We start from the raw sequence: 57,671 nt of genomic DNA, 5'->3' as shown, positions 1-57,671 counted from the left end.
TCGGAAATGGAGTCCGCCCTACGCCGTTTCACCCCCGATGAGGCAGCCGTCACGACCGAACTGCTGCTCCGCCTGAGGGACGCCCTGGAGCCGGGCGACGAGCAATGGTTCGATCAATTCGACAGCCATGTCATGACGCTCGACGGCGCCAGTACCTATCGGCCGCAAGGCAACACGGAGCGACTTGCTTTTGACCACGCCCTGCAAGCTGCGTTGCTCGCGCTGCACGAGCTTGTTCGCCGACGGCGCGAGGGTGAGGTGACGAAGCCGCCTTCGAATACCGACGAAGGCAATCGTACCGACGTTGCCAGGCGGGGGCCGTCCGAACGTGACCGGCTCCTCAACGCTGTGCAGGACACCCTGTTCATACTTACCCGGACGGCTCGCGCACCCGCCCGTTTACTCAACGACGTCGAGGATCGTTCGGACTGGAAGGATCTGGTTCTATGGTTCGTAGAGGCGCTAATCGGGGAAGGTCTCGCGACGATCGAGGGTGGAGATCGTACGTCGACATCCCACCTCAAGCATCTTCGCGACCATCTATACGATAGGGGGGGCGATGATCAGGCGTGGGAAACGCTGCTCGTGTCGCTCACCGGACTCGGTGTCCTGTTTACCGCCGAGATGGGGATCGTCACTCTGGGCCAGCCGCTCAGTACCTCATTTACCGCGAAAGCGGAGGGGTGGGGTATCGGTGAGTCGACGGCGCCGGCGCCGGCGCACCATGTCGATGCCGCGCCGTCCCACGGCACGTCGTCGGACGTTGCGGGTGCGATCGCGGATGGGCGGTGGACCATCAACACGCGACTGCTTCTCGATGACGGCGGACAGTTGGTAATCTTTCTGTCGGACAATGCGAACGACCCGACGGTATCGGCGATTGTCGGACGCGAGGTATTCCGCTGCGACGTACGTGGCGCGCCTATTTGGCAGATCGCAGCTGAGGCCGGGACGACCGATTCCAGAACGCATCCTTTCGATCACGCGACCGTGACCAGCGAGCCTTTCGTCAGCGTGTTCGAGGCGGACGGAAACTATTACGCCAGCCGCTGGAACGGCGACACATTCGTGATTGATATGTCTAGCGGAAAGGCATCGTACTCGGGTTGGGCTCGGACGTGATGACGGTCGCGGTATATCTGGTGTGACTTTATAATCCGGCTTCTTGCGCGCTGATCGCGGCCGCGTCTCGAGAATACCTAAGCGACGTTGCCGCAACTGACGATTGTCGACCATTAGTCGCGACAGATGCGACCAAATTGGACGTTGGCACGCTAAATTTCGGCGCGAACCAGAAAGCGCATGCCATCTTCTTGATGATACGGAACAGACCACGCCGCCTTGATTTGAGGTCTGGTTGCGCGTTGCGACGTTCCCTGATCGGACTCCCCGTCTTCTCACCCGAATCCGCCAAAAAGATTGTCCAGCGTACTGAGTGCGGCCGTACGAACGAGATGAACGAATGGCCGAAGTTGGAAACATGAAAAGTGGTCGCTAATGGCCGAAACTGGGTCTCTCAGACCTCGGTGCGTTCGGCCAATTCCAAAGCGTCCTCCACGTCAACGCCCAAGTAGCGCACCGTGCTGTCGATCTTGGCATGGCCGAGAAGGATTTGAACGGCGCGAAGGTTGCCAGTCGCCTTGTAGATGATCGACGCTTTCGTGCGCCGTAGCGAGTGCGTCCCGTAATCCTGCGCCGGTAGGCCGATGCCGACCACCCACTCGCGCACGAGGCGGGCATATTGCCGCGTGCTCATGTGGTCCATGTAGTCGTTGCGGCTCGGGAAAACGAAGTCGTTCAGTGTCCCCCCACGTCGCTCCAACCATGCTCGCATCGTCTTTCGCGCCGTGTCCATTATCTCGAACTGAACCGGTCGTTTGGTTTTCTGCTGAACCACGACGGCGCGGTCACGGACGCGCCCGCCGGAAACTACATCGCCAATCCGCACCCTGACCACGTCACAGCCGCGGAGCTTGCTGTCGATGGCGAAGTCGAACAGCGCTCGGTCGCGCAGTCTCCTCTGCTGGTCGAGCCAGAAGCGAATGGCCCAGACCTGTTGCTGTTTCAGCGCCCGCTTCGCACCAATCAGCCGGCCTTCGTTCCAAGGCCGAAGTTCGTGAAAGGCGGGGTCCATTGACGAGTGACCCATCGATCATCTCCATCGGCCCAGATCGGTCGATCGAGTATACGCATGCGCAGTAAACCGCCGGTTTAGAAATGTGGTTGATCAGCCGTCGATGATGCTGAACGAGTTGTCGGTTTCGGGCGGCGCCTGGCGGCCTCTGTGCGGCCGGAAGTGGGTCAAGAATCGTCGATCCAAGCCGGCTAGCAACTCGATGCAGTCGCAAGGCGGCAATGGGCTGATAGAACAGGACGAGCTTTGTCTCAGGAAAATGCGTAAGATCGCTTCTTCGCGGTATTCCGCCCTCGGACGTTAGATCGGTAACATGATCGATCGCACGGCGTCGAGGATCGAACTCGGCTCGGTCCTTTGCATCCAGTCGGGTGCGACATCTGCCCATTCGACGATGCCGGTCCTGCCGATCAGCAGAACGGTTGGAAACGGCAGTTCCCACGTGCCCGTTCCGGTGACCGTCCCCAACGGCGTCGCGGCGGCCCGGCGCGTTGCCGCATTCGCCTCAAAAACGATTTCCAACCGGTGCGCGAGTGCATTGTCGCGGTCACTGGCGATCGTGAAATCGAACGCGTGACGCCGCTGGATCTCTGACAGCAGCGACGGGATCTGCGGGCTGACCGCAACGAGCGGTACGCCGAGATCGCGCAGGCTCGGCCAGAGCGCGCGCTGATAGACCGGCAGCGCGGTATTGCAGGCGGGGCACCCGGCGAACCGGAAGAAGATGAGCACGGCCGGTCCGTCGGCAATCAGCGCATCGCGGCGGATGATCGTGCCGTCGATCCCGTCGAGCGCAAAATCGGGCATCGTATCGCCCGCTTTCACTGCATCGCGCGGGTCGAAGCTTTCCACGAGGTCAAGACGCTGGCCTGCGTTGAGCGCTAGCTGTGCTGGCGTCCAGCTGCTGTCGCGTTCGGCCTGCAGCGCAGCCAAAGCGGCGCGGACGGAGTCTGTCATCATCGGTCTCCCTGGACGTGAAAGCTGTTGGCTGGATGCGCGAGCCCGAGATGGCCGCGCAGCGTGGACGATGCGTAATCCCGGCGGAAAACCCCGCGCGCCTGCAGCAGCGGCACGACGTCGCGCAGCATCCGGTCGACGCCGGCCGGCATGAACGCGGGCATGACGACGAATCCATCGCAGGCCTCCTCGAGCAGCCAGCGTTCCATCTCGTCGGCGACGGTGCGGGGGCTGCCGACCATCTTGGCGAACGACAGGCTCGAGCCGTACCAGCGGCCGAGGTCCGCGAACGTCCATCCTTCGTCGATCGCCTTGCCGATGACGTAGTGGAAGCGGCCCTTGCTGCCCCGGATCAGATCGCGGATGTCGGGGACGGGCTCGTCGATCGCGTGGCCCGCGAGGTCGTAGTTCATGCTGCCCGACATGAAGCTCAACCCCGCCAGCGGCTCGACCAGCGCGTCGAGTTCGCCGAGCAGGTCGGCGGCGGCATCGTCGCTGTCGGCGATGATCGGCACCATGCCGGGCAGGATCTTCACCGCGTCCGGAGATCGTCCGGCGGCGGCGACGTCGTCCTTGAAACTGCGATATCCCGCCTTGGCGCGATCGATGTCGGGATAGACCGCGAACACCACTTCGGCGTTGCGCATCGCGAGATCCTGAAACGTGCCGGATGCGCCGGCATGGATCAGGACCGGGTGGCCTTGCGGTGGACGCGGCAGCGACAGCGGGCCCTTCACGTCGAACCATTTTCCCGCATGGTCGGCGTAATGGACCTTGGCCGGATCGCCATAGGTCCCCGCACGCTTGTCGGGCGCGATCGCATCCTCTTCCCACGTATCCCAAAGGCGGCGGACGACGTCGAGATATTCGCCGGCCCGGTCGTAGCGCGTGGCGTGGTCGTAATGCTCGGCGCGTCCGAAATTATGCGCCTCGGCGTCGCTGACCGAGGTGACCGCGTTCCACGCCGCGCGACCGCCGCTGAGGTGGTCGATCGACGCGAACATCCGGGCGACGTGATAGGGTTCGGTATAGCTCGTCGAGATCGTGCCGCCGAGACCGATATGGCTGGTCGTGACGGCAAGCGCGGACAACAGGGTCAGCGGCTCCGTCCCGCGCGATGCTCGATAGCGGACCGTCGTCGCGAAATCGTTTCCGTAGAGATCGTCGACCGCCAGCTTGTCGGCGACGAACAGCATGTCGAGCTTCGCGGCTTCGGCTTGGGCGGCGAGGTGCCGGTAGAAACCGAAGCCCTGGTCCGCGCCGCTGGCCCGTGGATGGCGCCAGCCGCCGTGATGGATCCCGTCGGCGGTCACGAACAGGGCAAGGTGAAGCTGGCGGCTCACAGCGACACGCCGACGCGCGCGTAATAGGAGCCGCCGCTGAGCCCGAACGGCGCGAACCCGCCATAGGCGCCGCTGCCGTCGGCGGCGATCAGGCCGTTTCGATCGGGATAGGTGTCGAACAGGTTGTTCGCGCCGACTGCCAGTGTGATCCGGTCGGTCAGGTCGTAGCCGATGTCGAGATCGGCCACCCATTTGCCGCCGAAGGTCCGGTCGCCGGTCGCGACGTTGCTCGACTCGGTGTAGCTTCCGTAGCGCGTCGCGCGGGCGAGCGCATGGACGCGGCCGAGCGACCAGTCGTTGGTCAACACCAGCTTCGTACGGGGCAACGCGACGACCAAGTCGCGCTGTGCCTGCCGGCCGAACAGCACCACGTTGAGCGAACTCAGCGCGGCGGGGTTGTCGGCGATACTGAGGATCTTGGTCTTGTTGTAGCTGTAGGCGGCGCTCAGCCGGAACGCACCGAGCCCGGTCGTGCGCAGCGTGTATTCCGCGACCGCATCGATGCCGCGGGTGCGCGTGTCGATCGCGTTGGTGAAGAACTGCGCGCTGTCGACGCCGGTCACGCCGTTCGCGACGAGGATGTCACGGATCGCGGTGCCGCCATTGGATGCGGTGCCGAGGAACTCGGTCTTGACGATCCGTTCGTCGATGCGGATCTGATACGCGTCGAGCGTGAGGTGAAGGGCGCCCGCTTCGTAGGTGATGCCGGCGGTGTAGTTGAGCGACTTTTCCGGCTTCAGCGGCTGCGCACCCAGCGCGATCGCCGCGGTGCTGTTCACCGGCAGGAACTTCGCGATCGTCGAGACCGGCGTGTTGCCGATGACCGTCGTGGTGTTCTGCGTGGTCGAGAAGCCGGTCTGCGCCAGCGATGGCGCGCGGAAGCCGGTGTTGACGCCGCCGCGGATCGCGAGGCCCTTTGCAAGTTCGTACCGCGTCGAGATCTTGCCGCTTGCCGTATTGCCGGCGCTGTCGTCGTAATGCTCGAACCGGCCGGCGACGCCGACGAACCACGCATCCGTGACGTTGGTCGCAAGATCGACGTAGCCGGCCAGGTTGGTGCGGCTGAGCGAGGCGGCATCGGCGGGGGAGGTGCCGGTGAACGACACGAGCCCCGGCGACGGATAGCGGCCGCCATAGAGTTGCCCGAACGGCGTGTCGTCGACCGGGATCTGGTAGCCGCCGTTGCGATAGCTGTCGGGCTCGCCGGCGCGCGACTGGAAGCGTTCCCGGCGATGTTCCGCGCCGACCGAGATCGACAGCGGCTTGGCGAGGCCGACCTCGACGTCGCGGCTGAGATCGAGATTGTTGACCCAAAGGTCCTGGATCTGCGTGCCCATGTAGAAGCTGGTCGGGCTGGTCGGTCCGATCGAGGGGTTGAGCGTGTTCTCCGCGCCGAGCCAGACGCGGTCGCGCCCGAAGCTCGAACTCAGGTCCCAGGCCCAGCCGGCAAGGTCGCCCTTCGCGCCACCGGTGACCTGGAAATCGGTTTCCTTGATCCGGCGATAGGCCTGGAAGCCAGTCGGGTACACTTGTGGCAGGACGTTGAGGCCGTTGGTGTTGGCCTGGCCGCCATAGCCGGTAGAGGAGGGGATATAGGCGCCGCGCGCGTCCCTGATATCGCGGTAGCTGAGCGTCGAGAAGCTGTAGAGGCGCAGCGTATCGCCGACCGGCAGCTCTGCATTGTACGAGCCGTTGATCATCTTGTCGCGGTTCGACCGGCCGTAGCCGCCGGCATAGACATGATCGAGTTCGGCCTCGCGCGGGTCGGGCTGGCCGTTCACCAGCGGCAGGATCCGCGGCACGGCGTCCGCCGACGAGTCCGCACGATCATGGTATTTCGCTTCGACCGCCGCGCGGAAGAATCCGCCTTCGCCGAGTTGCGTGCCGTAGCTCAGATCCGTCTGGAGCAGCGGTGCGCCCTTCGAATATTGCTGGCCGCCGGTGATCGAGAAACGCCCGCCCTTCGGCGCGTCGTCGAGGATGATGTTGATGACGCCCGACACCGCGTCCGAGCCGTATTGCGCCGCCGCGCCGTCGCGGAGCACTTCGATGCGGCCGACCGCGTTGGTCGGGATCAGGTCGATATCGACCGGGGTGGGCTGTTCTATCTGCACGAGCGCTTCTTCGTCGAACGCGACGGAGAAGCGCGCCTCGGCACGTCCCCGACCGCCGCCGTATCTGGGCAGCGCGCTCACAACATCACGGCTACCGATGCGTATGCAATCTTCGGCGAGGCGACGTATCGGCTTGGGTCCGTGTTCAGCGTCACCGGGGGATTACGCGGTACGATCGAGCACAAGGATTTCGTGTTCGACAACAAGGTCATTAACCTCGCACGCGTGCCTACCGCGCAGTCGATTGCGGGAGAAGCGGACGAGACTTGGCGTGCGCTGACCCCGAAAGCCTCGGTGCAAGCGCAATGGAACCCGACGCTTTTGCAATATGCCAGCTATTCGCAAGGCTTCAAATCGGGTGGCTACGACAACCGCGCAACGCGGCTTGATCTGGCCACGTTGCCGTTCGCGCCGGAGAAGGTCAGCACCTACGAAACCGGGCTGAAGGCGACCTTGTTCGACCGCGCGCTACGCTCGAACATCGCGGTGTTTTACAACGACTATCAGGACCTGCAGGTGTCGTTCTTCGATCCGGTCTATCAGGGATCGCGGCGTGGCAATGCGGGCAAGGCGCACAGCTGGGGCATCGAGATCGAGAACAGCGCCACCCTGACCGACCGTTTCAGCGTGCAACTGGCGGGCGGGTATCTCCATGCGACGTTCGACGACTATAAGGGCGCCGGCGGGGCAGGGGTGAATGCCGACGGCAACCGCCTGACCAACGCGCCCAAATGGACCGTCACCGGTGGCGCGAGCTACGAACTGCCCTTGGCCACCGCGGGTTCGTTGAGGCTGGCGGCGGACGCCAATTACCAGTCGTCCTATCACGTCTCCGCGCTCAACCGGCCGCAGGACCGCTCGCCCGGGCAAGCCTATGTGAACGGTACGATCACGTGGAATACCCCGAACCCGCATGTCGACGTCGCGCTGTCGGTTCGCAACGTGCTGAACACGAGCAAACAGATCGCCTCGGTCTACAACCCGTCGATCGGTGCATGGTACAAAAACTTTCCCGACCCCAGGACGGCGTTGCTGACGTTGCGCTTCAGCCAGTAGAGATGAACGAACGGCTAAAGTTTGGAGGTGGGGAAGGGGGCACGAATGTCCGGGTATGGGTCTGGTCGGAAGCCGTAGGCTAGGGGGTGATCGCCCACTTGCAGACATTCGGGGCTTAGATACGATGAGCAGATGCAGCGCCGCGTCCTATACCTCATCCTCATGGTCGGATTGCCGGTACTGGTCGGACAGTTCGCATTCGACTGGATCAACAGCGACTTAAACTCCGCCGTCAGTCATCTTCCTACGAGAGCCATACTCATCCTTGCTGTATTGCTCGTGTGGACCGCATTCCGGGAATACCGCGACCGTAAAAAGCGGACCGTCCGCTAACCTTCCCAAAGCGGCCATTCCGCTTACGCCCAGTTGTTGCCGCTCCAAAGCGCGAAGCGCTTGCTCGAAAGCAGTCATTCGTCAAGCATCGTCTGATGACGGGCCTTGGATGCAACCGGGCGCTTGCTTTTCAAGAATACGACTGCAATGATCCCGTAATAGGGAGGCTACCTATGCTATTTGTGACTCTTCTATCCTGGGCTTTTTGGGGAGGGGCGGCGATTGATTCTTCTCTTCAAGATATTACCGATGCAAATGCAGATATGGTTGCGCGATACTATCCACTTAAATCAATTCGTCGAGGTGAAGAAGGGTCGGTCGAGTTTCAAGTTACGCTTAATCGCGCTGGCAGCTTAACAAGCTGCAAAATCACAAAGAGTAGCGGGTTTCCTGCTCTCGATGAGCGCACTTGCGATATAATGGTAGAAACCGCACGTTTCAAATCAATTAGGAACTCGTCGGGATGGAGGGTCAATTCCGTTCACGATGGTCGCCTTGTCTGGCGGATACCAGACGATAAATTGCCCGAGAAGCTTGCGGTACAAAGAAAAAATGTAGCGTTATCTAGCGAAGATAGAATAATATGTCGCCAGCAGCTACGGCAGGGCTCGCTGTACGTCATGGAAAGGTTATGCTTTTCGGCTGCTGATTGGCGCAGGCAGCGCGAATACTCTCAAGGCGCGTTGCACGCTATGCAGTCTCCAGGGGGGCCAGTCTTCTAATTGGGGGGGGAGATATACCCGCCGGTCTTTCATAAAGCCGCCCGTCCGCTTTCCTCCCTTCACGACATTCATGACGGACGATCATGCGCAAAGCGCAGTCAGCGCGGGGATGAACAAATGTCTGAAGTTGGGGAGCGGGGAAGGGGGCACGAATGTCCGCTTGTGGGTCAAGTCGTCATCGTTTAGGCAGCTAGGGCTCGGTTGCTTTCGCCCGTTAGCTTAGTGCTTTTTGCATCACGGGACGGCGGGGAGCCGAACAGGCGGGCGTACTCCCGACTAAATTGCGATGCGCTTTCGTAGCCCACCGCAAAGCCAGCTGCGGCGACGTCGCGGCCGGCCAGGATCAGCCGACGAGCCTCCTGAAGCCGCAGGCTCTTCTGGTACTGCAGCGGGCTCATCGCCGTTGCTGTGCGAAAATGCCGGTGTAACGAAGCCGGGCTCATGCCGGCCACGTCAGCCAGCGCCTCAACGCGCAACGGCCTATCGAACTGATCGCGGATCAGTGCAATCGCCCGGCGTACCTGCGAAAGCCGGCTGTCAGCGCGCGCGATCTGCCGGACGATTGCCCCCTGCGGACCCTGAAGTAGACGATAGAGGATCTCTCGCTCGCAAAGCGGGGCCAACACGGCAATATCCTTTGGCGCATCGAGAAGCCGTAAGAGACGTAGCCACGCGTCAAGCAGCTCCGACGTGACCGGGTTCACTGCAAACGCGGGTTCGGCTGTAGGCAAGGACACGTCCGCCTCGCTAAGAACGGATGCAAGCTGGTCACTGTCGAGGTCGAGGCTGACTGCAAGATACTGCTCGTTTGGCTGATCGGGTTTGACGCAGCCGGACGCGGGTAGCTCGACTGTAGCGATAAAATAGCTGGCCGGATCATACCGAAGCCGGCGGTCGCCGATCGCGATCTCCTTTGCGCCGCTTAGGATCAACGCCATCATCGGCTGGTAAACGCCTGATACCGGATGTGGCGCGGCGCGGTCCTTGTACAGCGCGACTCGTGGCAACACGGTTGACTGATATCGGCCAGGTGTATGGCGGCTGACGATACCGCGCAGTTCTGTAAGCGTGTCGTGCATGCGACGAAGATGAGCGGTCACGTCGCTTCAGACAAGCGTCCTTGATCGGATCGGGCAAGTACTCGCGGCGATCACGCATGCGCAGATAGCCGCGGCGTCCATCTTGGGAGCACCAGATAAAGGAATAGGCATGACCCACAAGAAAACAGCACTCGTGACAGGAGCAAACAAGGGCATCGGCCTGGAGATAGCGCGCGGACTCGGCAGGATTGGCTACACGGTCTGGATCGGTAGCCGGAACGAGAGCCGCGGCGAGGCGGCTGCTGAGGCACTACGCCGCGACGACTTGGATGCCCGCTTCCTGCCGCTAGACGTAACAGACGATCGGAGCGTCGCCGCGGCCTTAGAAACTCTGGGACGCGAAGTCGACCAGCTCGACGTTCTAGTGAACAACGCTGGCATCTCAATTGGCTGGGGACCGCCTAGCGAAGAGAGGATCACGGATGTTCATGCAATCTACGACGTCAATGTCTTTGGCGTGATCCGAACAACGCAGGCTTTCCTACCCTTGCTAAAGAAGGCGTCCGAGCCGAGGATCGTCATGATCAGCAGCAGCCTAGGCTCGCTTGCCTGGGCATCGGACTTCGACGCGCCGATGGCTGAGGTCAATCTGCTCGGCTACAACAGCTCCAAGTCGGCGTTGAATGCGGTGACAGTGGCTTTCGCCAAGGATCTCGCGCCGCTTGGCTTCAAGGTTAATGCCGGCTGCCCGGGCTATACCGCGACCGACCTGAACCAGCACACAGGCTCGCGCACTCCGGAGCAGGGAGCTGCGATCGGTATTCGACTAGCTACTCTACCTGACGATGGACCCACCGGTGGCTTCTTCGACGCTGATGGTACGGTAGCTTGGTGATGAAAAACTGACGCGGCACGCCTGTTCGATTGTAAACAGGCGTGCCCTCTGTTGATCCGGTTCAGGCCCGTGAATGACCGCAGCCGGATCAGCGCCGCCCAGTCGCCAAGCACTGATCCTCAGTATAAGAAGCAAGCCGCGATCACGCCAAGGGACACCATGGTCACAACCGAGCATCTCGCACCTGACGACTATGGCCTTCTCATCCTGGCACCTGAGATTGCGCTCGGCAGTGGTTGGCTTGGCGGCGACAGAGTCGTCGGTCGCGGAGCCATCCGAGACTTGTTGAATAAGGCCCTTCGTTTCAACGAAGGTGAACGGCAGAGGCTAAATATTCATTTGCCCAGCAGAGTGCTCACGCTCCGGTTGGATGAGATCGAACCATATTATGGAGCGTAACACTGCTTCGCGTCGGCTGTTGAGTCGATGTCCGCTTCTTAATAGCGCTTTGGTGGGCGACGTGGCCGGAACTGGGTCGTCCTTCCGGAAGCCGAAGGGTAGGGCGCATTGGCTCAAAGATCAGGAGCTACGCTACGAAGAGCCAGCTGAAAGAACTGATTGTGGGGGCTGACCGAATAATCAGCGAACGCACCGCACGGTGCGAACCCGGCACTACGGTAAAGTGATATGGCCGGCGCGTGTAGTGCGGCGGTTCCAGTTTCAAGGCTCAACCGTGTGTAGCCCCGTCCGCGAGCTTCCGCGATAATATGCTCATGCATCGCTCGTCCTACCCCTGTGCCACGTGCGGCCGGGGCCACCCGCATGGATTTCAGCTCGCCATGTGCGCAGTCCAGTTCCTTTAGCGCGCCGAACCCGACCAGGGTTTTGTCGTTCCATGCCGTCCAGAAGGTGACGCTAGCTGCCGAAAGGCCGGACGCATCAAGTGCAAAGGCGTGATCGGCCATTACGCGCTGCAACTCTCGCAGGTGATGGTCCAGTAGATCCGTGACGTATGTTGCTTTTGGATCGGCTACCCGTATTTGCATTTCACTATTGCCCCCAAGAGTGATGACCAGCGCTTGTCCGGTTGTGGCTGAATTCATCGTCAAATCGTAGTTTTTCAACTGCGCACGTTAGTCGTTCGGCCGTGCCGTCACGCATAGTATCCACGCCGCGGCGACAACCTCCTCCAATGGGCGCTTATAGTTCTCGGCGCCCCAGGCGAGGGCAATGTGTAACAGCCCTCCTTCGACACCGCGTCGGAGCATCGCATTGACTTTGACGGGGCCGCGATCATCAGGATCGAGGGCCGCAAAGAGCGGTTCGGAGAGGTCATGCATCGAACGGCGAATTGCCTCGTCGATCAACGGATCTACGCCGACGATTTCAACAAGGAACACGCGTGCCGTGGTGGGATTAGCGCGTAGCGTCGCGAAATATGCGCCTAGCATCCGTCGGGTACGATCTTCAGTCGGTAGAGTGGGATCGTCGGCCGCAACGATCTGCGTCAACACTGCGGCGATCACCTCATCGAACGCGGCGAGTAGTAGCGCCTCCCCATGCGCAAAACTTTCGTAAAAATAGCGTTCGGTAAGGCCTGCCTCGCGACAGATCGCGCGGACGCCCGTGCTGTGGAATCCCTGCGAGCCATACAAGCGCACAGCGGCTTGTATTAGCATTGTCCGCCGCTCAGCCCGTCGAGCGTCAAGCGTCTGCCCGGTCCACCGTTTCGTTATTGCCGTCATTCCAGCAGAGTAGCGATATTGACAATGACAACAAGCATTGTCATTCTAGATCGTGAATATGGTGGGAGTGAACATGGCCTGTATGGAGCACTTGGACGTGCTGGTGGTAGGCGCCGGTCTGTCGGGGATCGACGCCGCGTTCTGGTTGAAGACTGGCAATGCCACGCGAAGCTGGGCGATTTTCGAGGGGCGCGATGCGATCGGCGGCACGTGGGATCTGTTCCGCTATCCGGGCATTCGCTCGGATTCGGACATGACGACGCTGGGCTTCCCATTCCGTCCGTGGCGAGGTGAGAAAGCGATCGCCGCGGGCGAGGACATCCGCGACTATATCCGCGACACTGCGGCAGAGTTCGACATCGACGCCAAGGTGCGACTGCGTCACCGGGTGACCAATGCAGACTGGTCCTCGGCGGACGCGCTGTGGATCGTGTCGTATACCGTCGATGGCATCGCGGCCCAGCTGACCTGTCGCTTCCTGTTCCTGTGTTCTGGCTATTACGACTATGCCGCGGGGCATGCGCCGACCTGGCCGGGAATGGAGGCGTTCGCGGGACAGGTCGTCCACCCGCAATTCTGGCCTGACGACCTTTCGGTCGCAGGCAAGGACGTCGTGGTCGTGGGTTCTGGTGCGACCGCGGTGACGCTGGTTCCGGCAATGGTCGATCAGGGCGCCGCGCATGTTACGATGCTGCAGCGATCGCCGACATATATCGTCTCGCGACGGTCACGCGACGATCGCGCCGAGACGTTGCGCCGCTGGCTGCCTGGCAAGGTGGCGGAGGCGGCGGTCCGGTGGAAGAATATCGGCTACGGCATCTTCGTCTACGGTGTGTCGCGGCGCAAACCACATGTCTTGAAGCAGAAGATTAGGCAACAGCAGCGCGCGATGCTGGGGCCGGACTTCGACATCGCCACTCACCTGACGCCGCGCTACCACCCGTGGGACCAGCGGCTGTGCCTCGTCCCTGACGGCGATCTGTTCAAGGTACTGCGCAACGGGCGGGCGTCGATCGCGACCGATGAGATCGCGGAGTTCACGCGTGACGGTCTTCAGTTGAAGAGCGGCGAGGCCATCCCCGCCGACATCGTCGTGACCGCGACGGGGCTCAAGGTGCAGCTCATGGGCGGCGCACGACTGACCGTCGATGGCGCCCTCGTCGATCCGGGCAAGCGGCTGCTTTACAAGGGGGCGATGCTAGACGGTGTGCCCAATCTCGCTTTCGCGATCGGCTACACCAACGCGTCCTGGACACTCAAATGCGACCTGACGTCGCAGTTCGTCCGCCGCCTGCTCGATCATATGGATCGGCGCAAGATGGACAGCGTCGTGCCGGTCGCCCCGCCATCGACTGCGGGCGACGAACCGATCCTCGACCTGAGCTCCGGGTATGTGCAGCGGGCGGCAGACCTTCTTCCTCGACAAGGCGCGAGCGCACCGTGGAGGGTGAAGCAGAACTACCTCCGCGACCTATTGGCGTTCCGTACTGGTCGTATCGACGACGGTGTTCTGCGCTTTGGGCGGCGTGGTCTGACCAGAAAGAACGCAGCATGAGCGCCCGGATGGAGCTTGCCGGCAAGGTGGCGGTAGTGACTGGCGCAGCGGGCGGGATAGGCCGTGCGATCGCGCGATCGTTGGCTGTGCGTGGCTGTCACGTCGCGCTGGCCGACGTGAATGAGGACGGGTTGGCCGAAACCGTCGCACTGATCGGCAACAGTGTCCGCGTCACCCGTCACAGGCTCGATGTTGCGGACCGCGATGCTGTCGCCGCCTTTCCGGCTGTGGTTCTGGCAGCGCACGGACACGTCGACGTGGTCGTCAACAATGCTGGTGTTGCCCTAAGCGGTTCCTTCGCACAGCTCACCGCAGCGGAGTTCGACTGGCTCTTGGACATCAACCTGCACGGCGTCGTCCGCATGTCACGCGCGTTCCTGCCGCTGCTACAGCAGCGTGAGCAGGCACAGCTGGTCAACCTCTCCAGCCTGTTCGGAATCATCGCACCACCGGGCCAGAGCGCATATGCTGCGGCCAAGTTTGCCGTACGCGGCTTTTCCGAGGCTTTGCGCCACGAACTGATCGCAGCACATTCGACGGTTGGTGTGACCGTGGTGCATCCAGGCGGTGTGAAGACGGGTATCGCCACCAACGCACGCGCCGGTGCTGCAGTCGGAGTCGAAGAACGCGAGCGGCAGCAGGCGCACTTTTCGAAGGCGCTGAAGCTCAGTCCCGAACAGGCCGGCGAGATCATTGTTACCGGGATCGAGCAGCGGCGAGCCCGGGTGCTGGTCGGACGGGACGCAAAGATCGTCGCGATGATCGAGCGGATCATGCCGGTCGCTTACTGGCGGCTGCTCGGACGCGGACGGTGATAATTGCCCGTGAGCGTTACGATGGGGGAGGGGAGCCCAGCAATTCTTCGAGCGTGCCATTGGGTGCGAGGCGCTCAAGCATGTTCGAAAGTAGGATCACGGAATCGCGCATCGCGTTGGGATCGTCGATGAAATCACGACCTATCGACATGCCGTGCATCGCCCAGACAACCAGCCGGATGGCGGTTGTGTCGCGGACCTTGGCGCCGAGACGATCCAGAAAAGCGGTCACCGCCAGTTCTTCGATCTCGGCCTGGACCGGCTTTATCAGCGCGGCGAGCTCGGGATCGCTCCGCGAAGCGACGAAGATCTCCAGCACCGCGACGCCGGAGGGCCGCGAAAGCACCTCCCACGAGATCTGAGGCCAGTCCGATACGCGTGATCCGGTACCCCATTCACGTTGCAAGTCCTGGTAGGCGACCACTTCCTGTTGAAAGACCCATCGTACGACTTCCGCAATGAATGCGGCCCGGGTCGTGAAATGATGCGTGATCGCGCCACGGCTGACGCCCGCTTCGTCGGCAATTTCAGCGTTACTTGCGCGACTATAGCCCAGCCGGCTGATTGCGCGCACCGCTGCCTCGAACAACGCGCCGCGCGTTTCCGCGGTGCGTTGTTCCTGCGTGCGCCTTACAACCTTGGTTTCGCTCATCGTCACTCCTGCCGCCCTACTGACCTATCGACCGCATGCCGACAAGCGACACGCGGTGCGACGATCAAAAGCGCCACTCGAAGGCACCGCCGATCCGGCGGAAGGCATTGTCCGGCAATGTCTGGACATATTGCCCGACCGAGAAGTTACCCGGGTAGATCGCTGCGGCGTAGCGCTTGTCGAACAGGTTGCGGACGAACACACTGAAGCGCGCATGATCGCTGATATCGCCGATGCCGATCGTAGCGTTTACTAGCGAGTAACCGTTCTGGATCGTGCTGGGATCGTTGATCGCGTAATAGAAGCGGCTGCGATAGCGCCAGTCTGCGTTGAGGAAGACCTTCAGGTCGTTGCCAATGGGCTGGTCGACATTGGCGGCAAGGCTGGTCGTCCACTTCGACGCCCCAACAAGCGGGGACCCTGCCGCATTGAAGCTGGGTCCGGGCAGCGAGCAGCCCTGCGCAGCGGTCTGGCCGAAATAGCACGCCACGTTGTAGTTGCCATATTCGGTATCGAGATAGGTAACGCCGCCCGACAGGCTGACACCACGCATCGGTCGCACGGCGGCCTCCGCCTCGACGCCGCGTGTCTTCAGCGTGCTGGCATTGCCGGTTCGGAAGGTACCCAGGCCACCGTTCAGCGTGGGGTCGAAGACCTGAGCCTGGAAATCCCGGAAGTTGTTGATGAAACCCGCGAGATTGAGGCTGACCCGGCGGTCGGCGAGGTCGAACTTGGCGCCGATCTCATAGGCGTCGACCTTCTCGGGATCGACGTTGAACGCGACCCCCGCGGCCGAGCTGACTGCCGGCCCCTTATAGCCACGGGTGTAGGTTGCGTAGACGTTCGCGGTGGGCGCGATCGAGTATTCGACGCCACCGCGTGCTGAAAAACCGTCGGCATTCCGGTTGGCGACGATTGGCGCAGCAAGAGTACCGACACAGCTCCTTCCGCCACTCAGCAAGAATGTGACCAGATTGCAGACTCCCGAGACGGCAGTAACGGTTGTCGTGGAGTCGATCTCGTCGCGCGTATACCGGCCGCCTGCGATCAGGTGGAGCGACGGCGTCACGTTGAACGTGAGCTGCGCGAAGCCCGCATAGCTCTTCGTCCCATAGTCGAAGTTCGACTGGCCATTGACCGGCGACAGTCGGACCGGCGTGCTTGCGGGGAACACGCCGAACGTGCCTGCCTGCAGGATTTGCGCGTCGATATGCTGTTTAAAGAAATACAGCCCGGCCGTGTAGTCGACGAAGCCGTGGCCATTATTGGCAACACGTAGTTCTTCCGAGAACTGGTGGGATTGCGAGTTGGCGATATTCGTGTCGAAGAACGCGACCGGCGTCTGATCGACATCGTTATTCGCGCGCGCGCGCAGGTTGCGATACGCCGTGACCGAGGTGACGGTGAGCGGCCCTGCATCGTAGCTCGCCGAGAATTGTGCCCCGAGGCTATGTTCGTCGCGGAGCACGTCGGTGCTCCCGATTGCAGTCTTGTTATTGGTCGGCGAGGCGACAACGCCGAGTGCACTGTTCTGCGTGAACACAAAGTTGGCGGGCGCGAAGGGTCGGAAGGCGGCGGGGATTGGTGTCGGATCGTTGCCACCGAACTTGCGGATCGTGGAATAGGCTTCGATCCCGCTATTGTTCTGATAATCGACAATTCCGTACAGCGAAAGCCGGTCGGTCGGTTCCCACAGCAGCTTGGCCGTGCCGAAGTACCGGCGGACTGGATCAAGACGACCTGGTCCAACAAGCTGCGTCGACGGCTTCTGGTATTGATAGCCGCCAACGACACGCAACCCTGCGGTGTCGCCGATCGGTACGTTGACGACGGCCTGCGTCTGGACTTGGTCACGGCTGCCCGCCTGGACCCGACCGCTGCTGCTAAACTCACCGAGTTGTGGTTTGGTGGTGGAGATCGAAATGAGGCCTGCAGTTGTGTTCTTGCCGAACAGCAGCCCTTGTGGCCCGCGCAGCACCTCGACACGTTCGACATCGGCGAGCGAGTTGAGCGGGACGTAGCGCGGCAGCGTGATGTTGACGTCGTCTACCGCTATGCCGACGGCCGACTCGATGCCGTAGTCGAACGAGTTGGTGCCGACGCCGCGGATTGCGAAGTTCGGCACACCAGGCGTCGCCGTGAAGTTCAGACTAGGCGCACGCTGGGTAATGTCGGCAAGCTGATTGGCTCCCGTCTCGCGAAGCGACTGGCCGTTCACGACGGTGATTGCGATCGGCACGTCGCGTAGATTCTCGGTCCGTCGCTGAGCCGTCACGACGATGTCGCCCTCGACGGCGCCGGTCGGATCTGAAATCTGCGAAGCCTCGCTTCCTCCGCTCGGCGTTGCCCGAGTTCCGGTCTGGGCCTGAGCCGTTCCCGTCCAAGCCAGAATGCTCGAGCCCACCAGCAGTGCCAATCCACGCATCGTCGTTATCCTCACCCGTCCAGCGGTCCCGGCCGCTTGACAACGATCATTGTCTGTTAGAAACATACTGTCAAGCACGCACGTAAAGTGAAATGCTGCGTCGGGGAGTGGTGATGATAAGGATGACCCATCGGTCGGTATTGCTTGGTGGCGTGCTGGTGACCTGTGTGACAGCAGCATTCGCTCAGGAACGGCCATCGAGCGGTATGGCAAGGCGAGCCACGGCAGATACGCGTGCGACCGCTACCGAACGCGCCATGCAAGGTGATGAGCGGACCGTGCTGACGCATGGCCTTTGGGCGATTCCGTTGATCCCTAACGTTCGCATTCCTGCTGAGGCGATATTGGGCGCTGGCTACGTCACCGGGATCCCTCGGCTTGGCGTGCCAGCGCTGGTTGAGACCGATGCGAGCCTCGGCGTCTCGTACATCGCCAATCTTCGTAAGGACGGCGCAACCGCGCTGCCGTCGGCGACCGCAATGGGATCGACGTGGAACCCGGATCTGATCCGCCGCGGCAATGCGATGATTGCGGGCGAGGCGCGCGCTAAAGGGTTCAACGTGCTGCTTGGCGGCGGCATCAATCTGATGCGTGATCCCCGTAACGGGCGGACGTTTGAATATTTTGGCGAGGATCCGCTTCATTCGGGGCTTCTCGGCGGTGCCGCGATCGACGGCGTCCAATCGCAGCACGTGCTGTCGACGGTGAAGCATTTTGCGCTCAATGCGCAGGAGACGGGGCGTCACGCGGTCGACGGTAAACTTGCCGATGATGCGTTCCGCATGAGCGATCTGCTCGCCTTCGAGATCGCGATCGACCGTGGGCAACCCGGCTCGGTAATGTGCGCCTATAACCGCGTCAACGGTGCACCGGCATGCGGCAGCGACTACCTGCTCAATCGCGTGTTGAAGCAGGATTGGCGCTACCCCGGCTTCGTCATGTCTGATTGGGGTGCGGTTGGTGCCCTCGATTTTGCTTTTGCCGGGCTGGACCAGCAATCGGGTGCGCAGATCGACAAGAAGATCTTCTTCGGCGTGCCACTCGCCGAGGCGGCTGCCCGCGATCCGGCTTATGCCGCGCGCGTCGCCGACATGAACCGGCGCATCTTGCGTTCGGTCTACGCGGTCGGGCTCGATACGCATCCGCCGGTCAAGGCCGACATCGATTTCGCTGCGAACGCCGGGGTTGCCCGAAGCGTCGCCGACGAAGGGATTGTGTTGCTGCGGAACTCCAATGCGTTGCTGCCGCTGTCGAAGGACGTGCGCTCGATCGCGGTGATCGGTGGGTATGCTGATGCGGGCGTGCTGTCGGGCGGCGGATCGACGCAGGTGCAACCGCTTGGTGGCCCGTCCGTCTCGCTGCCGATGGGAGGCGAGGGGCCGCTCGCGAAATACAATAACCAGACCTATCATGGCACCGCGCCACTCGCCGCGATCCGTGTGCTGGCGCCAAACGCCAAGGTGACATTCCATGACGGGCGCTATGCGGCGGAGGCTGTTGCGGCAGCAAAAACGGCGGACGTGACGATCGTCTTTGCGACGCAGTGGATGGCCGAAGGCGCAGACGTCCCGGATCTGTCGCTGCCGGGTGGGCAGGACGCGCTGATCGCTGCGGTGACCAACGCTAATCCCAAGACGATCGTCGTTCTCGAAACCGGCGGGCCGGTCCTGATGCCATGGCTCGAACGGACAGGCGCTGTGCTGGAGGCGTGGTACGGCGGCGTGCGTGGTGGAGATGCGATCGCGGCGACGCTGTTCGGCGACACCAATCCATCTGGTCGATTGCCGGTGACCTTTCCCGCCTCGCTTGACCAGCTGCCGCGTCCGGCGCTGCCGTATGCCGGGATGATCGACCGGGACTTTGCCGTCGGAACCGCTGCCGGAACGCGCTATCCGATCGATTACGATATCGAGGGCGCAGACGTCGGCTACCGGTGGTTCGCGCGCAAGAATGCTACGCCGTTGTTCCCGTTCGGCTTCGGACTCAGCTACACCCAGTTTCAGTCCAGCCCAATGAAGGTCACCGGGGGCGCGCAGCCAAAGGCGACGGTAACGATCCGCAACACCGGCACGCGCGCAGGTAGCGACGTCGCGCAACTCTACCTCGTCTCGACACCTGCAGGACGCACACTGCGGCTCGCTGGCTTTACCAAGGTCGCCGTGCAGCCAGGGACTGCGGCGAACGTCACGGTTCAAATCGAACCTCGCATACTTGCCGAAAGCAAAGGTGGCCGATGGACGATGCCGGCGGGACGCTATGGCTTCGCGCTCGGGCGCTCGGCAACCGATCTTGGACCTGTCGTCACTGTCAGCCTGCCAGCGCGCCAGTGGCGCTGACCATTCACTCTAGGAGGATTCTCGTGAACCGCTTCAGCCTGTTCGTCACTGCCCTTGCCTTTGCCCTCCCCACGGCGGTGACGGCGCAGGGCATCCCGGTCGAACCGATCGCGACACCCCCGCAAACCGGTGCGATTGCACTGGGCACTGGCGGCGTGCCCGGTATGCCGGCGGAAAGCTGGTTCACGCTCGCCAGTCGCCCCACGGTCCGTAACGTCGCAACTGCGACACTTTTGCCGGTGCTGCCCGACAAGGCAAAGGCGACGGGGGCTGCGGTCATTATCGCGCCCGGCGGCGGTTTCCTGATGGAGTCGATGGAGGCCGAGGCGATGAAGCCGGCACGCTGGCTTGCCGATCATGGCATCGCTGCCTTTGTTCTCAAATACCGTCTCGATGCGACACCGGCTTCACTGGACGCGTTCAAGCAGGCCGCGCTGGCGCGCTTCGCAGCTGCTGCAATGGCTGGAGCGAAGGGCGGTGCCGTGATCCCGGCACCTGCACCGGCGCTCGCCGATGCGCAGGCGGCAGTGAAGCTGGTGCGGGCACGTGCGGGGGAATGGGGCGTCGATCCACGCCGCGTCGCCTATCTCGGCTTTTCCGCCGGCGCGATCATGGGGGTGGATCTGGTAAAGACCGCAGCACCTGGCACCACGCCTGACCTGTTCGCCGCTATCTATCCCTCGATGGCACCAACGACCGTCGCCGCAGGCGCGCCGCCGCTGTTCGTTGCGATGGCCAACGACGACGAGCTGTTCGGCAAGCAGGGCTACGGCCTGCCCGACAGCTGGCGTCGCGCCGGGCGGCCGGTCGAACTGCACGTCTACGAACATGGCGGCCATGGCTTCGGCTTCGACGGCAAAGCGGGCACGACCAGCACTGGCTGGAGCACCGCGCTGCTTACCTGGCTCGGCGCGCACGGCTGGCTGACGAAATAGCAGGAACTGCCGGAAGCTGATCGCTACTCTTCGAGGAGACGGAACGATGCGTTGGTCGATATTGGGCGCGATAAGCGCGATGCTGCTCATGCAGCCGGCAACGGCTGCGACATACGAGGCCAAGGGGCCGATCGAACGTCATTATGCGGCGGACGGTCCATGGGCCACGACGACAACCGTCTCGCCCCACGCCTGCGACCGCGAGGGCAATGTTTGCGACATCTGGTATCCGACTGACCTCGGCGCCAACCCTCTCAAGGGGCGGACCAGCGGCTTTCGTCATCCTGTGATTGTCTTCGCCAACGGCACGGCGGATACGGTCCCGGCGGAGAAGAATGCCTATTTCCTGCGCCATCTCGCGAGCTGGGGCTTCATCGTCATTCGATCGCGCGATGGCTCGACGGGGCAGGGCGAAACGGTCACCGACGCGAAGGACTTCCTACTCGCTCAGTCCCGCGATCCGGGGAGTGTCTTCTACGGGAAGGTGGACGCCGACAATATCGGTCTGGCAGGCCATTCGCAGGGTGCGGCGACCGCGGCGTTGCTGTTCTCGCGGAACGATCCTGCGTTCAAGACCTATGTGCCGATCGAAACCCCACTACGCGCGGTCTGCGTGGTCGCGAACTGCTCGATCGACCTTGGCGCGCTGTCAAAGGTTACCCGTGGTTCCATTTTCTATGTCGGTGGCGACGTCGATGTGATCTCAAGCCTGCCGACCAATCTGGGCTATTACGGGCCGACGTCTGATGCGGTCGACAAGGCGATGGGGATGATCGCGCTGGGCGGGCATACCGAGATCGAGGGCAATCCTGGTTGCGCGAGCGGCGGTATCCCGGCGTCGTGCAATCTCGGTGTTTATCCCTTGCTCGGATATCCCACCGCCTGGTTCATGTGGAAGTTGCAGGGAGCGGCCGATGGGCCGGCCGCGTTCGCTAAAAACGGTGAACTGAGCAACGCGGCACCCGGATGGCTCGGCGTCCTCAGCAATATCCAGCGACCCTAAGATGCATGATCTCACGATGGCGCGGTCGCGTCATTTGTGGTGGGGCCTGTTGGCTGTTGGCACCTGTACCGCACTGCTCGTCGCCGTATTCGTGTTTTATTCGCCGCCCCCGGTCGGGCTCCAGCCTGATAGTGTACGCGTGGTATCGGTCCCGGCAGTTGGCGGTCATGCCTCAGGCAGCAACGTATCCGCCGGACTTGTCGCCCGAGGCCCAGCACGGTCTGATTGGATGGGCTCTGACAGGCCCGTTATACTGCGCGCGCTTGCCTTGCCGGCGGATGCCCGATTGCGTGAGGTGATCGGCTCGAATTCTAGGCATCAGGTTGTTTGCGGACAGGTACAGCCTGGGGCGGGGCAGGCCTTCCGTCGCTTCTTTTACGCGAAGACCGCGAGGATGGGGGCCATAGCTGACGGTGGCGCCGAGTTCGATCAAACCTTCGCCGGGTTATGCGCTGAGGCTAAATGATCCCGACGTCGATTCAGGCACTACAAATCCGAAATAGACAGAGATAAATCATGGATGAATCGTTAGGTAATTTAAAAGACAAGCTTGAGCAGGCCTTGAAACTTGCGTATGATCTTGAAATCAAAGTTGTTGGTGCCTGGATATCAGTGGCGATTGACGCTCTATCCATTGAAGGCGAGACAGCTTGAGCCACCTGGGCTTGGGGAAGACCTTTATGAACCTACAGTCTGGTGTCAACCAGATTGGAGACCTCTTGACTTCACATCGAAGAAGCACATAATTAAGCCCCCGATTTGATATGCGGATGGCCGAATTCTGGCTGCCAACATACGAAATTTCGATCTAGTCGTATAGCTCAAAGCGCCGATTGCAGACACTCTGCGCGACTTATAATCTGCCTACGACCGGTCATCCATTTAATCTTACATATCGGTAGGTAGCGTGCTGGCGGAAAGGTCGAAGGGTGTCCTGTCTCAGCAAAGCATGAGGACGAAGAGGTGGTTTATGTGCCTGCTTGAGCAATCGCCAAAATACTGATGCTGGCCGTTTTCATCATTGCGACCTTTGAATGATGGGTCGAGGGTTCACCGCTAATGCTAGCGATCGATTTACTTCTAATCGGGCTGTGGCTAGCAAGGTGGGTATTGCCCAGGGGTAAGGTAAAGCAGGGAATGCCAGCGCACCGAGCTGCCGCTCGTGAGGCGTTTGAGGAAGCGCGCGTTACAGGCACTATTAGCGCCCTATTTATTGGGACCTACCATCAGTTGAAAACTCAAGACGACGGCCAAGCAGAGATGGTAGCTGTTCAGGCGTTTCCGATGCTGGTTCGCCAGGAAAACAAAAGCTGGCCGGAAATGCACCAGCGACAGCGATGCTGGATGCCCATCAACACAGCGATTGGAGGTTTAAGAAATAGCGAGCTTCGTGCGGTGCTGATGAAGTTTGCACAGGAACTACCTAACGTCGCCTAGATCTTTGGCGATCGTCCACCGCTCGTAAAACACAAACCGGCTTAAACTAGCGGTCTTTTGATAGTCGAATTATGACACGAAGGCGCCAAGTCCAACGTGGGCGTAGCGCGCGTCGTGTCCGCACGACTAAGAGTGATCACGCTCCATTTTTGTGATGGCACCTGAATGCGGATCGACGTGAAACTCGTAGTTTACCCTGGCTTTGCGGGCTTCGCCTTCCCAATGGCCATCGTCGGCTTCCAGCTTCGTGACCCGATAGCCTCGCTTGGAAAGCATGGCCTTCACCTTGGCGCTGCTGATCCAGTTTTTGCCTGGCATATCTGCAAAGGCGGGGGAACCAAGGCCCGCGATTGAAACCGTAGCGATGAGAATCTTTTTTATCATAATTAACTCCTTATGCGCTGGGTCCAAGCGCATATCATCTGACCGTCGTTCCGGCCGAAACTAGAAAAGTGTCGATCTCTTTGGACGCAACCATGATCATCGTCGCCAACGACTGGGATTGCCCAAACCTAGACATTCAAAGGTCTTCACCCCGCTTCCGATTGCAGAAGTTCGCTCATCAAAGTGGAAAGGTGGGATCAGAACAGAGATTAAGTCGTTGTCATATAGTCCTTTTATACAAGGGGGTGTATATATGGCAGATCACGTTTTGAAATTCGAAAGAGCCCGAACGGCTGGCGCTAACGCCGCCAGTAGCGAAAAATTGGGATATGACGATTGTCCATATGATGAAGATCATGAGCCAATCCTGCGGGCCATGTGGCAGGACGGATTTTTGACAACAAAATTATACGGAACGGGATGATTTGAACGTACCACGGTACGCCCTTGGTGACCAGCAAGTAAGGAAGACGCCCCCGGTCCCGTAAGCAGACCGTCTGCTTTCCTTCCCATTCCGGCCATTCCGCTCACGCCCAAATTCGGACGTTTGGGCGTGCGATCAGATCTCCCGATAGCCGCCATCCGTTAAGCTAGCTTACGAGCAGTAGTAGAAATTGCAGTGAGCGTCGCGCATCCATACTATCGACGTCGCCGGGTTAAGACAGATACAGTGTCTCTATGAGCTCTGACGACCCGCTGACGGCCCAAGATTTGAAGGACGAATTGGAAGTGTTACTACAGCTCGCGGACGACCTCGGCCTCACGGTCGTTGGTGCGTTGCTAGCTTCCGCAATAAACGTGATCCCGATCGTTCGACATTGATATCATTCCTCCCCATCTCAACCATTTCGCCTTTTACCAATAAGCTGTGTCGTTGATCAAACCGCCGTTTTAAGCGGCTCCGGTAATTTGTTGTCCGGGAGCATGTTCCGCAAATGCTGGTGCACCATGCGCTTGTTGAACGGCTTTGAGATGAACGTAGCCTTTTCGGGCATCTCGCCCGCTTTCGGTAGAACATGACCGGATGCGATGACGATTTCGATCGCAGGCCAGCGTTCGGCGACATGCCGCGCTAGCGCAAAGCCGTTGGTGTCGCCGGGCATGTCGACGTCAGAGAACAGCAGTACGATGTTTTCCCAGTTGGTGGCTAAGACTCGCTTCGCCTCGTCACCATCCATGGCCTCGTAAAAGCGAAATCCAGCATCTTCGAGGATGGCAGTCGTATCCATCATGATGAGCGGATCATCATCGACAACGAGCGCGTAAGGTACGGTTGAAAGGGTCATGGAGCCCTAACCCGCCCGCCATAAGCAGAGTTGCGGCGCGAGAGGTTTTTTGGTTGATTTTCTTAGAGTGCGACTGCGGCATGGCCGCATTTGCGGGCCATGCCGGGTGACGTTTGCAGGCTGTTAACCGAGTAGTTTTGTCACAATGGCCATCGCAGCCTACTGACACTAAAGGACTAAAAACATAGCGTCCAACGACATAAGGCCCGTTGAGCGTGCGAACGGAGTGACGTGTGCGAGATATCCAGGAAGAAGCGCGGATCGTCCGCGAGCTTACGCGCGGCGATAGCGGATCTGACCCGTTTGCGTCGGCTGTCCGCGCGACGCGCATGCCGATGATCATCACCGACCCCCGGTTGCCAGACAATCCCATCGTGTTTGTGAACGACGCCTTTGGGAAGTTGACCGGTTATGCCCGCAGCGAGATCATGGGGCGCAACTGCCGGTTTCTGCAGGGACCGAACACGGACATGGCCGACGTCGACCGCGTTCGAGACGCGATACGTGCGCGGGAATCGATCGAACTCGACCTGCTGAACTACAAGAAGGACGGCACGCATTTCTGGAACCGGTTGCTGGTTTCGCCCGTGTTTAACGACGACGGGGTGCTGCTCTATTTCTTCGCTTCGCAGTACGACGTCACTCTTGAGCGCGAACGCCTCGTCAACCTTCAGCTGGATCGCGATGCCCTCGAAGCAGAGGTAGAGCGCCGCATTGCCGAACTCCAGGAGAGCGAGCAGCGGCTTCAGTTTGCCCTGGATGCCGGCCGCCTGGGATCCTGGAGCATCAATCTCGATACGTACAGGCTGACGGCATCTGCCGAGTGCAAGAGGATATGCGGTCGTGCCCCGACCGATCCTCTGACCCTCGACGAACTGCGAGAGTCGATCCACCCGGAAGATCGGCAGATGCAGGTCGACGGCATAGAGCGTGCCGTACGCGACCGATCGCTGCTGGACCTCGAGTACCGCTTGCGGACGCCGGCAGGCGAGGAGCGCTGGGTACAGATCCGGGGACAGGCGAGCTACCGCGCCGATGGAACACCGTTGGCACTCGTCGGGACGACCCAGGACGTGACCGCACGGAGGCGCGCTGAGGAGCATCGGACCCTCCTGGCTAATGAGCTAAGCCACCGGGTGAAGAACACGCTTGCGTCCCTGCAGGCAATCGTCTCGCAAACGATGCGCCGGGCGACCTCGGTGCAGGAGGCCGGCACGACGCTGGAAGCACGCATCCACGCGATGTCCGCCGCGAACGACTTGCTAATCAGTGGCAGGTTCGAGAGCACGTCCATGCGCGCGCTGGTTGAGCGCACGCTTACCCCCTTCGGGGTGGAAGACGGTCAAAGGTTCAAGCTTTCCGGGGAGGATCTCCAGCTCCCGCCACGCCTTGTCGTCGCCTTCGCCCTTGCCCTCCATGAGCTTGCAACCAACGCCGCAAAATATGGCGCGCTATCGACCGCCGATGGGGTGATTGATCTGAGCTGGAAGGTCATGGACGGCTGGCAACCGCATGATCTCCACCTCACTTGGGTAGAGTCAGGAGGCCCACCGGTTGCACCGCCGACACGGACCAGCTTTGGAACACAGCTCATCCAGCGTGTTTTGGCGCACGAAACCGGCGGAACAGCTAAAATCTCATACCTTCCTGGCGGCGTCGTGTTCGAAGCCGTCGCACCGTTGGTCGACAGCGCCGACAACGACAACGACAACGAGCAGCATGATCGAGCCGAAGAAAGGAACTAAGGGGCTAGCCTCTCATAAAGCACTAAGCACAGTGCTTTCGGCTTGGCGTTATAGCCCCTATCCGTTTTGCCACTGATGGGGGAACAACGGCCCGTCCCCACAGGGTAGCAAGGACGGACCGGCCACGGCCGGAGGACGACCGCGGCAAGGCATAAACGATACCCGTCATATTAGTTTCCGGCGGTTTTTGCCGTTTTGTTTCGACTTCCCAACCCGGCCATTTCCAAAATTCGATCGTCTTTGGGAAAGCCGACAGTTGCCCAATGTCTGCTATCGCCGCCCGCCTTCCCGAAAGCAGCCTGTCCGCTTTCCTCCCATCCCAGACATTTCCGAAACTCGTTCCTTTTCGAGAAAAAGCTCAAGCGTTAAAGCGTCAACATAAAGATCATGTCCGCCATGCTGTTGGTGTCGGTTGAAGCCGGCGTAGGCCCTGACATCGCAAGCGCGGCCAAGTAAGAGTGAAGTAATGACAGACGCCGCAAACGTTATTGCCGTGGACCATACAGGCTTCGCCGTATCGTCTTTAAACGAAGCCGTTCGCTTCTGGACGGAAGCGCTCGGTTTCACACTTGAGCGGCAATCGGAGATGGGGGGCGATTTCCTGCATCACGTGACCGGTGTCGATAATCCTAATGTCAAAACGGCGATCGTCAGGGCACCGGACGGCTATGTGGTCGAACTGTTGCAATATTCAAAAGGGCGCCAGAACGGTACGGTGCCCAACAGCGCGGGGGCGATCGGTGCGGCCCACCTGGCTCTGGCCGTAAACGATATCCATGCCGCTATTGCCCGCGTCGAGGCAGCAGGATGGAAGGCGAAGGGTAGTCCGTTGCCGATCGCGGGTGGGCCAAGGAAGGGAACGTTGGTGGCCTACGTTTCAGGCCCCGATCATATCACGATAGAGCTTATGCAGCCGCCAGCCCATTAATGGGCCTACGGAAGTTTTCCCGCTTCACCATCCCTCGCGAGAAAGTCGGATGGGACAAGAACGCCCGATTGCGGACGTTTGTTGTATCGTTCACGTTGGCAGCAGGGTCAGCTAAGAGGCGATCGAAAATGAGCTACCAGACGGACCGTCGAAGCCGGACGCGAGCTATTGCCGTGTACGTGACCCTACTGATGATAGGCGCGGCGCTGGGCTTTCTGGTCAGGTTCGGCGTGATTACCGATCATATCCTCTGGTAGCGGCAGCCGGCGGTCGCTCAAATGGCCGCTCTCCTCTCCAACCCGGACGTTCCCGAAATTCGATCCTTTTCGGGAAATTCGGCGTGTCGTCAGGCAGGGGAATGCCTGCCACATGAGCCCCGCCCCGACATGAACGAAGTGCCGAAGTTGGGCAGCGGAAATTACCCCGCGAACGTCCGGTTCTGGGTCAACATCTACCGTTCCACGCTTCAAAAGCTGTCGATCAACCTCGCCTCATTATCTGTGCCATTGAGGTATGCCAGGAGCCATCGCTGAAATTGCGCTCCCTCTCCATGCCTCCTACCTCCAAAACTACGGAAGAGTTGTTCTATAACATTGGTATGTTTAATGAGGCAATATTAACGTTATAACGGATATGCTTAGGTAATAACTGGAGCTTTAATGACTAAAGTGATCGACATGAAGGCGATGATAAAAAGCGTCGAGAACAATCCGAAATATGAGGTCCTCGTAAATATCTTTTATCAGGCTGAACTGGTCCAGGGATGCGGTGCGGATGTGTTGCAGGCAGCAGCTTGCCTGCGCTCGCTCGATGAGCTCGAAGCGACCATCAAAGATATCCTGCCTCATCACAAGACCTTGCAACAGGCGTTGATCAACTCGGCCATCATCCTTTATGCACGCGGCACTCATCCCGGAGCCGAAAGCGGTGGGCGCGGGGCGGTCAAGACGAAGAAGCTTCTGCCTAATGAACTACGCCCTTTGCACGATGCTATCATTGAGGTGCGCAACAAGGCTGTCGCCCACGTTCACCTAGGAAATGGGCTAGACGCATGGCATCAAACCTTTGCGGTGATGGCGCCGACCGGCAACGCTGGAGGCTGGCAGCCGGCGATGGTTACGCGTGCGCACATCTACAATCGCGACGTAATTGATAAACTTAGAATCCTTATTCCCGCAGTTGAAGCGATATTTCAGGAGCGCTATCAGGATTTTCTTCGGCAGGCAGCCAAGCTCTTCAACGAGAACCCGCTTGACGCAACTGCGTATGTGACCAAGGCCGAACAGCTTTTTAGCTGCGACACCGAGACGGCCAATAAATTTCTGGCGGGTCAGGGGTCAGGCACCACCTCGACAATTTATTCGTAGAGGGATCATAGGCAGCTACCAAAGTCGCATGCCAAGTGGGTAGTATCGGAATCGCCGCTTGACCCACTTCGGATAAACGATCGTCGCCCGTAGAACCGGTGCGTATCAATGCAATTCGGGCGCGATTTCGCGCCCTACCGCCGTCGCTGTCCTTTTCCGGCGGAAAGCGGCTCAAGAGACCTTGCGCGGTAAGTGATCCTTGCAACGCCGGATGGCAGCAGCCGAAAACACCTTGCCTCGCGGGACGATAGGCGAAAGAAAACGGCGATCCGCAGAAGCGACAGGCACGTTCATTTTGGCAAGGGATGATCGATGAAGCCGGAAGCAGCGGGAGCAGGCTTCAGGGAGATGCCGCAACGTGATCGGGCTTACGAAAGAGCAACTCTTTTTTCTCGACCAAGCCAGTCAGGTTTGGTTGGAGCTGGCGGACTCCAAGGCTTTGGAATATGGACGTATGTGCGCGACGAGCGCGGGCATGGCAGCGGAGCACCACCAGCCGTGCTGTTCCGTTATGCACCCGATCGCAAGGGCGAGCGCCCAGCCGCGCACCTCGCCCGGTTCCGGGGCGATCTCCACGCGGATGGCTATGCCGGCTTCGATCGGCTTTACGGTGAGCGCGTCGCCGAGGTCGCTTGCTGGGCGCACGTCCGGCGCAAGTTCTTCGATGTCCACGCCGCAACCGGATCGGCGACCGCCCGCGAGGCACTGGACCACATCGCCGGCCTCTACGCGGTCGAGCAGGACGTGCGGGGTCGACCGCCCGACGAGCGACGATGCGCGCGCCAAGCCAGAGCCGGACCGCTGCTGGCCGCGTTCCGCCAATGGCTCGACGCGACCGGCCCCAAGCTGGCGCGACGCTCCGACCTCGCGATCGCGATCCGCTATGCGCTCACCCGCTGGTCAGCACTGTCCCGCTACGTCGAGGATGGTCGGCTCGAGATCGACAACAACGCGGCGGAGCGCTCGCTGCGCGGCATCGCCGTCGGTCGTAAGAACTGGTTGTTCGCGGGCTCGGATCAGGGTGGCCAGCGCGCCGCCACCATCTACAGCTTGATCGAGACCGCCAAGCTCAATGGCGTCGTTCCCGAGGCGTGGCTCACCGACACCATCGCCCGCATCGCCGACCATCCCGCCCGGAGCATCGACCAACTGCTGCCTTGGAACTACCGCCCGGCGTAAGCCGCACCTTCACCGGACGCTTACTTGCAGAGGGCGGCCTATTGGCTCCTGCCCACCAGCAGCGACAACGGGTGCCCCGCTTAGATCACAAGGGGTAGCGCACCTCGCAGTAGTGCAGCGCCTCGCCCAGCTGCCGCACCCGCGCGGCCGCCGCGGCTGCCTGCCTCCAGCCTGCACCATCAAACCGTGGGATTAAACACCTAAGCAGATATCGCCAGCGGCGGCCAGCCGAAGATAACAACCTCATTCAGCCGGGCGGTCGCCCGCCGGGTTTTAATCGGGGCGGCCTGCGAGGCCGAATAAGGCGCCGACAAAATCCGCGATGTTTCGATTGATCTCCCCAACTTTGGTAGTGATCCCAGATAACGCCATCGATGCATGAATCAGGCCGTCGATACGGGCTACGGTCGACGGGGTACCTGCTTGGGCCAGCCGCGCGGCGTAGGCCTCGCCGGAGTCGCGCAACACATCATACTCCATCGTGATCGTGAGGGCTGGCGGCAGGCCTACCAAGGAGGACACCTCAGCTGGATCCGAGAGAGCCGAATCTTCGGTGGTCTGCATGTAGTGCTGCCACATCCAATCCATTGCCTTCGCAGAGATCATATAGCCTTCGGCAAAGTCAGAGCGCGAACGGGTGGCGGCGGTACCACCGATGCCTGGATTGATAAGGACCTGCGCGGCGACCGGCGGGCCGCCCGCGTCGCGCGCACGAATCGCTGTGAGTGCGGCGAGGTTGCCGCCAGCACTTTCGCCCACGATGATCAACCGAGCTGGATCACCGCCCCACTCGCGACACTTTACGGCGACCCAGGCGAGGGCCGCAGCCGCATCATCGAGCGCAGCTGGATAGGGATGTTCTGGCGCCAATCGATAGTCCGCGTACACCACGACAGATCCCGTTGCAGCGGCAAGTGACCGGCAGGGCTCGTCGTAAACGGCCGCGTCACCTGCCACGAAGCCTCCGCCGTGGAAGAACAGCATCACCGATTCGTACTTGTTGCTCCCCGGCATAAATATCCGTGCAAACTGCGATCCTGACTGCGTCGGATACATCGTGTCGATGACCGATTCCATTTCGGGCGCAGGCGCTTGGAACTGTACGAGGGATGCCACCAGCGCGCGGAACTCCTCGACCGACCCCTCCTCAACCGGCCCCGCGCCGCTCGCGGCGACCGCGTCCAGCAATTGGGCGATGCCAGGATCTAACGTCACGCTCCTCTTCCCATACCAGAGGCCCGAGCCGCTTCGACCGGCTCCGGTCGTGCTTCTGTCAAGAAGTTAGGGTATCCGGCGTCGCCCTCGTCGTCGCAAATTTGACGATAGGTCGGGGCGCCACCCACATACATCATGCAAACCTTCGGTTTTCCGGCGATGTTGGAGCCGTTGTACCAAGAGTCGTTTTTGGAATAGAGCGAGTGGTCGTAGAGCTCGTTGCAAACACTTCCCCATTTCTCGACCGCTGCGGGGGTGACGTCAGCTACATCTAGACCCTCTTCCCTCATGAAGGCTATAAGTCGACCTGACCAATCGATATGATCTTCGATGGCCAGCGGGTTGTTGTAAAGCGCAGTTGCGCTCTGCGGGCCGGTGATCATGAACAGATTGGGAAAGCCATCCGAGACGAGGCCGAGGTAGGTGTGCGGCCCGTCAACCCATCTTTCGGTCAGCTTCAGGCCATTACGGCCAACGATCCCCATGTTTAGAAGCGGACCAGTCACCGCGTCGAAGCCTGTAGCAAGTACGATTACGTCGAACTCAAACTCACGCGATGCGGTCTTTATTCCGGCTTGGGTGAAAGAGACGATCGGGTCGCTTCGCAGATCCACGATATCGACATTGTCCTGATTGAACGCCTCAAAATAATTCGTCTCGAACGGCGGACGCTTAGTACCGTAGGAATGCGTTGTAGGGACAAGGATCTTGGCCTTCTCCGGGTCGTCGATACGCGAAGCGATCTGTTCACGGATGAACTGACCGGCTGCCTCGTTCGCGGCTGGATCAAATAGCAGATCCTGAAAGGTAGAAATCAGCATTCGGAAGCCACCCGCCTCGAAACATTCCTTGTAGAGTGCGACGCGCTCAGCTTCGCTCACGCCGAAGGTCGAAGGCAGCGCATCCTTGTACGGCACACCGCTGAAGTTCTTGCGCGAGGCGATGCGTAGTTCCTGATATTTCCCGCGGACCTCGTCCATCTCCTCGATGGTGAACGGGCGGTTCCGGAGCGGAGCCGTGAAGTTGGCAGTCCTTTGAAAGACGGTAAGCTGCATCGCATCTTTCGCGATGATGGGAATGGCTTGCGTTCCGCTCGCGCCGGTACCGATCACGGCGACACGCTGGCCTTTCAGGTCGACGCCTTCGTGCGGCCACCGCGAGGTCATTATGATCCGACCCTTGAACTGCTCAGCGCCAGGAAACTCATCGGTCTTGGGCAGGGAAAGGCCGCCGGCACCTGAGATCACGAACTGCGCTACGGTGACGCTGCCATCATCCGCGGTCAGGTGCCAACGTGCCTCGTCCTCGTTCCAGACCACGGCGGTGACACGAGTTTCGAACTTGAAGCTGCGCCGGACATCGAATTTGTCAGCAACATACTCAAGGTAGGAAAGGATTTCTGGCTGGCCAGCGAAGCGCTCCTTCCAGACCCATTCCTGCTGCAGCTCCTCGGAGAAGGAATAGGAGTAATAAATGCTCTCGAAATCGCAGCGCGCCCCGGGATAGCGATTCCAGTACCACGTTCCGCCGACACCACGGCCTGCCTCAAAAGCCTGGACGGAGAGCCCCATCAAGTCGCGGAATTTGTGCACTGCGTAGATGCCGGCGAAGCCGCCGCCGATGATTGCGACATCGCAGTGGCTGGTGCGTGAGGGGCTCAGGGCGATAGTTGACATGTGCTCTCCTAAAATTTTCATTGATCCTGATGGATCGTGCGAAATTGTTGCCAACCGTAGTTTTGTAACGACGGCTGATCTGAGGAAGGACCGCGGGATCGACCGCGCGTCGGCGCAAAACGGTCGCGTCCGTCCGTCGCAGAGCGGGCCGATCGCTCATGGTCGGCACAGCTCGATCAGAACCGGACGAGGGATGATGCCAGAGGTCGCTCTCCATTCCTGTCAGCCGGACGGCTGAGCCTTCGACCGCAATTCTAGAAGCGGCTTTTTTGCATTCAGGAAATCATGGCCGATTCAGCGACAACGTCACCTAACTAAGGTTGGCGGCTGGACGAGGAGAGATCAAGAGAATGGCCTTGGACGCCCGAGGAACGCCGTAACGCCACCGTCGGACCACGCGCTCAGTGGATCAGCCCGAGCTGGCGCGCGCGCTTAACGGCTTGTGCGCGTCGGGACACGCCAATTTTGGCGTAGATGCGGTTGAGGTACCATTTGATCGTACCCTCCGTCAGCCCGAGACTGGTAGCGATCTCGCGGTTCATACGTCCATTACCAACTAGCTTCAGAATCTCGACTTCCTTGGAATTCAAGGCATCCATCATTTCGCTGAGGTCAAAGTCGTCGGGCGCTTCTGCAGACGAAGCGCCAGCTGGAAGATGGCCGAGCTTCTGAACATGATGCGCCAGGAGGTTGAGGATGAAGCGGTCAACCGGCGAATCGTGGGCGACGTGTTCGCGCAGCACGCTCACAATGACATCTCCTTCACTGATGAAGGGGCTCACCAGCGTCGTTGCTATGTTGATTTCTATAACCTCGCGAAGACTTCGAAAGGCTTTTAACCGTTCTCCGTTCAACACCTCCATCTGGGCGGCGAGAATGCCCCATTCGGTCGCCGACATGAACCAACCATTCCGCTGGGCGAATTCCTTCCAACGGCGCGCGAGGCGAGCACCCTCCGAATAGGAACCGGTCAGCTGCGCCATGCGAACCGCTAGTAGAGCTTTGAGCTCGCCGATCGTGGTAATGCCGCCGTAGGGGGAATGCTTGTCGAGCGTGTCGGCTATGTCCCCCTCCCGTATGTAGCGCCCAATGAGATCGCTCCGTCCTTCGCGGATCTGGTATCGAACCGCCTCGACGGCGACCGCAAGGCGCAGTCGTTCAAAGCCGTAGGAGGCTGCGAGCGCGGCATTGTCAGCAAGGAGCCGATCGACGGCCGTCAAATCTCCCGAGGCCTCTTTAAGCCGCACCAAGACCTTGAATCTGGCAACGAGCTGGTCGACATGACCTATCTCGGACGCCACCGCGTGATGGTCAGCAAGCAAAGCCTTTGCCTCTTCGAGACGCCCCGCAAGATAGTAGGCTTCCGCCTGCAACGGCGTTGCTATGCCAGCAAGCCGCGAACGCTCATCGCCGAATTGGCCGCCTTGCCGGTGCGCTTCGTCAAAAGCGGCGTTCGCTCGCTCGATGTCGCCGGCTCGAAGATATGCGATACCCACCACGGTTTGGTGCCAGATGGCGACATAGTTGCTTCCATTGCGCTCATAGTTGACCGTCGCTTCACTTGAAAGTGCAGGGATGTTGATACGGCCAAACTTCTGCGCGGCGATGTAGATCTCGCTCGTCGCAACGGTCCCGATTAGGTATTCATCATGGTGGTTCTCGAACGCCATGATCGCATCAAGATAGGTTTGCGCCTCCCCCATGTCGTCCATGAACACGGCAAGCATGAGCTCGCGGTGCAGAAGGAGATAATCAAGCTGTCGAACTTCCCGTAGATCGACATCGGACGATCGCTTCATCTGCTCAATTCTGGCTCTTGCCAGGGTCAAAGCGGTCCCGGCGTCCACGAAACGCCAACCGGTGATGCTCAGCCATGCCAGGGTAATTAGCGCGCAGGGGAAGCGCGCAAGCGCCGCACTGGGAATCTGAGCGGCGAGGCCAGCAAGCAATCCGAGCTCCCCACCGTACGCGAGCGTCAGGCAGCGCCGATCGAATATTCCCGCCGCTCGCTCGATGTCATTACCGCGGATCGCGTGGTTGAAAGCATCAGCGACATGGCCCTTCTCGTCGAACCAAGCGCTCGCCTTCGAACAAATTTGGGCGGCCATGTTGGGGTCGACATCTTCCAAACGCCGCAGAAGAAAATCGCTGAATAGATGGTGGTACCGGTACCAGACGCCCTCATCGTCGAGCGAGGAGATGAACAGTCCTAGCTTCTCGAGCTCAACGATCATCCGGCGTCCGTTCGTAGTCCCCGTCACGGTGTCGGCAAGGCTGGCGCACATCTGGGAAAGCGGAGCGGTCTTGAGCAGGAAGTCTTGTATCTCTGTTGTTTGCCGCGCCAGAACTTCCTCGGCAAAGAAGGCTTCGATCGCCCGGCGTCGTCCCGTCAGCCCAGATCTTATCAGCTTCGTCGAGCCCGCGTCCTTAAGCGCTATGCTTGCCAATCTCAGTCCTGAAACCCACCCCTCGGTGCAGGACCTGATCTCATCGACATCCTCACTCGCAAGATCCGTATGGCCTTCTCCATCAAGTAACTCCCGGGTCTCTGCGGACGTGAAACGGAGGTCTTGCGCGTAGAATTCGGCAAGCCTTCCGCGCGCACGCATCTTGCCGAGGGGCAGCGATGGTAGTTCACGGCTCGCAACGATGAGATGGAGGTTGTGCGGCATTCCCTGCACCAACTCGTGCAGTCCTTCCTCGCTAGGTCGTCCTTTCAGGAGATGGACATCATCCAAAAACAGGTGGATCGGCCTCTCGAGCGATACCAACAGATTGTTCGTCGCAATTGAAAGCGTCCGGGGCGTCGTAAATCCCTCGGTCGTAAGGATATCCCTAACGGGCGCTATCGGGATGTTCGCATGGTGCATCGCCATCAGAATGGCGACGAAGAAGTCCAGCGCCGTCTGTTCATTATGGTCTATACTAAGCCAGACCGCCGTTTCGCCGTCCCGTATGATCTGACCGAACCACTCGGTCATCAGGCTCGTTTTGCCGTAACCGGCGGGCGCCTGGACCAAAACCAATGGCGTGAGGCGGTTCTCGTCGATGCGCTTGGCCAAGCGGCCTCGATGGATGAATAGTCCACCAGCGACGGGTGCGGTGAATTTCGTCTGTAAAACCTGCATCTGCAGAATTTGCACTGCCCTCTTTGAAACACAAGAGCCTCACCAACTTTCGTTGGCGGAGAATATTCGGATCATCTGAGAGGGATCTCCCGTCTTTCTTGCCTGAAGAATGCTCGCGCTGGGCAACATCGCGGATCAACCACGCCGCGCCGGGCCGGCGGACGCGGCCGGTATGGGTCGGTTGGCGTCACGTGGTTCCGGAACGCCTTATCTTAACGGCATCTACGCGTGTCCGCATCGACGATCATCCAAGGAAGATCGCCCGAGCCACCTCATCCGGCAGCGCGTTCACGAACCGTAGTGAGAACCTCTTCACGCGCTCAGGATGACCCGCAGAGACTTCTTATCGATTTTGCCCACGCTGGTCCTAGGAAGAGCATCGACGATCTTCACATCGTCCAAAAGCGCATATCTGCTTATCAGACCTTCGAGCATCGAAGCTCTAAGCATGTCATTGATCGCATCGCATGTCGGCTGCGACCCTGGCTGGGCCACGATGGCGGCTACCGGACGCTCCTGCCATTTGGGGTCTGGCATTCCCACCACCGACACTTCGGCCACGTCGGGGTGCTTGAGGATCAAGTCCTCCAGCATCAGCGAGCTGATCCACTCGCCTCCGGTCTTGATTACATCCTTGATGCGGTCGCGGATTTGGATCGAGCCTTCAGCATCGATCGTCGCGATATCCTGCGTGTGCAGCCATCCGCCGCGCCACAGCGCGGCAGACGCATCGTCGTCGCCGGGATAGCAGGGCGTCAGCCACGGCGCGCGTAACACGAGCTCGCCCTGCGTCGCATCATCCGAAATCAAAGGTCGCATATCTTCATCGACGATTTCCGTCGATACGAGCGGGATGGGTTTGCCGCTGCGGATCGCCGTATAGCGATCCTCGCTTTCCTCGCCAATGCTGATGACGGGCCCCGTTTCGGACATGCCGTATCCCACAGCAATAGTCATGCCTTCCGCGCGTGCCGCATCCGCAAGCTCGCGGGGCAACGCGCTTCCGCCGATGATCATCTGCCAACCGTCAAGCCGCAGCTTTTGACGCTCGGCGCTCGCAAGGACCATCTGCAGCACGGTAGGCACGCCATGCGAGAAGGTGACACCTTCGTCGCTCCGGAGGCGTAGGATGAAATCCATGTCGTACCGGCCCGGGTAGATCTGCTTCAGCCCCAGCATCGTCGCAAGGTAGGGAATGCCCCAGGAATGCACATGGAACATGGGCGTCAGCGGCATGTACACGTCGCCGGCACGCAAACTTAGGCCCTTCCGCTCGGCTAGCGCCGTGCCAAGAGCCAACGTGTGCAGGACCAATTGGCGATGGCTGAAGCAGACTTGCTTGGGAAGGCCGGTTGTTCCGCTGGTATAGAATTTGGTGGCAATCGCGTTTTCGTCGAAATCTTCGAACGGAAAGGCCGGAGAACCTTCGTCCAGCATCGTTTCGTAGCAACCGATCGCCCAGGTCGGCACATCTGCGGCATCCTCCTCGATCACGATTATCGCTCGAACCGCAGGAAGGTCTGCACGTAAATCTGCAATGAGGGGCAAAAAATCTACATGCACGACGAGTACTTCTGCGCCGGCGTGGGCCAGCGTATACGCAATCTGCTGAGGCGAAAGTCTGATATTGACCGTCTGGAGAACCGCTCCCATCATCGGTACGGCGAAGTAATGCTCCAGATACCGATGACTGTCCCAATCGAGGATCGCTACGGTGGTGCCGTGCTCTACGCCCAAGCCGCCGAGAACAGAGGCGAGGCGGCCAACCCGACCGCGGAACGCAACATTATCATATCGGACCGTGTCCCGGTATCCAATCGTCTGATCTGCGGCGCTACGGATGTTGGCGTCGAGCAAATGACGGATCGTCAATGGTACGTCCACCCGATCGGGCGCAGGTACGGCGAATTGCAAAGGCACGGTCAGTCCTCCTTGTCTGTACGCAGACCATCCGATTTTTGCGCGTGTGAGAATGTGAATACGCGCACGGACGTGAAACATTCAGAGAGTTCGAAATTGCCTCCTGTCTTGCAAAAACGCAGGCGACACGAGGAGATAGCAAGCAAGGTCACCCTTCCTGGAACAAGAGGGGTGACCTCAACAATGCGTTCAGTATTTCCAGCCGATGGTCGCCCCGAACGTCCGCGGAGGCGCATATACGGCTTGCGTGTAGCTGAGGGCGGCCACGTCGAGACCAAAAACACGATGGAAATTGTTCGTGACATTTCGCACGAACAGTGCGGCCGTGAATTGCCCACCATCAGGCGCATAATCCAGTCGAAGATCGCTGGTTACATAAGCCTTCTGGTAGTTCACGGGTTCATTGAGGACGGTCAGGTAATGGCCCCCGACGTAGTTGACAGTCGCCTGTGTCCCGACCTTGCCATCAAGCGCACTGAACGAATAGCGAACCAAGCCGCCCATCATAAGCTTGCTTGCGTCGGGGAAGCGACGATCGGCCAACCTGCCGACGGGCAACGGCACGTCCTTAGCCACGGTATGAAGGAGCGCTCCGTTAACCGCGATATCGAGCCCCTTCGTAGGATTGATCCGGAACTCGGCTTCGCCACCATACAAGTTCGCGTCAACATTGAAGATTTTCTGGATCAGACCAGTTATAGCAAACGCCTGGTAGTCCTTATAATCGTAGTAGAATCCGGACACGTTGAGCGTTGCCTTACCATCGAGAAAGCGAAGCTTAGTGCCGGCTTCATATGAGGTAAGCACCTCCTGCTTGTGAGGCAGGCTTGGGACGTCGATTGGCGGGAAAATAGGGGTCGACCAATTGCCGCCCTTGTGACCGCGAGTGTAGCCTGCATAGAGAAGGACACCTTCCCGCGGGACATAATTCAGCTGAGCCTTCGCCGAGACGTTTCGGAAATGACGATCCGCGCTTGGTGCCGTCGCCGGGTTGTAATTCACGGTTGGTGCGCCGCCAGTTAGGATGGTCTGGAAACCAAGCGTATCCTTCCAAGCGTAATCCATGACCTTATGGTCCGAAGTGTATCGAAGGCCTGCCGTGACGAAGAATTTCGGTGTAATGTAATAGTCCGCCTGCGCGAATCCCGAGTACGTCCGGTCCGTCATTCGATAGTCGGCACGGAAGAAATCCTGAACAGGCGAACCGGTGGTAATGCATGCAGGCACGGTGCAGGTAGCGCCGATATAAGGGCCTAGGTCGAAAAACCCATCTACTCCGTAGCGTCCAGTCATACTAAGGTAGTAAAGTCCTGCGACCCACTTTAGTTTCTCGGAGCTACCGGAAACACGTAACTCCTGAGAGAACTGATGATATCGCTGCTGAGTCCCGTAATTGTAGAAAAAGTAACTCGGTGATGCATCGCTGCTTAGCGATACAGACTTAGAGATATTTTGATAATTACTAACCGAAGACAGCTCGGCCCCGTCGAACTCGTGAGTCAGTTTTATGGTCGCGCCATAAATGCTGCGCCGAAAGAAACCAGGATTGACGTTATCGCCCTTGAAGGGGTTCGGCCCAGGCTTATAACCCGTGAGCTCGCATCCCGGACATGGCGAACTGACGGTGGGCGTGGTCCCTGCGAGGTTAGCGTAGGTACCTATGCCGTTCGGGCCGAGGGCCACCCCGAGTCCGTCGGCGTCTGGGGCGGAAGGGATCGAGGCATATCCGGGACCGGTGGAGTTCCGGGTGAGGTCGACGTTGCCGATGAATTTGATGACTGTGCGGGAGTCGAGATCGGCCTCGAGTTGCAGCCTGGCAGCATACTCATTTACCTTGCCAGGATCTTTTCCGATGCCGTTGTGGAAGGGACCGGCGTCGTTTGAAGTTGCGACGGACAACCGCGCGCGGACCGTATCGCTCAGCGGTCCGCTGATTGCACCCTCGGACTGAAAGAAACCCTTACCGTATTCGTAAGCCCCACCGGAGACTTCGGCATAAGCCTCGAAATGATCGCTCGGACCGTTGGAAATGTACTGAACCAAGCCGCCAGTCGCGTTCCGGCCGAACAAGGTGCCCTGTGGGCCACGTAGGATCTCGATGCGCTGCATGTCGTATACAGGAACAGAGATGGCGCCGTTCGATCCGATATAAGCGTCGTCCATGTAGACGGCGATCGGGGCCTCGAGGTGATCGGAAAAATTATTTTGCGAGACGCCGCGAACGTTTATGCTGGTTGAAGCCGGGCTAGCTTGTGAAATACTGACGGCGGGGGTAAATTTTGCGATGTCGGAGGCGTTGTACAAGCCGAGTTGCTTCATCTGGGTTCCGCTGTAAGCGGTGATCGATATCGGAACCCTCTGAACGGTCTCGCTGCGCCGGTTCGCCGTCACGACGATATCGCCGACCGCAGAGGTGGTCTCGTCCGGATCGGACGTCGCTACCGCCGGGATCTGTGGATCGGCAGATTGCGTCTGAGGGCCTGCGGCTTGCGTCTGAGCGTGGCTCGGCGCAGCGGCTAAGCATGCCACTAATAAAGCGGTCGCGAGCAACTCGGCTCGCAGTTTGACCGGACGAAAAGATGCCTGGTCGCCAGACACAAAGTGAAGTTTCCTCATGTAAATCCCCTCTTCGCCTTATTGTGCTTCTCGCAACCTCTAGCCTCGGCGGTCAGAAGTGCGGTGCTGAATGGCGCAGATTTGGGACTAGGGAGTACAGTTCCAGCGTCACCTAACGAAGGTTGGCTCCAGCCTAAGAATACGATGTTCGCTCCGAGCTAGGCATTTCGGCGGCCGGGAGCCTTATTTCTCACAAGCCGCAAACCTCCAAACGACCCCTGATCCGGTTGCGCCAACCTTAGTCGGGTGACGCCGGTAGGCCGCTGCTTCAGTATCCGGCCAACAGCGATGGGTCTTCGTTGGCGCCGCCTGCCAGCCGATGGATTTCATCAGCGAAGAAAAAAATAGGAGAGTCGATGCTGTGCAGGCTTTTATCGGCATGACCATTATGAAAACGACGGCCCAACGCCGCCCGTTTTGCACCAAGATGAGCAATCTTGTTTCATGTGAAGGCGGATCTCGTCAGCGAAGCCCTTCGCCCCCGCCCCACACAATACGCGCTCGAATATCGCATCCCTGTTTCGCTTCGGTGTTTCAACTGGGCGATCACCCTTTCGCCGGTCGTCCAATGCTGGAGATGCGTCTCATCAGGACGCGCCTTGAGGTTAGCCGAACCGATCACGCCACACCGACATGATAAGGTCGAATCAAAGAGGAGCTCGAACAATGGAATATCGTGACAAGGTTGCGTTCGTCACCGGCGGAGCGAGCGGGATTGGGCTTGCCATCGCCACAGCCCTTGCACAGCGCGGCGCGAAAATTGCCCTAGCCGATATCCAGCGCGACGCGCTTGAAGCAGCCGGTACCGCAATAGGCTCATTGGGCGTCGAAGTGCTAACCGTGCCTCTCGATGTGACGGACCGAGAAGCGGTTTACGCAGCAGTCGCGGAAGTCGACGATCACTTTGGACGGCTAGATATCGTGATCAACAATGCTGGCATCGGCGATGCAGGAAATCCGCTCGATACCATGGAAGACGGATTTTTCGATTGGCTAGTCCACGTGAATGTCTTCGGCGTCATGAACGTGCTGAAGGCCGCAATCCCCCGAATGAAGGCACGCGGTAATGGCGGCCATATCCTCAACACATCGTCCTTGGCAGGTTTGGTTGTAATCGAAGGATGGAATCAGGGGCTCTATTCCGCGACAAAGATGGCAGTCCTCGCGATCAGCCTGGACGTGCGCACGGCACTTTCCTCGCACGGCATCGGCGTCAGCGCGTTCTGCCCTGGTCTGATTGCCACCAACATCACTACCAATATGATCGCCTTGCGTCCGGTGACACTTTCTCGTGAACATCGGGAACTGCCCGAGGCGCTCACGGTCGAGGGCATGTCCGCTGATGCTGCAGCGCAAATCGCCGTTAGCGGCATCGAAGCCAATCGGGAAATCATCGTGACCAATCCTGAACTCTGGCCAATGGTCGAAGAATTCCACGCTCGGATCCGCGCGGCTTTCGAACCTGTCGAGGCGCCTGCGTAACAGGTGCCAACATTCACTTCACCATTGCCGGCGCTCACCGAAGGGCGATCACCCTCGCAATATTGAAGAGAAGCTAATTGATCGCACACCGTCTTCATCCGTCTCCGCAAGCTGACCAAGGTGATTCAGTAGTGGACCGGTGACAGCGTGATCGTTCCTGAAGAATCACACCGGCGCGACGGGCGACGCACGGCTCAGCCGGCCTTCGGTGACCCGGCGGGCTAATGAGGATGTTCGCACCGCCCCACTACGGAGTGACCCAGGGCGGTTCAGAGGCCCAGAATCTGCAAACGGTGACTCAGGCCTTACCGTAACGGCTGCACAGCGAAGCCCGCTTGATGCTATTCCGCGCGGTCCCCTGCAGCAGCTGGGCAGGTAGTTTGCACCGCGCGCCGCCGCAGTCCGGTCTTCCTCCACGATCGCTGCCAGGAATGCCGATACTGACCGCCAGTCCGGGCAGGACTTCTTGGGAACAGTCTCGCGTGGAGGGCGCGGTTTTGCCCTCTATTGTCGAGATAACCGTAACGGCCTATGTACGTTCAATATGCGTGGTGACCCCGCGGCAATGAACCGGCGGACGCACCGGAGAGGATAGGATGAGGCCGGACGACGACGTGCCTTTAGGTGTCTCGGACACGCACGGTATCTTGCTTCGTCCGGAGCATAAGAAGATCGCGACCAGCGACACGTTGGCATGGCGCTCTTTGTATGTCTCGCGTCAGCTGGAGCAGCCATATTCTGACCGATTTGCCGGTCGGGACGACCACCTGATCATCGTTCACCTGAGCGGGCCCGTGAAGGTTGAACGGGATTTTAGCGGGGAACGCAGTCGATCCCGGATTACGGTGGGGGGTCTCTTCATTCTGCCGCCCAAACGCGATTTCGGGGTGTCTTTGCTCGCCCCGCTCGAAACCGTTCATCTGTATGTCCGGTCGAAATTGGTCACAGCCGCGGCGAGTGAGCTTTGCAAAGGCGATCCCGCATCCCTGCAGTTCATACCCCGGTTGGGCGAGCATGACGGCTTGATCGAACAGCTCGGCAGGATGGCCTGCCAGATGCTGGAGGATCAGCAATCTGACTTTTTCGCTGATGGCATAGCCCGCCTCCTTGCTGCACAGTTGGTGCGCCATCATTCGACCGGGTTACAGCAGGACCTCCCTCGGATCACCGGCTTGCAGCCTTATCAGATGAATGCTGTTCGCGAGCTGATCGAGGATCAGATGGACGAGGCACTCAACATCGAGCAGCTTGCCGCGGCAGCCGGGCTCAGCCCGATCCATTTTGCCCGCCAATTCAAGCGTACGACGGGGACCTCGCCACATCAGTATCTTATGGAGGCACGGGTCACGCGCGCTCGCGACCTGCTGTCCACCCGGCTTTCCATCGCCGAGATCGCGTACCAGTGCGGTTTCAGCCATCAGGAGCATATGACCCGCCTGTTCGGGCGCCAGCTCGGCGTGACCCCCGCAGCCTACCGGAAATCCTTGGCCGACTGATCCCGTCCGAATTGTGCCTAAGCACGCTCGCTTCGTGCAGGATAGGACGCCTGCCACGGCATAGCCTTCTCCCAGCCCGAGCCGTCACACTCAGCAAGACGGCTCAACGACCGCCTGATCGAGGCGGCGCATATAGGAGATGGAAGATGCCTGAGGTCATCACGCGTTTTGGGTCCCTGGAGGACTATCACAAGGGCGGCGTCGAGATCATCGACGACGACCCGCGCAACTACGTTTTTTCGAACGTTTTCGAGGTCGCCGAAAAGGGCGCCCCCTACGAGCGCATCGCGGTCGGCATCAACTTCGAATATGTGATCGAAGCTGCGCGCGCGGAGGGCGTATCCCCCTGGTACACCTGCGCACACGACGAATTCGTCGTGTGCATGGATGGCGAGGTCGAGGTCCACTTCGTCAAGCTCGCCAATCCGGACGCCTACGTCGATCCCGAGAAGGACGGCGCCGTTGAAATCTCGGAAGCGTTGCCCGACGGCCAGAAGATGGGCCGTGTCGTGCTGCGGCGGGGCCACCAGGCACTGCTCCCGGTGGGGGCTGCATACCGCTTTCATGCCAGCAGCCCGAGCGTGATCCTCCTCCAGACCATCGTCGGCGATGTCACTGTCCAGAAATGGGCGGAGATCTGTCAGACCGAAGCGGCCTGAGCCGCGCCGTAACCCGTAATCCAGGAGATCGAACTATGGCCATGTCGCTCACACTCGATGCTGAAATTGCATCGCAGTCCCCCAGCACGGCGAGCACCGATACGGAGACGCTGCAGATCAGCAACCAAACCGGCTACCGGTCTTTCCGGGCTGGCGGCTTTCACTTCATGCGCGATGAGTATTTCGCACGGCTTTCCTGGCCGGGTGGGACGCACATCATCCCGATCGACGTCTTCCTTCGCGCGATGATGCGCGACGTGGCGTGGGGGTTCTTCTATGGTGTCGTGAATTTCGACGGCGTGTTTGGCACCATCAATCACTATGGCGAGGTGACGATGTTCGCCGGCCGCTTCAACGATGCCTACCGTAACGCTGGCCGCGACTACGAAGAGCGTTTTCAATCCGAGGCACTGATGGGCAAGTTCAAGGAACTGCTCTCCGACTGGACCATCGAAGGCTATGACCCCTTTGCCGCTCCGATGGAAACGGGCGCTCCCTGGGGCGTGAAGAAGGGCGGCAACGATGACGCGGTCGGTCGCGAGCGCGTGACCGCGCGCCGGATGGTGGGCCTGCCGGGTGACACCCCTGTGCGTACCGACGAGATCGGCTTTCCGGTCAATCGACAGTTTGCCGACGTCGCCCAGGATCAGCCACTCGTCGAAGCGGAACCGGGCTTCGAGCACGAGGTGAGCGGCTACAACCTCTTCGGCTACCTTTCACGCTCGGACGTGACGTGGAACCCAAGCGTCTGCTCGGTCGTCGGTGATAGTCTCTTCTGCCCGACGTCGGAGGAGTTCATTCTGCCGGTCGAGCACGGCAACGATCGCTGTGAATGGTTCCTTCAGCTGTCCGATGAAATCACCTGGGAGGTGAAGGACAAGGAGAGCGGCAAACCCCGCGCCCGCGTTCTCGCGCGCGCTGGCGACATCTGCTGCATGCCTGCCGACATCCGGCACCAGGGCTTCTCGACCAAGCGATCGATGCTGCTGGTCTGGGAGAATGGATCCTCGAAAATCCCGCAGATGATCGCCGACGGCACGGCCCCGGTCACGCCGGTCCAATTCTGATCATCATGCAGAGGAAGCGGTACCGGGCGGTCAACGGCCCGGGCCGCATGGAGATGGTAACGGGGATGAAGAAAAAACTGCTCGCGCTCGCGGCGGCGGGCGCGGTCGCTGGATTGACTGCGCCTGCCATGGCTCAGGATCTTGGCGCTAATGCGCAAGCCGCGCCCGGTACGCCGCAGACCGCTCCGGAGGCTGCACCAGCGCCACCGCCCCCTCGGGCTGCCGGGGCGCTCGGCAGAGCGTTGTTCGGTGACGCGTTGGAAGAGCACAAGATCATGCTGCTTGGCTGGGCCGAGGGCGCTGCTCTCGTATCCAGCAACGACAGCAAGGACGTTTCGCCAGGAGCGTTCTTCAACACGACCGACGGATTCAATCTGAACCAGGCCGCCTTGATGGCGTGCAGCGGGCGGGCATGCCCGCCGTTCTCGTTCGGCCCGGGCGCAGCAGTCCATAACCGCATCGGGCCGTTTCCTGGGCCAAAGAGCGACAAGGTCACGGTCGATTTCAACGTCACCGCGATCTACGGCGAGGACGTTCAATTTCTGAAGACACTGGGCATCGACGGCAACACACGCTTCGACCGTAACGATGGGCTGAAGTTCGGCCTCACCCAGGCCTATCTCGAATTCTATCTGCCGGTGCTTGAGGGGACCAGTGTGATGGTGGGTAGTTTCCAGACGCCGCTCGAGAACGAGATTGGCTACGCCTTCACGCCGCCAAACTGGTTCGCAACCCACACCTATGCGTTTCAGCATGGTCCGGCCAAGCATGTCGGCGTTCTGGTCGAATCCCGTGTCGTGAATTCGCCCACCTTCGGCCTCCTTGGTGTCGAGGCCGGCATCGTCAAAGGGTGGAACAACTGGACCAACGAGAAAGGCGATCCCTCGTTCATCGGCGCGCTGCGCTGGCGCAGCGTTGACATGAACACCTGGATCGATCTGGAAGGGATCTACGGCAACGGTGATGAGGACTTCGGCCCGGGGCCTGGTCGAGGCGGTTCCCCGTATTTCGCATCAAGCTCGACCGGGAAGTATCTCGGACGCCTGTCGACCTACCTCGTTGTCACGCAAACGCTCTCGACGAAGCTCAGCGTCGCGTTCGAGGGCACCTATGGGCAGCAGATGCCCGGCGACGTGAAGTTCGTGCCGTTTGCGATCACCGAGAAGGCAAAGTGGTACGGTGCGAACGTCAGCGCGCGCTACGCGCTTGCGCCGACCGTGTTCCTCAACGCCCGCGGCGAATGGTTCAACGACGAGAAGGGCGCCCACGCCCTCTGGAACACCGCGCGCGGCGACGTTTTCGGAGCAACCGCGAACGTCGAATGGCAATTGTCACCGGACGTGAGGGTTCGTGGCGAGGTCCGCTACGACGATCACACAGGTGCGGGCCGGCTCTTCGATAACAATACCAAGAACCAACAGGCGGTTGGCCTGGCGAACATTTTCTTCCTGTTTTGACGAAGGAGCCATCCCATGGCGCTCAATGATCCCCTGCCTACGATCCAGTCCAAGCTCTTCATCGGTGGTCAGTGGTGTGATGGCGTCGAGGGCGGCACCATCGCCGTCGAGAACCCGTACAATGGCGAGAAGCTGACAGACATTGCGGAGGCGACTGCGGCGGACGTCGATAAGGCCGTCGTCGCAGCACAGCGCGCCCTGCCGGGCTGGAGGGCGCTGGCGGCTCACGAGCGCGGACGCTTGCTCTTGAAGCTGGCCGACGCAATCGAGGCAGACGCTGCCAATCTGGCTCGACTCGAGGCAATGGACACCGGGCACCCGATCAGGGACTGCCTCTCCTTGGACGTGCCGCGGACCGTCCTGTGCTTCCGTTACTTCGGTGGCATGGCAGACAAGCTTGAAGGCTCGGTCATTCCGGTCGACGCTGGCTTCCTGAACTATGTCGAACGCGAGCCGATCGGGGTCGTGGGAGCGATCGTCCCCTGGAACTTCCCGTTGATGTTCACGAGCTGGAAGATGGGTCCCGCCCTGGCAGCGGGAAACACGGTCGTGATCAAACCCTCAGAGATTACGCCACTCTCCACGCTCCGGATCGGTGAACTCATGCAGCAGGTCGGGATTCCCAACGGCGTGGTGAATATCGTCACGGGTTATGGCCACACCGCGGGGCAGCGTATCGCTGAGCATCCAGACATCGGCAAGGTTGCCTTCACGGGGTCCACTGCAACCGGTCGTCGCATCGTGCAGGCATCCGCCTCCAACCTCAAGAAAGTGCAGCTTGAGCTGGGCGGCAAGGGCCCCAACATCGTCTTCCAAGACGCGAACATCGCCGCTGCGATCGGCGGGTCGGCGTTCGCGATCTTCCACAATCAGGGACAGGCCTGCATCGCTGGCTCTCGCCTGATCCTGCATGAGGCGATCGCGGAGGAGTTTCTCGAAAAATTCGCAGCGCTCGCGCGGTCGATCAAGATCGGTGATCCGCTCGATCCCGAGACCGAGATGGGTCCGCTGACCTCCCGCCTCCATCAGGAGCGCGTACTTTCTTTCGTGGAGATCGCCAAGGAACAGGGCGGCGAGGTACTGACCGGGGGGAAACGCCCCGAGGGTGACGAATTCGCCGCGGGCTGCTTCGTCGAACCGACGATCGTGCGGGCGAAGCCGGACCATCGCGTCGCTCAGGAAGAGGTGTTTGGTCCGTTCGTCACGGTCCTCACCTTCCAGACCGACGAAGAAGCGCTCGAGATCGCAAACGGCACCGACTATGGACTGGGGGCCGGTCTCTGGACGCAGGACATCACCCGCGCCCATCGCTTCGCGAAACGACTGCACGCCGGCATGGTCTGGATCAACTGCTACAAGCGCGTCCATCCCGGATCGCCTTTCGGCGGGGTCGGCCAGTCGGGCTACGGCCGCGAGATGGGTTTCGAGGCAATGCGCGAATACACGGTCACGAAATCGGTGTGGGTCAACGTCGACGCCCAGATCCCGCCCTTCTACAAGCGGTGAGCGGCATGAAGGACTTCATCTACGAGGCCCTGCCGAGTCACGTCACGTTCGGTCGCGGGTCGGTCTCGCGACTGCACGAGGTCATGGAGCGGCACGGCGTCGAGCGCGCCATGCTCCTCTCAACGCCTCAGCAGGTCGACCAGGCCCGCGCCGCGGTCGCCGGCCTTGGCGACGCCATTGTAGGCAGCTTCACCGACGCGACGATGCACACGCCGGTGGAGGTGACGGAGCGCGCCTTGGCCGAGTTGCGCGCCAGCGGTGCAGATTGCGTCGTTTCGTTCGGTGGTGGCTCGACGATCGGGCTCGGCAAGGCGCTGGCCGTCCGGACCGACGTCTTCCAGATTGCCGTGCCCACCACCTACGCCGGGTCCGAGATGACCCCGATACTCGGCGAGACGAAGAACGGGCGGAAGACGACCCGCCGGTCGCCGTCGATCCTCCCCGAGGCGGTGATCTATGATGTAGACCTGACGATGGGGCTGCCCGCCGGCATTTCTGGAACGAGCGGCATCAACGCCATCGCCCACGCGGTCGAAGGGCTGTACGCCAAGGACGCCAACCCGATCATGCGCTTGGTCGCGGAGGAGGGAATTCGCTCGCTGGCGTCGGCCTTGCCCCGGGTCGTCGCGGATGGCGGCGACGTCGAGGCGCGCGAGGACGCGCAATATGGAGCTTGGCTATGCGGTTTCGTGCTGGGCTCGGTAGGCATGGCGCTGCACCACAAGCTTTGTCACACCATCGGCGGTGACTTCGACCTACCCCACGCCGAAACCCATACGATCATCTTGCCGCATGCCGTTGCTTATAACGCGCCCGCGATCCCCGACGCGATGGCGGCCATGCGACGCGCGCTCGATACAGATGATCCCGCCGAGGCCCTGTTCGTGCTCGCTCGCAAGGTCGATGCGCCCCGCGCACTGAAGGACATCGGGATGCCCAAGAAAGGGGTGGAGACCTCGGCCGATCACGCTGTGGAGAACGCGTATTGGAACCCGCGCCCGTTAGAGCGTGACGCGATCCGGAACCTCATTGCGCGTGCATGGGCGGGCGATCGGCCAACGGGAGCTGAAGCATGACGGATACACTCTATCCAGAGATCACCGAGGACGCGGTCCACCGTATGTCCGAAGCGCCCAATGCAAGGCTTCGCGAAGTGATGGCGGTCGTCGTTCGACATCTTCACGATGCCGTGCGCGAGGCGCGGATCAGCGAAGCGGAATGGGAGACAGCCATCCGCTTCCTGACAAAGACCGGCCAGAAGTGTGACGCCGAGCGGCAGGAATTCATCCTTCTGTCCGACGTTCTCGGCGTTTCGATGCTGGTCGATGCCCTGAACCACGAAGGGGGCGATGGCATCACGGAGTCGACGGTCTTCGGGCCGTTCTACTCCGGTCAGCAGCGTGTGGTACCATTCGGCGCGTCTATCCTCCTGCGCCCGGAGGACGCCGAACCCTTGGTCATGTCGGGCAGGGTGCTTTCAGCCGATGGGACGCCCGTCGCGGGCGCTATCATCGAGGTATGGCAAACTGCGCCGAACGGGCTCTACGATGTTCAGGATCCCGATCAGCCAAAAGGGCATCTGCGCGCGACCCTGGAAGCCGACCAGGACGGGGCGTATGCCTTTGAAACGATCCTGCCTGTCAGCTACGCCATTCCCGACGACGGCCCGGTAGGGCAGCTGCTACACGGGCTCGGACGGCATCCAAACCGTCCCGCACATATCCACTTCATGATTTCGGCCACGGGCTACCAGCGGCTGGTGACGCATCTCTTTGTCGAAGGCGACCCCTATCTGGAGAGCGACGCGGTATTTGGGGTCAAGCCATCGCTCATCGTCGCGCCCGTCGACGACGGCTCAGGGCGTCTGAAGATCGAACGAGACTTCGGTTTGTCGGTCAACGAAGCGGTGGAGTCAGGTGATTGATATTCCCGTCTGGCGGGTTCGTCCTAACGCCCCTCAGCCCGGCACGGTCCTCGGACCAATCCAAGAGGTGCCTGTGGATGGCGCGAAGGAGTACCGTTTCGGTCGCGGACGGAGTGCATTCTCCATGTTCGTGGTTCGCATCGGCGAGACCGAGGTGCGGGGCTATCTCAATCTTTGCCCGCACTTCTCCCTGCCCCTCAACCACGGCCCCGACCAGTTTGTGCACTTGGGGCACATCCGTTGCGTGCAGCACTTCGCCATTTTTCGGCCCGACGACGGGGTCTGCGTATCGGGCGCGTGTGAGGGCAGCCGGCTCGACCCGGTCGGGATTGGCCGAACGGCCGAAGGGATGATGGTGATTCAGGCATGAACAGCATTCTTGCGGATCGGTGGCCGAAAACTGACCCGAGCACTGGAGATGAACGATGATCGACAAGACGGCGGCCGACATGCGGACGGCCCTGGCTGACATCAATGACGGCGCCTCGGTCATGATCGGCGGCTTTGGCACTGCAGGCATGCCTGATGAACTCATCGACGCGCTGATCGAGCGCGGCGTTGATGACCTCACCATCATCAATAACAATGCCGGGAATGGCGAGAGCGGTGTCGCGGCGCTTATCAAGGCCGGACGGGTCCGAAAAATCATCTGCTCTTTCCCCAGGCAAAGCGACTCGCACCATTTCGATGCCGCATACCGCGCCGGACGTATCGAGCTTGAGCTGGTGCCGCAGGGCAACCTGGCCGCACGCATTCAGGCCGCAGGAGCGGGGTTGGGTGCGATTTTCACGCCCACGGGTTTTGGGACGCTTTTGGCCGAGGGCAAGGAAACGAGACGCATCGATGGGCGCGACTATGTCTTGGAGCTGCCCCTCCGAGCCGACTTCGCGTTGATCAAGGCACTGAGCGCCGACCGCTGGGGCAATCTTGTCTATCGCAAGACAGCCCGCAACTTCGGGCCGATCATGGCCATGGCGGCATCTGTCACGATCGCGCAGGTGACGCAGATCGTGGCCTTGGGCGCGCTCGATCCCGAGGTGATCGTCACACCGGGAATCTTCGTTCAACGCGTGGTGCAGGTCAGCGACGCCGCGGCGATCGCAGCATGACGGGAGGATTCCAATGAAACGCCTTGATCGCGACCAGATGGCTGCGCGGGTGGCCCGGGACATTCCGGAGGGCGCCTATGTGAACCTCGGAATCGGTCTACCGACCAAAGTCGCCAATTATCTGCCGATCGACAGGGATATCCTGCTGCAGAGCGAGAACGGCCTTCTCGGGATGGGACCCGCGCCGGCACCGGGCGATGAGGACTGGGAGCTTATCAATGCCGGGAAGCAGGCCGTCACGCTACTGACGGGCGGATGCTTCTTTCATCATGCCGACAGCTTCGCGATGATGCGCGGCGGGCATCTCGACATATGCGTGCTCGGTGCGTTCCAGGTCTCGGTGACCGGAGACTTGGCGAACTGGCATACCGGCGAAACCGGTGCCATCCCGGCGGTCGGCGGTGCGATGGATCTGGCGATCGGGGCGAAGCAGACATTCGTCATGATGGAGCTTCTAACCAAGCAGGGCGCCAGCAAGCTCGTCGAGGAGTGCACCTATCCGCTCACCGGCCTCGGCTGCGTTTCTCGCGTCTATACCGATCTCGCAGTCTTCGACCTGGGCCCGAATGGCGCCAGCGTGATTGAAATGGTCGATGGCCTCTCCCTAGACGAACTCCGTCGGATGACCGGCCTACCCTTTAAAGCCTCGGCGAACCTCGTGGGCGACGTGAAACAGACGACGGGAGCAGTCTCATGAGCGATGCCTTCATTTGCGACGCCGTCCGTACTCCCATCGGTCGCTACGGCGGATCGTTGGCCAAAGTCCGCGCAGACGACCTGGGTGCGGTGCCAATCTCCGCATTGAATGAACGCAACCCAGGGCTGGATTTTCGGGCGATCGACGAGGTCTTCTATGGCTGCGCCAATCAAGCCGGCGAGGACAATCGCAACGTTGCCCGGATGAGCTTGCTGCTGGCCGGGCTGCCGGTTGAGGTGCCCGGCGTGACGTTCAATCGCCTCTGTGCGTCCGGCCTCGAAGCGGTCGGGGCCGCGGCCCGCGCGATCCGCACCGGCGAAATGGACATGGCGATCGCAGGTGGCGTGGAGAGCATGACCCGGGCGCCGCTTGTCATGGGCAAGAGTGATGCCGCATTCGGCCGGAACCAGAAGCTCGAAGACACCACAATGGGATGGCGGTTCATCAATCCGGCTTTCGACGCCGCATACGGGACCGAGACGATGCCCCGAACCGGGGAGAACGTTGCCGAGGACTTCGGCGTCAGCAGGGCAGATCAAGACGCATTCGCGCTTCGGAGCCAGCAACGCGCCGCAGCGGCAGAAGCGAGAGGCTTTTTCGCCGAGGAGATCGTCGCTGTCGAGGTGCCGGGCAAGCGGCGGGGCGAGACCATGTCCTTCTCCACTGACGAGCATCCGCGGGCCGACATCACGCTTGAGACGCTCCAAGGACTCAAGCCGCTGTTCGGGCCGCAGGGGACGGTTACCGCGGGCAACGCCTCTGGCATCAACGATGGCGCCACAGCGATGATCGTCGCGACCGAGAAGGCAGCCAAGGACCATGGCCTCGTCCCCCGCGCGCGCATTCTGGGCATGGCATCAGCCGGCGTCGAACCCCGCGTGATGGGCATTGGGCCACTACCCGCGACCCGCAAGCTCATCGAGCGGCTAAGCCTGTCGATCGGCGACTTCGATGTCATCGAGCTCAACGAGGCCTTCGCAAGTCAGGCGTTAGCCGTTCTGCGCGGGTTGGGCCTCCCGGACGATGCCGAACACGTCAATGCCAACGGGGGCGCGATCGCGCTCGGCCATCCTCTCGGGATGTCTGGCGCCCGCATCGCCATGACCGCTGTCCATCAACTGGAGCGGACCGGTGGCCGCTTCGCGCTCGCCACGCTCTGCATCGGCGTCGGCATGGGTCTCGCACTTGCTGTGCAGCGCGTTTAATTTCCAGCCGACCTAGGTCGGCTGGACGCAAGGACACACGTCACCCGCGCGTTGTCGGGTTGGCCAGATGCGTCCAGGCGCCTTGGCGAATACGGGGGCGGCGCTGACGCGGGGATTTCTCCGGTAACCAGTTGATGGACAGCGGTCAGGACGCACGCCGGCGCATTCTGGAAAGAAAGGCGAACCTGAACCATCGCCTCCACTGCCTCACAGTCCGATTCCTGCATATCGACGACGGTATTGGACAGGACGTGGCGTCCGAGACCCGACAACCTCGTCCCTCAGATCGTCGACGGGATCCACCGGAAGGTTCCCCAGCGGCGACGTTAATGGGAGACAAGGGATGCAGGGAACAGCGTATACAACCACACCGTCGGACCTTGCGGGCGAGCCGGCCATGGCGGTGCCGCAGATCAGGAATGCAGGGCCGGGATACGAGTGGAAGGCGGTTGCTCTCCTGAGCCTCGCTTTCGGTCTCGTCGGCCTGGACCGCTGGATCATCGCCCCGCTCGCGCCGGCCATCATCGCTGACCTCGGGATCAGCCCGCCGCTGATCAACGCCCTGATCGCCATCCTCGGCGTGACCTGGGGCATCGCCGCAGTTGCGATGGGCAGCCTTTCGGATCGCATCGGACGACGCAAGGTCATGCTCCCGGCTATTCTCATCTTCTCGATCGCATCCGGGCTGTCCGGCCTGGCGGCCGGCTTCACCAGCCTGCTGCTGATCCGCGGTTTCATGGGGATCGCAGAGGGCGCCTTCTGCCCAACCAGCTTCGCCTCGACGGCCGAAGCATCCAATCCGTCGCGTATCGGCTTCAATCAGGGTCTTCAGCAAAGCATGTTCGCACTCTTCGGGCTCGGCTTCGGTCCGATCCTTGCGACGTGGTTGCTCGGCTTTACGTCGTGGCGCGGGGTGTTCGCCATCGTCATGCTCCCTGGCGTCATCCTGACGGTGCTTCTGTGGATGGTGATCCGTGAGCCGGACACCATCACCGACAAGCGTCAGGCCACGACCAAGGCGTCCGTGAGCGAGGTGCTCAAGGTCCGCAATGTCCAGATCAGCATGGTGGGGCTGCTGTGCGCCATGTGCGGGATCTTCGTGCTCAGCGCGAACACGCCGATCTATCTTGCCAGCTACCTCAAGTTGACGCCGATCCAAGTCGGTCTCGTCACCTCGGCCATCGGCTTCGGCGGCTTCGTTGGGCAGTGGGTGCTGCCGGCACTTTCCGACATCTTCGGCCGCCGCCCCATGGCGGTGCTCGGCTTCGTAGGCGGTGCCGCGTTCGTCTACCTCTTCATGAATATCGGCGCTCAACCGATGCAGCTCTTCGGGGCATTGTTTGCCGCGACGGTCTTCAGTTTCGGCCTCCTGTCGCTGTTGACCGGACCAGTTGCTGCGGAGTCCGCTCCGGCCGGCATGGTCTCGACGGCCGCGGGTCTCATCATCGGCGTTGGCGAAATATTTGGCGGCGGCCTGGCGCTGCTCGTCGCTGGCTATGTCATTGCGACCTATGGCATCCAGTACATGCTCTACCTTGCCCTTGGTGGGCTCGTCTTCGGTGCCTTCCTGATGCTGGGACTGGCAGAAACCGCGCCGCGCAAGGTGAAGCGCAACGCCTGAATGACTCGAAGGGACGGGCCATTCTGAGGGCCCGCCCCACTACGATCAGGGCACACATGCTCCTCGGATCGGGCTAGGAAACGGAGAGCCGGTGGACACCTTCATTTTCGAGGCAATAGACAGACCGGATACGATCCGGCTTCGAGAGGAAACGCGCCCGGCTCATCGCCAGCACATCCGGACCGCGCGGCCCGACGCCCGCTGCGTTCTCGGAGGGCCGATCCGGCCCGGTGACGGAGGCGCGATGGTTGGCACCCTCCTTGTGTTTCTGGCCACGGACGCGGGGGCTGTACGCCGCTTTATGGCGGACGACCCCTATGTCAGGGCAGGCCTATTCGAGCATTGGTCAGTACAGATGTGGTCGATCGGCCTCGGAGCGATCGCACCGCTGGCCGAATGACCGACGATCTCAGAGGCGGGCTCCGTCAAACCAACGTGGCAGGCGGGGCAGGGGGCTGATATCGATCCCGGATGAGCCGGAAATCGAGGGCGCTGCCGCCTAGCCCGTTTCGTCGTTTCAACTCGTCGCCGGAGGTAATCCGGCTGGTGGTGCTGATGTACGTGCGCTTTCCGCTGTCCCTGCGCAACGTGGAGGACCTGCTGTTCGAGCGCGGGATCGACATCTGCCACGAGACGGTCAGGCTGTGGTGGAACAGGTTCGGTCCGCTGTTCGCAGGCGACATTCGCCGTCAGCGGGTCGGCCGCATGCGGGGCTTTCGCCACTGGCGCTGGCACCTGGACGAAATGTACGTGAAGCTGAATGGCGAGATGGTCTACCTGTGGCGAGCCGTCGATCACGAGGGCGAGGTGCTGGAGAGCTACGTTACGAAGAGCCGCGACAAGGCGGCGGCGCTTGCCTTCATGAAGAAGGCGCTGAAGCGGCACGGCTCACCTGAGTCGATCACTACTGACGGCCTTCGCTCCTACGGTGCGGCAATGAACGAGCTGGGCAACCGCGAGAAGCAGGAGGTCGGGCGGTGGGCCAACAACCGGGTGGAGAACTCTCACCTGCCGTTCCGACGACGGGAGCGGGCAATGCTCAGGTTCCGGCAGATGAAGACGCTGCAGAAGTTCGCCTCTGTTCACGCCAACGTCCACAACCACTTCAGCCTCGAGCGCCACCTCATCGATCGACAGACCTACCGGGAAAGGCGCTGCGCCGCACTGGCGGAGTGGCAGGTGCTCGCCAGCTAAGCTGCGACCTTCAAAGACCCGGGTGCATCGTCTGGAGACCGGTTCGCGTTAGACTGACAGCACCGTTCGCCGCGCAGGGCTCGCCTCTGGCGTACGTCGCGTACGGGCTTGCCACCTCTTTCCACGAAACGGCTCAGAAGATGCAGCCGGTCCCAGAGATCGGCCGCGGCCGTGGCAAGGCGTATGGCAAGCCGGGCAAGCACGCAGGCCAGATCGCGTACGGTCGCGGCGATGTCCAGCTGACGTGGGATTACAATTACAATCGCGCCGATGCCGAGCTCGGCCTGAAGGGCGCGCTGACGTCGAACTACGACCGGGCGATGGAACCGAGATCTCCGCGCAGATCATGGTCCTCGGCATGACCGAGGGCTGGTTCACCGGCAAGCGGTTCGCCAGCTACCTGCCGGCGAAGGGACCAGCGACAAACGTACAGTTCACGTCGGCGCGGCGCATCATCAACGGGATCGACCGTGCCGGGAAGGTCGCCGGGTACGCCATATCGTTCCAGGCGGCTTTGGTTGCTGGGCAGTGGAGCTAAAATCCTGCCCGATTAGCAAAACTGTCGCGCTCATCACGGCCATTAAACCGTCACGTCAGTGCAGAAACGATCAGGCCGATCAACATCCAAGCCAACGCGCCGGCGAGTGCTCCAATGACGAGCCCGCTCATTTGTGGAGCTTTCAACGCCTCGCGATGATCGGCACGTTTCTCAGAGTCGTCCAGCATCAGGTTCTCCTATCGTGCCGCCATCGATCTGACGCTTGGCTAACCGCCTGTGTTCCCAAAAAAAATTAACCAACTTCTCCGCTCCCTTGAAAGGACCACGATGAAGAAACTGCTGACCGCTGCGCTCTGCGCGGCTAGCCTGTCCGCGTGCGCGCAAAGCCTGCACCTCGACGTGTGCAAGGGCGCTGAACTGCGCCGCACAGCCTACTCGACCGCGATCGAGGCGGTCGCCGTCCTCGAGCTATCCGGCCGCCCAGTGCCGCAGGCAGCGTTCATCGCGCGCGACGCGGCGCGGCTGGCGCTGTCGATCCTTGATCAGAACTGCCCGCGGGCCGCGCCCACCGCCACCACCGCTGCCAACTGATTCAAGGAGCCAATCCATGAAGACCATTCTCCTTTGGGACCCTCGGTTTCCAGATCGCCGCCCCGCGCGGCTCACGCTCGAGGATACGGTAGCTTCCGCCGCAGTGCGCGCCGGTGTAGCTGCAGCTGCCAACCCGGCTGAAGCTGGAGCGCTATCCGCTGGCGGCGCACTGGATCCCGGCCTGATGGCGGAGGTCGTTCTGCAGCACGGTACTGGAAATCTAACCCGGCGCGTGTTTCTGCCATACAGCGTGGCGTTGGTGGGCGCAGCGGCTGGGGTCTTG

Annotated in this window: 52 protein-coding genes and 1 pseudogene (1 of these 53 running past the window's edge); 35 read left to right on the top strand and 18 right to left on the bottom strand. The window is 60.8% G+C overall.

Going from position 1 to position 57,671, the window contains the following annotated elements; translation table 11 throughout:
* Positions 1 to 1,122: the 3' portion of a hypothetical protein gene (locus C8J46_RS19395; RefSeq protein WP_132742327.1), read on the top strand. It extends 27 nt beyond the left edge of the window; the window shows 1,122 of its 1,149 coding nt (coding positions 28-1,149); its start codon lies beyond the left edge, outside the window; its stop codon occupies positions 1,120 to 1,122.
* A gap of 394 nt (positions 1,123 to 1,516) precedes the next feature.
* On the opposite strand, the gene C8J46_RS19390 is transcribed toward C8J46_RS19395, so the two are convergent.
* From C8J46_RS19390 to C8J46_RS19375, 4 genes are all read right to left on the bottom strand, one after another.
* Positions 1,517 to 2,149: a tyrosine-type recombinase/integrase gene (locus C8J46_RS19390; RefSeq protein ID WP_031395344.1), complete on the bottom strand. Its 633-nt coding sequence runs from the start codon at positions 2,147 to 2,149 to the stop codon at positions 1,517 to 1,519.
* Between the two features lie 285 nt (positions 2,150 to 2,434).
* Positions 2,435 to 3,091, bottom strand: coding sequence for a peroxiredoxin-like family protein (locus C8J46_RS19385; RefSeq protein WP_243643527.1), 657 nt, complete (start codon positions 3,089 to 3,091; stop codon positions 2,435 to 2,437).
* Complete coding sequence (locus tag C8J46_RS19380) at positions 3,091 to 4,434, bottom strand: LLM class flavin-dependent oxidoreductase (protein WP_132742325.1); 1,344 nt, start codon at positions 4,432 to 4,434, stop codon at positions 3,091 to 3,093. The genes C8J46_RS19385 and C8J46_RS19380 overlap by 1 nt, the downstream gene beginning before the upstream one ends.
* Positions 4,431 to 6,548: a TonB-dependent receptor gene (locus tag C8J46_RS19375; RefSeq protein ID WP_243643526.1), complete on the bottom strand. Its 2,118-nt coding sequence runs from the start codon at positions 6,546 to 6,548 to the stop codon at positions 4,431 to 4,433. The genes C8J46_RS19380 and C8J46_RS19375 overlap by 4 nt, the downstream gene beginning before the upstream one ends.
* Between C8J46_RS19375 and C8J46_RS21355 the strand changes: the two genes are divergently transcribed.
* Positions 6,453 to 7,604, top strand: a complete 1,152-nt coding sequence (locus C8J46_RS21355; protein ID WP_132742323.1) for a TonB-dependent receptor — start codon at positions 6,453 to 6,455, stop codon at positions 7,602 to 7,604. The two genes, C8J46_RS19375 and C8J46_RS21355, sit on opposite strands and share 96 nt — an antisense overlap.
* A 1,237-nt stretch (positions 7,605 to 8,841) precedes the next feature.
* Here C8J46_RS21355 and C8J46_RS19360 read toward each other — a convergent pair.
* Positions 8,842 to 9,738 (bottom strand): AraC family transcriptional regulator, encoded by an 897-nt coding sequence (locus C8J46_RS19360; protein ID WP_132742321.1) that lies wholly within the window; start codon positions 9,736 to 9,738, stop codon positions 8,842 to 8,844.
* A gap of 130 nt (positions 9,739 to 9,868) precedes the next feature.
* Here C8J46_RS19360 and C8J46_RS19355 point away from each other — a divergent pair, with 130 nt between their 5' ends.
* Entirely contained in the window at positions 9,869 to 10,594 is a 726-nt protein-coding gene (locus C8J46_RS19355; RefSeq protein ID WP_132742320.1) for an SDR family oxidoreductase, read from the top strand.
* A 512-nt stretch (positions 10,595 to 11,106) separates the two neighbouring features.
* Here the strand turns inward: C8J46_RS19355 and C8J46_RS19350 are convergent.
* Together C8J46_RS19350 and C8J46_RS19345 are read right to left on the bottom strand one after the other, a co-directional pair.
* Positions 11,107 to 11,658 carry a GNAT family N-acetyltransferase gene (locus tag C8J46_RS19350; protein ID WP_347812390.1) on the bottom strand — a complete coding sequence of 184 codons (552 nt, stop codon included), beginning with the start codon at positions 11,656 to 11,658 and terminating at the stop codon, positions 11,107 to 11,109.
* A 9-nt stretch (positions 11,659 to 11,667) separates the two neighbouring features.
* A complete protein-coding gene (locus C8J46_RS19345) occupies positions 11,668 to 12,213 on the bottom strand; it encodes a TetR/AcrR family transcriptional regulator (RefSeq protein WP_165886676.1) in 546 nt (181 codons plus the stop codon).
* A gap of 139 nt (positions 12,214 to 12,352) precedes the next feature.
* On the opposite strand from C8J46_RS19345, the gene C8J46_RS19340 reads away from it, so the two are divergent.
* On the top strand, positions 12,353 to 13,834 hold the full coding sequence (locus C8J46_RS19340) for an NAD(P)/FAD-dependent oxidoreductase (RefSeq protein WP_279388916.1): 1,482 nt from the start codon (positions 12,353 to 12,355) through the stop codon (positions 13,832 to 13,834).
* Positions 13,831 to 14,649, top strand: a complete 819-nt coding sequence (locus C8J46_RS19335) for an SDR family NAD(P)-dependent oxidoreductase (RefSeq protein ID WP_207894242.1) — start codon at positions 13,831 to 13,833, stop codon at positions 14,647 to 14,649. The genes C8J46_RS19340 and C8J46_RS19335 overlap by 4 nt, the downstream gene beginning before the upstream one ends.
* A gap of 16 nt (positions 14,650 to 14,665) precedes the next feature.
* Here the strand turns inward: C8J46_RS19335 and C8J46_RS19330 are convergent, their stop codons facing one another.
* Together C8J46_RS19330 and C8J46_RS19325 are read right to left on the bottom strand one after the other, a co-directional pair.
* Positions 14,666 to 15,301: a TetR/AcrR family transcriptional regulator gene (locus C8J46_RS19330; protein ID WP_132742318.1), complete on the bottom strand. Its 636-nt coding sequence runs from the start codon at positions 15,299 to 15,301 to the stop codon at positions 14,666 to 14,668.
* 64 nt (positions 15,302 to 15,365) lie between these two features.
* Entirely contained in the window at positions 15,366 to 17,726 is a 2,361-nt protein-coding gene (locus C8J46_RS19325) for a TonB-dependent receptor (protein ID WP_165886675.1), read from the bottom strand.
* A 113-nt stretch (positions 17,727 to 17,839) separates the two neighbouring features.
* On the opposite strand from C8J46_RS19325, the gene C8J46_RS19320 reads away from it, so the two are divergent.
* From C8J46_RS19320 to C8J46_RS19305, 5 genes are all read left to right on the top strand, one after another.
* The gene (locus tag C8J46_RS19320; protein ID WP_243643525.1) at positions 17,840 to 20,062 is read left to right on the top strand and encodes a beta-glucosidase; all 2,223 of its coding nucleotides are present in this window, start codon (positions 17,840 to 17,842) and stop codon (positions 20,060 to 20,062) included.
* Between the two features lie 23 nt (positions 20,063 to 20,085).
* On the top strand, positions 20,086 to 20,997 hold the full coding sequence (locus C8J46_RS19315) for a dienelactone hydrolase family protein (protein ID WP_165886674.1): 912 nt from the start codon (positions 20,086 to 20,088) through the stop codon (positions 20,995 to 20,997).
* 46 nt (positions 20,998 to 21,043) lie between these two features.
* Positions 21,044 to 22,000 (top strand): hypothetical protein, encoded by a 957-nt coding sequence (locus C8J46_RS19310; RefSeq protein WP_132742314.1) that lies wholly within the window; start codon positions 21,044 to 21,046, stop codon positions 21,998 to 22,000.
* 516 nt (positions 22,001 to 22,516) lie between these two features.
* Positions 22,517 to 22,654 carry a hypothetical protein gene (locus C8J46_RS21040; protein WP_165886673.1) on the top strand — a complete coding sequence of 46 codons (138 nt, stop codon included), beginning with the start codon at positions 22,517 to 22,519 and terminating at the stop codon, positions 22,652 to 22,654.
* A gap of 405 nt (positions 22,655 to 23,059) precedes the next feature.
* Complete coding sequence (locus C8J46_RS19305) at positions 23,060 to 23,437, top strand: NUDIX domain-containing protein (RefSeq protein WP_132742313.1); 378 nt, start codon at positions 23,060 to 23,062, stop codon at positions 23,435 to 23,437.
* A gap of 126 nt (positions 23,438 to 23,563) precedes the next feature.
* On the opposite strand, the gene C8J46_RS19300 is transcribed toward C8J46_RS19305, so the two are convergent.
* Complete coding sequence (locus C8J46_RS19300; protein WP_132742312.1) at positions 23,564 to 23,821, bottom strand: PepSY domain-containing protein; 258 nt, start codon at positions 23,819 to 23,821, stop codon at positions 23,564 to 23,566.
* Positions 23,822 to 24,499: 678 nt separating this feature from the next.
* On the opposite strand from C8J46_RS19300, the gene C8J46_RS21035 reads away from it, so the two are divergent.
* Complete coding sequence (locus C8J46_RS21035) at positions 24,500 to 24,643, top strand: hypothetical protein (RefSeq protein WP_165886672.1); 144 nt, start codon at positions 24,500 to 24,502, stop codon at positions 24,641 to 24,643.
* 56 nt (positions 24,644 to 24,699) lie between these two features.
* Here the strand turns inward: C8J46_RS21035 and C8J46_RS19295 are convergent, their stop codons facing one another.
* Complete coding sequence (locus C8J46_RS19295; protein ID WP_132742311.1) at positions 24,700 to 25,107, bottom strand: response regulator; 408 nt, start codon at positions 25,105 to 25,107, stop codon at positions 24,700 to 24,702.
* A 233-nt stretch (positions 25,108 to 25,340) separates the two neighbouring features.
* On the opposite strand from C8J46_RS19295, the gene C8J46_RS19290 reads away from it, so the two are divergent.
* The 5 genes and pseudogenes from C8J46_RS19290 to C8J46_RS19275 all read left to right on the top strand — a co-directional run.
* Entirely contained in the window at positions 25,341 to 26,852 is a 1,512-nt protein-coding gene (locus C8J46_RS19290; RefSeq protein ID WP_132742310.1) for a PAS domain-containing protein, read from the top strand.
* Positions 26,853 to 27,115: 263 nt separating this feature from the next.
* Positions 27,116 to 27,268: a hypothetical protein gene (locus tag C8J46_RS21030; RefSeq protein WP_165886671.1), complete on the top strand. Its 153-nt coding sequence runs from the start codon at positions 27,116 to 27,118 to the stop codon at positions 27,266 to 27,268.
* A gap of 50 nt (positions 27,269 to 27,318) precedes the next feature.
* On the top strand, positions 27,319 to 27,780 hold the full coding sequence (locus C8J46_RS19285) for a VOC family protein (protein ID WP_132742309.1): 462 nt from the start codon (positions 27,319 to 27,321) through the stop codon (positions 27,778 to 27,780).
* A 659-nt stretch (positions 27,781 to 28,439) separates the two neighbouring features.
* Complete coding sequence (locus C8J46_RS19280; protein WP_132742308.1) at positions 28,440 to 29,147, top strand: hypothetical protein; 708 nt, start codon at positions 28,440 to 28,442, stop codon at positions 29,145 to 29,147.
* 444 nt (positions 29,148 to 29,591) lie between these two features.
* A pseudogene (locus C8J46_RS19275) lies at positions 29,592 to 30,326 on the top strand (IS66 family transposase); the annotation flags it as partial.
* A 273-nt stretch (positions 30,327 to 30,599) separates the two neighbouring features.
* On the opposite strand, the gene C8J46_RS19270 reads toward C8J46_RS19275, so the two are convergent.
* The 6 genes from C8J46_RS19270 to C8J46_RS21025 all read right to left on the bottom strand — a co-directional run bounded on the left by C8J46_RS19270 (position 30,600) and on the right by C8J46_RS21025 (position 41,287).
* Positions 30,600 to 31,541 (bottom strand): alpha/beta hydrolase, encoded by a 942-nt coding sequence (locus tag C8J46_RS19270; RefSeq protein ID WP_132742307.1) that lies wholly within the window; start codon positions 31,539 to 31,541, stop codon positions 30,600 to 30,602.
* Positions 31,538 to 33,217, bottom strand: coding sequence for an NAD(P)/FAD-dependent oxidoreductase (locus tag C8J46_RS19265; protein WP_132742306.1), 1,680 nt, complete (start codon positions 33,215 to 33,217; stop codon positions 31,538 to 31,540). Before C8J46_RS19265 ends, C8J46_RS19270 begins: the two co-directional genes overlap by 4 nt.
* 401 nt (positions 33,218 to 33,618) lie before the next feature.
* Complete coding sequence (locus C8J46_RS19260) at positions 33,619 to 36,360, bottom strand: LuxR C-terminal-related transcriptional regulator (protein WP_132742305.1); 2,742 nt, start codon at positions 36,358 to 36,360, stop codon at positions 33,619 to 33,621.
* A gap of 297 nt (positions 36,361 to 36,657) precedes the next feature.
* Positions 36,658 to 38,265, bottom strand: a complete 1,608-nt coding sequence (locus C8J46_RS19255; RefSeq protein WP_243643524.1) for a long-chain-fatty-acid--CoA ligase — start codon at positions 38,263 to 38,265, stop codon at positions 36,658 to 36,660.
* Positions 38,266 to 38,454: 189 nt separating this feature from the next.
* Positions 38,455 to 40,881: a TonB-dependent receptor gene (locus C8J46_RS19250; RefSeq protein WP_132742303.1), complete on the bottom strand. Its 2,427-nt coding sequence runs from the start codon at positions 40,879 to 40,881 to the stop codon at positions 38,455 to 38,457.
* 268 nt (positions 40,882 to 41,149) lie between these two features.
* Positions 41,150 to 41,287 (bottom strand): hypothetical protein, encoded by a 138-nt coding sequence (locus C8J46_RS21025; RefSeq protein ID WP_165886670.1) that lies wholly within the window; start codon positions 41,285 to 41,287, stop codon positions 41,150 to 41,152.
* Positions 41,288 to 41,547: 260 nt separating this feature from the next.
* On the opposite strand from C8J46_RS21025, the gene C8J46_RS19245 reads away from it, so the two are divergent.
* The 17 genes from C8J46_RS19245 (at position 41,548) to C8J46_RS19165 (ending at position 56,836) form a co-directional block, all read left to right on the top strand.
* Positions 41,548 to 42,363, top strand: coding sequence for an SDR family oxidoreductase (locus tag C8J46_RS19245; RefSeq protein WP_165886669.1), 816 nt, complete (start codon positions 41,548 to 41,550; stop codon positions 42,361 to 42,363).
* Positions 42,364 to 42,959: 596 nt separating this feature from the next.
* Positions 42,960 to 43,859: an AraC family transcriptional regulator gene (locus C8J46_RS19240; RefSeq protein WP_132742301.1), complete on the top strand. Its 900-nt coding sequence runs from the start codon at positions 42,960 to 42,962 to the stop codon at positions 43,857 to 43,859.
* 146 nt (positions 43,860 to 44,005) lie between these two features.
* Positions 44,006 to 44,518, top strand: a complete 513-nt coding sequence (locus C8J46_RS19235) for a hydroxyquinol 1,2-dioxygenase (protein ID WP_132742300.1) — start codon at positions 44,006 to 44,008, stop codon at positions 44,516 to 44,518.
* Positions 44,519 to 44,553: 35 nt separating this feature from the next.
* Entirely contained in the window at positions 44,554 to 45,585 is a 1,032-nt protein-coding gene (locus tag C8J46_RS19230; protein ID WP_132742299.1) for a hydroxyquinol 1,2-dioxygenase, read from the top strand.
* A 242-nt stretch (positions 45,586 to 45,827) separates the two neighbouring features.
* The gene (locus tag C8J46_RS19225; protein ID WP_165886668.1) at positions 45,828 to 47,042 is read left to right on the top strand and encodes an outer membrane beta-barrel protein; all 1,215 of its coding nucleotides are present in this window, start codon (positions 45,828 to 45,830) and stop codon (positions 47,040 to 47,042) included.
* A gap of 15 nt (positions 47,043 to 47,057) precedes the next feature.
* Complete coding sequence (locus C8J46_RS19220) at positions 47,058 to 48,548, top strand: aldehyde dehydrogenase family protein (protein ID WP_207894241.1); 1,491 nt, start codon at positions 47,058 to 47,060, stop codon at positions 48,546 to 48,548.
* Between the two features lie 5 nt (positions 48,549 to 48,553).
* Positions 48,554 to 49,624 (top strand): maleylacetate reductase, encoded by a 1,071-nt coding sequence (locus tag C8J46_RS19215; RefSeq protein WP_132742297.1) that lies wholly within the window; start codon positions 48,554 to 48,556, stop codon positions 49,622 to 49,624.
* Positions 49,621 to 50,472 (top strand): dioxygenase, encoded by an 852-nt coding sequence (locus C8J46_RS19210; protein WP_132742296.1) that lies wholly within the window; start codon positions 49,621 to 49,623, stop codon positions 50,470 to 50,472. The genes C8J46_RS19215 and C8J46_RS19210 overlap by 4 nt, the downstream gene beginning before the upstream one ends.
* A 124-nt stretch (positions 50,473 to 50,596) precedes the next feature.
* Entirely contained in the window at positions 50,597 to 50,842 is a 246-nt protein-coding gene (locus tag C8J46_RS19205) for a Rieske 2Fe-2S domain-containing protein (RefSeq protein ID WP_165886667.1), read from the top strand.
* 55 nt (positions 50,843 to 50,897) lie between these two features.
* A complete protein-coding gene (locus C8J46_RS19200) occupies positions 50,898 to 51,581 on the top strand; it encodes a 3-oxoacid CoA-transferase subunit A (RefSeq protein WP_132742294.1) in 684 nt (227 codons plus the stop codon).
* A 13-nt stretch (positions 51,582 to 51,594) separates the two neighbouring features.
* Positions 51,595 to 52,278: a 3-oxoacid CoA-transferase subunit B gene (locus C8J46_RS19195; protein ID WP_132742293.1), complete on the top strand. Its 684-nt coding sequence runs from the start codon at positions 51,595 to 51,597 to the stop codon at positions 52,276 to 52,278.
* Entirely contained in the window at positions 52,275 to 53,483 is a 1,209-nt protein-coding gene (gene pcaF / locus C8J46_RS19190; protein WP_132742292.1) for a 3-oxoadipyl-CoA thiolase, read from the top strand. Before C8J46_RS19195 ends, pcaF begins: the two co-directional genes overlap by 4 nt.
* A gap of 397 nt (positions 53,484 to 53,880) precedes the next feature.
* The gene (locus C8J46_RS19185; RefSeq protein ID WP_132742291.1) at positions 53,881 to 55,104 is read left to right on the top strand and encodes an MFS transporter; all 1,224 of its coding nucleotides are present in this window, start codon (positions 53,881 to 53,883) and stop codon (positions 55,102 to 55,104) included.
* A 91-nt stretch (positions 55,105 to 55,195) separates the two neighbouring features.
* The gene (locus tag C8J46_RS19180; protein WP_132742290.1) at positions 55,196 to 55,504 is read left to right on the top strand and encodes a YciI family protein; all 309 of its coding nucleotides are present in this window, start codon (positions 55,196 to 55,198) and stop codon (positions 55,502 to 55,504) included.
* 71 nt (positions 55,505 to 55,575) lie between these two features.
* A complete protein-coding gene (locus C8J46_RS19175) occupies positions 55,576 to 56,298 on the top strand; it encodes an IS6 family transposase (protein ID WP_243643523.1) in 723 nt (240 codons plus the stop codon).
* A 140-nt stretch (positions 56,299 to 56,438) separates the two neighbouring features.
* Entirely contained in the window at positions 56,439 to 56,660 is a 222-nt protein-coding gene (locus C8J46_RS19170; protein ID WP_132742289.1) for a hypothetical protein, read from the top strand.
* Positions 56,657 to 56,836, top strand: a complete 180-nt coding sequence (locus C8J46_RS19165) for a hypothetical protein (protein WP_132742288.1) — start codon at positions 56,657 to 56,659, stop codon at positions 56,834 to 56,836. The genes C8J46_RS19170 and C8J46_RS19165 overlap by 4 nt, the downstream gene beginning before the upstream one ends.
* Before the next feature lie 50 nt (positions 56,837 to 56,886).
* On the opposite strand, the gene C8J46_RS21020 is transcribed toward C8J46_RS19165, so the two are convergent.
* Positions 56,887 to 57,024 carry a hypothetical protein gene (locus tag C8J46_RS21020; protein WP_165886666.1) on the bottom strand — a complete coding sequence of 46 codons (138 nt, stop codon included), beginning with the start codon at positions 57,022 to 57,024 and terminating at the stop codon, positions 56,887 to 56,889.
* Positions 57,025 to 57,124: 100 nt separating this feature from the next.
* Between C8J46_RS21020 and C8J46_RS19160 the strand changes: the two genes are divergently transcribed.
* Together C8J46_RS19160 and C8J46_RS21135 are read left to right on the top strand one after the other, a co-directional pair.
* Positions 57,125 to 57,388, top strand: a complete 264-nt coding sequence (locus tag C8J46_RS19160; protein ID WP_132742287.1) for a hypothetical protein — start codon at positions 57,125 to 57,127, stop codon at positions 57,386 to 57,388.
* Between the two features lie 16 nt (positions 57,389 to 57,404).
* Positions 57,405 to 57,671, top strand: a 267-nt coding sequence (locus tag C8J46_RS21135) for a hypothetical protein (protein WP_207894240.1), incomplete at its 3' end; no start/stop codon positions are given.

The organism is Sphingomonas sp. PP-F2F-A104-K0414, from assembly GCF_004340945.1.
Classification (GTDB): Bacteria; Pseudomonadota; Alphaproteobacteria; order Sphingomonadales; family Sphingomonadaceae; genus Sphingomonas.
This window is presented reverse-complemented; position numbering and strand designations above follow the sequence as displayed.

Bases quoted from the DNA above. Each gene is read 5' to 3' on its own strand.
- C8J46_RS19390 (WP_031395344.1), bottom strand. From the start codon at position 2,149: ATGGGTCACTCGTCAATGGACCCCGCCTTTCACGAACTTCGGCCTTGG.
- C8J46_RS19385 (WP_243643527.1), bottom strand. From the start codon at position 3,091: ATGACAGACTCCGTCCGCGCCGCTTTGGCTGCGCTGCAGGCCGAACGC.
- C8J46_RS19360 (WP_132742321.1), bottom strand. From the start codon at position 9,738: ATGCACGACACGCTTACAGAACTGCGCGGTATCGTCAGCCGCCATACA.
- C8J46_RS19355 (WP_132742320.1), top strand. From the start codon at position 9,869: ATGACCCACAAGAAAACAGCACTCGTGACAGGAGCAAACAAGGGCATC.
- C8J46_RS19345 (WP_165886676.1), bottom strand. From the start codon at position 12,213: ATGCTAATACAAGCCGCTGTGCGCTTGTATGGCTCGCAGGGATTCCAC.
- C8J46_RS19340 (WP_279388916.1), top strand. From the start codon at position 12,353: ATGGCCTGTATGGAGCACTTGGACGTGCTGGTGGTAGGCGCCGGTCTG.
- C8J46_RS19335 (WP_207894242.1), top strand. From the start codon at position 13,831: ATGAGCGCCCGGATGGAGCTTGCCGGCAAGGTGGCGGTAGTGACTGGC.
- C8J46_RS19330 (WP_132742318.1), bottom strand. From the start codon at position 15,301: ATGAGCGAAACCAAGGTTGTAAGGCGCACGCAGGAACAACGCACCGCG.
- C8J46_RS19325 (WP_165886675.1), bottom strand. From the start codon at position 17,726: ATGCGTGGATTGGCACTGCTGGTGGGCTCGAGCATTCTGGCTTGGACG.
- C8J46_RS19320 (WP_243643525.1), top strand. From the start codon at position 17,840: ATGATAAGGATGACCCATCGGTCGGTATTGCTTGGTGGCGTGCTGGTG.
- C8J46_RS19310 (WP_132742314.1), top strand. From the start codon at position 21,044: ATGCGTTGGTCGATATTGGGCGCGATAAGCGCGATGCTGCTCATGCAG.
- C8J46_RS21040 (WP_165886673.1), top strand. From the start codon at position 22,517: ATGGATGAATCGTTAGGTAATTTAAAAGACAAGCTTGAGCAGGCCTTG.
- C8J46_RS19305 (WP_132742313.1), top strand. From the start codon at position 23,060: ATGCTAGCGATCGATTTACTTCTAATCGGGCTGTGGCTAGCAAGGTGG.
- C8J46_RS19300 (WP_132742312.1), bottom strand. From the start codon at position 23,821: ATGATAAAAAAGATTCTCATCGCTACGGTTTCAATCGCGGGCCTTGGT.
- C8J46_RS21035 (WP_165886672.1), top strand. From the start codon at position 24,500: ATGAGCTCTGACGACCCGCTGACGGCCCAAGATTTGAAGGACGAATTG.
- C8J46_RS19295 (WP_132742311.1), bottom strand. From the start codon at position 25,107: ATGACCCTTTCAACCGTACCTTACGCGCTCGTTGTCGATGATGATCCG.
- C8J46_RS21030 (WP_165886671.1), top strand. From the start codon at position 27,116: ATGTCTGCTATCGCCGCCCGCCTTCCCGAAAGCAGCCTGTCCGCTTTC.
- C8J46_RS19285 (WP_132742309.1), top strand. From the start codon at position 27,319: ATGACAGACGCCGCAAACGTTATTGCCGTGGACCATACAGGCTTCGCC.
- C8J46_RS19280 (WP_132742308.1), top strand. From the start codon at position 28,440: ATGACTAAAGTGATCGACATGAAGGCGATGATAAAAAGCGTCGAGAAC.
- C8J46_RS19265 (WP_132742306.1), bottom strand. From the start codon at position 33,217: ATGTCAACTATCGCCCTGAGCCCCTCACGCACCAGCCACTGCGATGTC.
- C8J46_RS19250 (WP_132742303.1), bottom strand. From the start codon at position 40,881: ATGAGGAAACTTCACTTTGTGTCTGGCGACCAGGCATCTTTTCGTCCG.
- C8J46_RS19245 (WP_165886669.1), top strand. From the start codon at position 41,548: ATGGAATATCGTGACAAGGTTGCGTTCGTCACCGGCGGAGCGAGCGGG.
- C8J46_RS19240 (WP_132742301.1), top strand. From the start codon at position 42,960: ATGAGGCCGGACGACGACGTGCCTTTAGGTGTCTCGGACACGCACGGT.
- C8J46_RS19235 (WP_132742300.1), top strand. From the start codon at position 44,006: ATGCCTGAGGTCATCACGCGTTTTGGGTCCCTGGAGGACTATCACAAG.
- C8J46_RS19230 (WP_132742299.1), top strand. From the start codon at position 44,554: ATGGCCATGTCGCTCACACTCGATGCTGAAATTGCATCGCAGTCCCCC.
- C8J46_RS19220 (WP_207894241.1), top strand. From the start codon at position 47,058: ATGGCGCTCAATGATCCCCTGCCTACGATCCAGTCCAAGCTCTTCATC.
- C8J46_RS19215 (WP_132742297.1), top strand. From the start codon at position 48,554: ATGAAGGACTTCATCTACGAGGCCCTGCCGAGTCACGTCACGTTCGGT.
- C8J46_RS19210 (WP_132742296.1), top strand. From the start codon at position 49,621: ATGACGGATACACTCTATCCAGAGATCACCGAGGACGCGGTCCACCGT.
- C8J46_RS19205 (WP_165886667.1), top strand. From the start codon at position 50,597: ATGTTCGTGGTTCGCATCGGCGAGACCGAGGTGCGGGGCTATCTCAAT.
- C8J46_RS19200 (WP_132742294.1), top strand. From the start codon at position 50,898: ATGATCGACAAGACGGCGGCCGACATGCGGACGGCCCTGGCTGACATC.
- C8J46_RS19195 (WP_132742293.1), top strand. From the start codon at position 51,595: ATGAAACGCCTTGATCGCGACCAGATGGCTGCGCGGGTGGCCCGGGAC.
- pcaF (WP_132742292.1), top strand. From the start codon at position 52,275: ATGAGCGATGCCTTCATTTGCGACGCCGTCCGTACTCCCATCGGTCGC.
- C8J46_RS19185 (WP_132742291.1), top strand. From the start codon at position 53,881: ATGGCGGTGCCGCAGATCAGGAATGCAGGGCCGGGATACGAGTGGAAG.
- C8J46_RS19175 (WP_243643523.1), top strand. From the start codon at position 55,576: ATGAGCCGGAAATCGAGGGCGCTGCCGCCTAGCCCGTTTCGTCGTTTC.
- C8J46_RS19170 (WP_132742289.1), top strand. From the start codon at position 56,439: ATGCAGCCGGTCCCAGAGATCGGCCGCGGCCGTGGCAAGGCGTATGGC.
- C8J46_RS19165 (WP_132742288.1), top strand. From the start codon at position 56,657: ATGACCGAGGGCTGGTTCACCGGCAAGCGGTTCGCCAGCTACCTGCCG.
- C8J46_RS21020 (WP_165886666.1), bottom strand. From the start codon at position 57,024: ATGCTGGACGACTCTGAGAAACGTGCCGATCATCGCGAGGCGTTGAAA.
- C8J46_RS19160 (WP_132742287.1), top strand. From the start codon at position 57,125: ATGAAGAAACTGCTGACCGCTGCGCTCTGCGCGGCTAGCCTGTCCGCG.